Annotated in this window: 58 protein-coding genes and 1 riboswitch (1 of these 59 running past the window's edge); of the genes, 22 read left to right on the top strand and 36 right to left on the bottom strand. The window is 72.7% G+C overall.

Features of this window, described 5'->3' with window-relative positions:
* The 13 genes from ABTZ99_RS16515 to ABTZ99_RS16455 form a co-directional block, all read right to left on the bottom strand.
* Nucleotides 1-69: the 5' end (the start) of a serine hydrolase domain-containing protein gene (locus ABTZ99_RS16515; RefSeq protein WP_499612033.1), read on the bottom strand. 963 nt of this gene lie to the left of the window's left edge; 69 of the gene's 1,032 nt are visible here — the first part of the coding sequence; the start codon lies at nt 67-69; the stop codon falls past the left edge of the window.
* Complete coding sequence (locus ABTZ99_RS16510) at nt 66-971, bottom strand: DUF6895 family protein (protein ID WP_498777673.1); 906 nt, start codon at nt 969-971, stop codon at nt 66-68. The genes ABTZ99_RS16515 and ABTZ99_RS16510 overlap by 4 nt, the downstream gene beginning before the upstream one ends.
* Nucleotides 968-1,660: a hypothetical protein gene (locus ABTZ99_RS16505; RefSeq protein WP_499612031.1), complete on the bottom strand. Its 693-nt coding sequence runs from the start codon at nt 1,658-1,660 to the stop codon at nt 968-970. The genes ABTZ99_RS16510 and ABTZ99_RS16505 overlap by 4 nt, the downstream gene beginning before the upstream one ends.
* 42 nt (nt 1,661-1,702) lie before the next feature.
* Nucleotides 1,703-1,891 carry a hypothetical protein gene (locus ABTZ99_RS16500; protein ID WP_498777677.1) on the bottom strand — a complete coding sequence of 63 codons (189 nt, stop codon included), beginning with the start codon at nt 1,889-1,891 and terminating at the stop codon, nt 1,703-1,705.
* 199 nt (nt 1,892-2,090) lie between these two features.
* Nucleotides 2,091-3,191: a CapA family protein gene (locus ABTZ99_RS16495; RefSeq protein WP_499612095.1), complete on the bottom strand. Its 1,101-nt coding sequence runs from the start codon at nt 3,189-3,191 to the stop codon at nt 2,091-2,093.
* Complete coding sequence (locus ABTZ99_RS16490) at nt 3,188-3,814, bottom strand: SRPBCC family protein (protein WP_499612029.1); 627 nt, start codon at nt 3,812-3,814, stop codon at nt 3,188-3,190. The genes ABTZ99_RS16495 and ABTZ99_RS16490 overlap by 4 nt, the downstream gene beginning before the upstream one ends.
* Nucleotides 3,811-4,665 carry an FAD binding domain-containing protein gene (locus ABTZ99_RS16485; RefSeq protein ID WP_499612027.1) on the bottom strand — a complete coding sequence of 285 codons (855 nt, stop codon included), beginning with the start codon at nt 4,663-4,665 and terminating at the stop codon, nt 3,811-3,813. Before ABTZ99_RS16485 ends, ABTZ99_RS16490 begins: the two co-directional genes overlap by 4 nt.
* Nucleotides 4,662-7,124 carry a xanthine dehydrogenase family protein molybdopterin-binding subunit gene (locus ABTZ99_RS16480; RefSeq protein ID WP_499612025.1) on the bottom strand — a complete coding sequence of 821 codons (2,463 nt, stop codon included), beginning with the start codon at nt 7,122-7,124 and terminating at the stop codon, nt 4,662-4,664. The genes ABTZ99_RS16485 and ABTZ99_RS16480 overlap by 4 nt, the downstream gene beginning before the upstream one ends.
* On the bottom strand, nt 7,121-7,663 hold the full coding sequence (locus ABTZ99_RS16475; protein WP_498777685.1) for a (2Fe-2S)-binding protein: 543 nt from the start codon (nt 7,661-7,663) through the stop codon (nt 7,121-7,123). Before ABTZ99_RS16475 ends, ABTZ99_RS16480 begins: the two co-directional genes overlap by 4 nt.
* Nucleotides 7,664-7,735: 72 nt before the next feature.
* Nucleotides 7,736-8,842 carry an XdhC family protein gene (locus ABTZ99_RS16470; protein ID WP_498777687.1) on the bottom strand — a complete coding sequence of 369 codons (1,107 nt, stop codon included), beginning with the start codon at nt 8,840-8,842 and terminating at the stop codon, nt 7,736-7,738.
* Nucleotides 8,835-9,923, bottom strand: a complete 1,089-nt coding sequence (locus tag ABTZ99_RS16465; protein ID WP_499612022.1) for a vWA domain-containing protein — start codon at nt 9,921-9,923, stop codon at nt 8,835-8,837. The genes ABTZ99_RS16470 and ABTZ99_RS16465 overlap by 8 nt, the downstream gene beginning before the upstream one ends.
* Nucleotides 9,920-10,798 (bottom strand): AAA family ATPase, encoded by an 879-nt coding sequence (locus ABTZ99_RS16460; RefSeq protein ID WP_499612020.1) that lies wholly within the window; start codon nt 10,796-10,798, stop codon nt 9,920-9,922. The genes ABTZ99_RS16465 and ABTZ99_RS16460 overlap by 4 nt, the downstream gene beginning before the upstream one ends.
* The gene (locus ABTZ99_RS16455; RefSeq protein ID WP_499612018.1) at nt 10,795-11,736 is read right to left on the bottom strand and encodes an AraC family transcriptional regulator; all 942 of its coding nucleotides are present in this window, start codon (nt 11,734-11,736) and stop codon (nt 10,795-10,797) included. Before ABTZ99_RS16455 ends, ABTZ99_RS16460 begins: the two co-directional genes overlap by 4 nt.
* 72 nt (nt 11,737-11,808) lie before the next feature.
* Here ABTZ99_RS16455 and ABTZ99_RS16450 point away from each other — a divergent pair, with 72 nt between their 5' ends.
* Complete coding sequence (locus ABTZ99_RS16450) at nt 11,809-12,615, top strand: NADP-dependent oxidoreductase (RefSeq protein ID WP_499612016.1); 807 nt, start codon at nt 11,809-11,811, stop codon at nt 12,613-12,615.
* Nucleotides 12,616-12,687: 72 nt separating this feature from the next.
* Nucleotides 12,688-12,909 carry a PspC domain-containing protein gene (locus ABTZ99_RS16445; protein ID WP_230569752.1) on the top strand — a complete coding sequence of 74 codons (222 nt, stop codon included), beginning with the start codon at nt 12,688-12,690 and terminating at the stop codon, nt 12,907-12,909.
* Here the strand turns inward: ABTZ99_RS16445 and ABTZ99_RS16440 are convergent, their stop codons facing one another.
* From ABTZ99_RS16440 to ABTZ99_RS16420, 5 genes are all read right to left on the bottom strand, one after another.
* Nucleotides 12,910-14,259 (bottom strand): beta-N-acetylhexosaminidase, encoded by a 1,350-nt coding sequence (locus tag ABTZ99_RS16440; RefSeq protein ID WP_498777698.1) that lies wholly within the window; start codon nt 14,257-14,259, stop codon nt 12,910-12,912.
* Complete coding sequence (locus ABTZ99_RS16435; RefSeq protein ID WP_498777700.1) at nt 14,256-15,101, bottom strand: carbohydrate ABC transporter permease; 846 nt, start codon at nt 15,099-15,101, stop codon at nt 14,256-14,258. The genes ABTZ99_RS16440 and ABTZ99_RS16435 overlap by 4 nt, the downstream gene beginning before the upstream one ends.
* On the bottom strand, nt 15,098-15,985 hold the full coding sequence (locus ABTZ99_RS16430; protein ID WP_499612093.1) for a carbohydrate ABC transporter permease: 888 nt from the start codon (nt 15,983-15,985) through the stop codon (nt 15,098-15,100). Before ABTZ99_RS16430 ends, ABTZ99_RS16435 begins: the two co-directional genes overlap by 4 nt.
* Nucleotides 15,985-17,259, bottom strand: a complete 1,275-nt coding sequence (locus ABTZ99_RS16425; RefSeq protein WP_499612013.1) for an extracellular solute-binding protein — start codon at nt 17,257-17,259, stop codon at nt 15,985-15,987. Before ABTZ99_RS16425 ends, ABTZ99_RS16430 begins: the two co-directional genes overlap by 1 nt.
* A 94-nt stretch (nt 17,260-17,353) precedes the next feature.
* The gene (locus ABTZ99_RS16420) at nt 17,354-18,007 is read right to left on the bottom strand and encodes a copper homeostasis protein CutC (RefSeq protein WP_499612011.1); all 654 of its coding nucleotides are present in this window, start codon (nt 18,005-18,007) and stop codon (nt 17,354-17,356) included.
* A 129-nt stretch (nt 18,008-18,136) separates the two neighbouring features.
* On the opposite strand from ABTZ99_RS16420, the gene ABTZ99_RS16415 reads away from it, so the two are divergent.
* From ABTZ99_RS16415 to ABTZ99_RS16400, 4 genes are all read left to right on the top strand, one after another.
* Nucleotides 18,137-18,334 carry a hypothetical protein gene (locus ABTZ99_RS16415; protein WP_498777706.1) on the top strand — a complete coding sequence of 66 codons (198 nt, stop codon included), beginning with the start codon at nt 18,137-18,139 and terminating at the stop codon, nt 18,332-18,334.
* Nucleotides 18,335-18,522: 188 nt separating this feature from the next.
* Nucleotides 18,523-19,128 (top strand): RNA polymerase sigma factor, encoded by a 606-nt coding sequence (locus ABTZ99_RS16410; RefSeq protein WP_230569746.1) that lies wholly within the window; start codon nt 18,523-18,525, stop codon nt 19,126-19,128.
* Between the two features lie 59 nt (nt 19,129-19,187).
* Nucleotides 19,188-19,610, top strand: a complete 423-nt coding sequence (locus ABTZ99_RS16405; RefSeq protein WP_268997141.1) for a carboxypeptidase regulatory-like domain-containing protein — start codon at nt 19,188-19,190, stop codon at nt 19,608-19,610.
* Nucleotides 19,611-19,873: 263 nt separating this feature from the next.
* Nucleotides 19,874-22,603, top strand: coding sequence for a CHAT domain-containing protein (locus ABTZ99_RS16400; RefSeq protein WP_499612008.1), 2,730 nt, complete (start codon nt 19,874-19,876; stop codon nt 22,601-22,603).
* Nucleotides 22,604-22,649: 46 nt separating this feature from the next.
* On the opposite strand, the gene ABTZ99_RS16395 is transcribed toward ABTZ99_RS16400, so the two are convergent.
* From ABTZ99_RS16395 to ABTZ99_RS16375, 5 genes are all read right to left on the bottom strand, one after another.
* Nucleotides 22,650-23,429 (bottom strand): phosphodiesterase, encoded by a 780-nt coding sequence (locus ABTZ99_RS16395; protein WP_498777710.1) that lies wholly within the window; start codon nt 23,427-23,429, stop codon nt 22,650-22,652.
* Between the two features lie 387 nt (nt 23,430-23,816).
* Nucleotides 23,817-25,439 (bottom strand): chaperonin GroEL, encoded by a 1,623-nt coding sequence (groL, locus tag ABTZ99_RS16390; protein WP_498777712.1) that lies wholly within the window; start codon nt 25,437-25,439, stop codon nt 23,817-23,819.
* Nucleotides 25,440-25,655: 216 nt separating this feature from the next.
* Entirely contained in the window at nt 25,656-26,906 is a 1,251-nt protein-coding gene (locus tag ABTZ99_RS16385; protein ID WP_498777714.1) for a serine/threonine protein kinase, read from the bottom strand.
* 123 nt (nt 26,907-27,029) lie between these two features.
* Complete coding sequence (locus tag ABTZ99_RS16380; protein ID WP_033432301.1) at nt 27,030-27,236, bottom strand: cold-shock protein; 207 nt, start codon at nt 27,234-27,236, stop codon at nt 27,030-27,032.
* Nucleotides 27,237-27,316: 80 nt separating this feature from the next.
* Nucleotides 27,317-27,961 (bottom strand): AIM24 family protein, encoded by a 645-nt coding sequence (locus ABTZ99_RS16375; RefSeq protein ID WP_230569741.1) that lies wholly within the window; start codon nt 27,959-27,961, stop codon nt 27,317-27,319.
* A gap of 54 nt (nt 27,962-28,015) precedes the next feature.
* Between ABTZ99_RS16375 and moeA the strand changes: the two genes are divergently transcribed.
* The 3 genes from moeA (at nt 28,016) to pssA (ending at nt 31,095) form a co-directional block, all read left to right on the top strand.
* Nucleotides 28,016-29,230: a molybdopterin molybdotransferase MoeA gene (gene moeA / locus ABTZ99_RS16370; RefSeq protein ID WP_499612004.1), complete on the top strand. Its 1,215-nt coding sequence runs from the start codon at nt 28,016-28,018 to the stop codon at nt 29,228-29,230.
* A 175-nt stretch (nt 29,231-29,405) separates the two neighbouring features.
* Complete coding sequence (locus ABTZ99_RS16365; RefSeq protein ID WP_499612002.1) at nt 29,406-30,119, top strand: phosphatidylserine decarboxylase; 714 nt, start codon at nt 29,406-29,408, stop codon at nt 30,117-30,119.
* Nucleotides 30,120-30,123: 4 nt separating this feature from the next.
* Nucleotides 30,124-31,095, top strand: a complete 972-nt coding sequence (pssA, locus tag ABTZ99_RS16360; protein WP_498777721.1) for a CDP-diacylglycerol--serine O-phosphatidyltransferase — start codon at nt 30,124-30,126, stop codon at nt 31,093-31,095.
* Between the two features lie 534 nt (nt 31,096-31,629).
* Here pssA and ABTZ99_RS16355 read toward each other — a convergent pair.
* Complete coding sequence (locus tag ABTZ99_RS16355) at nt 31,630-32,211, bottom strand: peptide deformylase (protein ID WP_499611999.1); 582 nt, start codon at nt 32,209-32,211, stop codon at nt 31,630-31,632.
* Between the two features lie 111 nt (nt 32,212-32,322).
* Here ABTZ99_RS16355 and ABTZ99_RS16350 point away from each other — a divergent pair, with 111 nt between their 5' ends.
* Together ABTZ99_RS16350 and ABTZ99_RS16345 are read left to right on the top strand one after the other, a co-directional pair.
* Nucleotides 32,323-32,619: a DUF3263 domain-containing protein gene (locus tag ABTZ99_RS16350; protein ID WP_053715184.1), complete on the top strand. Its 297-nt coding sequence runs from the start codon at nt 32,323-32,325 to the stop codon at nt 32,617-32,619.
* Complete coding sequence (locus ABTZ99_RS16345; protein ID WP_498777725.1) at nt 32,616-33,248, top strand: LytR C-terminal domain-containing protein; 633 nt, start codon at nt 32,616-32,618, stop codon at nt 33,246-33,248. Before ABTZ99_RS16350 ends, ABTZ99_RS16345 begins: the two co-directional genes overlap by 4 nt.
* A gap of 80 nt (nt 33,249-33,328) precedes the next feature.
* Here ABTZ99_RS16345 and folE read toward each other — a convergent pair whose 3' ends face one another.
* Together folE and ABTZ99_RS16335 are read right to left on the bottom strand one after the other, a co-directional pair.
* Nucleotides 33,329-33,940 carry a GTP cyclohydrolase I FolE gene (gene folE, locus ABTZ99_RS16340; RefSeq protein WP_498777727.1) on the bottom strand — a complete coding sequence of 204 codons (612 nt, stop codon included), beginning with the start codon at nt 33,938-33,940 and terminating at the stop codon, nt 33,329-33,331.
* The gene (locus ABTZ99_RS16335) at nt 33,937-34,374 is read right to left on the bottom strand and encodes a hypothetical protein (protein ID WP_498777729.1); all 438 of its coding nucleotides are present in this window, start codon (nt 34,372-34,374) and stop codon (nt 33,937-33,939) included. Before ABTZ99_RS16335 ends, folE begins: the two co-directional genes overlap by 4 nt.
* 79 nt (nt 34,375-34,453) lie before the next feature.
* Between ABTZ99_RS16335 and ABTZ99_RS16330 the strand changes: the two genes are divergently transcribed.
* Nucleotides 34,454-35,149 (top strand): helix-turn-helix transcriptional regulator, encoded by a 696-nt coding sequence (locus ABTZ99_RS16330; RefSeq protein WP_498777731.1) that lies wholly within the window; start codon nt 34,454-34,456, stop codon nt 35,147-35,149.
* A gap of 132 nt (nt 35,150-35,281) precedes the next feature.
* Here ABTZ99_RS16330 and ABTZ99_RS16325 read toward each other — a convergent pair whose 3' ends face one another.
* Nucleotides 35,282-37,513, bottom strand: coding sequence for an AAA family ATPase (locus tag ABTZ99_RS16325; protein WP_499611996.1), 2,232 nt, complete (start codon nt 37,511-37,513; stop codon nt 35,282-35,284).
* Between the two features lie 858 nt (nt 37,514-38,371).
* Complete coding sequence (locus ABTZ99_RS16320) at nt 38,372-39,133, bottom strand: hypothetical protein (RefSeq protein WP_498777735.1); 762 nt, start codon at nt 39,131-39,133, stop codon at nt 38,372-38,374.
* A 218-nt stretch (nt 39,134-39,351) separates the two neighbouring features.
* Between ABTZ99_RS16320 and thiC the strand changes: the two genes are divergently transcribed.
* Genes thiC through ABTZ99_RS16300 form a run of 4 tightly spaced genes read left to right on the top strand, consistent with a single transcriptional unit; the run spans nt 39,352 to nt 43,262 of the window.
* Nucleotides 39,352-41,001, top strand: coding sequence for a phosphomethylpyrimidine synthase ThiC (gene thiC / locus ABTZ99_RS16315; RefSeq protein WP_498777737.1), 1,650 nt, complete (start codon nt 39,352-39,354; stop codon nt 40,999-41,001).
* 34 nt (nt 41,002-41,035) lie between these two features.
* Nucleotides 41,036-41,839, top strand: coding sequence for a bifunctional hydroxymethylpyrimidine kinase/phosphomethylpyrimidine kinase (thiD, locus tag ABTZ99_RS16310; RefSeq protein ID WP_498777740.1), 804 nt, complete (start codon nt 41,036-41,038; stop codon nt 41,837-41,839).
* 10 nt (nt 41,840-41,849) lie between these two features.
* Nucleotides 41,850-42,659, top strand: a complete 810-nt coding sequence (locus ABTZ99_RS16305; protein WP_499611993.1) for a class I SAM-dependent methyltransferase — start codon at nt 41,850-41,852, stop codon at nt 42,657-42,659.
* A gap of 45 nt (nt 42,660-42,704) precedes the next feature.
* On the top strand, nt 42,705-43,262 hold the full coding sequence (locus ABTZ99_RS16300; protein WP_498777744.1) for a VanZ family protein: 558 nt from the start codon (nt 42,705-42,707) through the stop codon (nt 43,260-43,262).
* On the opposite strand, the gene ABTZ99_RS16295 is transcribed toward ABTZ99_RS16300, so the two are convergent.
* Nucleotides 43,189-43,713, bottom strand: coding sequence for a TetR/AcrR family transcriptional regulator (locus tag ABTZ99_RS16295; RefSeq protein WP_498777746.1), 525 nt, complete (start codon nt 43,711-43,713; stop codon nt 43,189-43,191). The genes ABTZ99_RS16300 and ABTZ99_RS16295 overlap by 74 nt on opposite strands.
* Before the next feature lie 78 nt (nt 43,714-43,791).
* Here ABTZ99_RS16295 and ABTZ99_RS16290 point away from each other — a divergent pair, with 78 nt between their 5' ends.
* Together ABTZ99_RS16290 and ABTZ99_RS16285 are read left to right on the top strand one after the other, a co-directional pair.
* Entirely contained in the window at nt 43,792-44,229 is a 438-nt protein-coding gene (locus tag ABTZ99_RS16290) for an SRPBCC family protein (RefSeq protein ID WP_498777748.1), read from the top strand.
* A 151-nt stretch (nt 44,230-44,380) separates the two neighbouring features.
* The gene (locus tag ABTZ99_RS16285; protein WP_498777750.1) at nt 44,381-44,635 is read left to right on the top strand and encodes a hypothetical protein; all 255 of its coding nucleotides are present in this window, start codon (nt 44,381-44,383) and stop codon (nt 44,633-44,635) included.
* A gap of 281 nt (nt 44,636-44,916) precedes the next feature.
* On the opposite strand, the gene ABTZ99_RS16280 is transcribed toward ABTZ99_RS16285, so the two are convergent.
* The 4 genes from ABTZ99_RS16280 to thiO are packed head-to-tail and all read right to left on the bottom strand — an operon-like array spanning nt 44,917 to nt 47,353.
* Nucleotides 44,917-45,348 carry a MarR family winged helix-turn-helix transcriptional regulator gene (locus ABTZ99_RS16280; RefSeq protein ID WP_230569728.1) on the bottom strand — a complete coding sequence of 144 codons (432 nt, stop codon included), beginning with the start codon at nt 45,346-45,348 and terminating at the stop codon, nt 44,917-44,919.
* Nucleotides 45,349-45,406: 58 nt separating this feature from the next.
* Complete coding sequence (locus ABTZ99_RS16275; protein WP_498777752.1) at nt 45,407-46,162, bottom strand: thiazole synthase; 756 nt, start codon at nt 46,160-46,162, stop codon at nt 45,407-45,409.
* 1 nt (nt 46,163) lies between these two features.
* Nucleotides 46,164-46,364, bottom strand: a complete 201-nt coding sequence (gene thiS, locus ABTZ99_RS16270; RefSeq protein ID WP_498777754.1) for a sulfur carrier protein ThiS — start codon at nt 46,362-46,364, stop codon at nt 46,164-46,166.
* On the bottom strand, nt 46,361-47,353 hold the full coding sequence (gene thiO / locus ABTZ99_RS16265; protein WP_499612091.1) for a glycine oxidase ThiO: 993 nt from the start codon (nt 47,351-47,353) through the stop codon (nt 46,361-46,363). Before thiO ends, thiS begins: the two co-directional genes overlap by 4 nt.
* Nucleotides 47,354-47,465: riboswitch (TPP riboswitch) on the bottom strand.
* A gap of 44 nt (nt 47,466-47,509) precedes the next feature.
* Between thiO and thiE the strand changes: the two genes are divergently transcribed.
* Together thiE and ABTZ99_RS16255 are read left to right on the top strand one after the other, a co-directional pair.
* Nucleotides 47,510-48,160, top strand: coding sequence for a thiamine phosphate synthase (thiE, locus tag ABTZ99_RS16260; protein ID WP_499611989.1), 651 nt, complete (start codon nt 47,510-47,512; stop codon nt 48,158-48,160).
* A gap of 8 nt (nt 48,161-48,168) precedes the next feature.
* Nucleotides 48,169-48,924 carry a dioxygenase family protein gene (locus tag ABTZ99_RS16255; RefSeq protein WP_499612089.1) on the top strand — a complete coding sequence of 252 codons (756 nt, stop codon included), beginning with the start codon at nt 48,169-48,171 and terminating at the stop codon, nt 48,922-48,924.
* Between the two features lie 127 nt (nt 48,925-49,051).
* On the opposite strand, the gene ABTZ99_RS16250 is transcribed toward ABTZ99_RS16255, so the two are convergent.
* A complete protein-coding gene (locus tag ABTZ99_RS16250; RefSeq protein WP_499611987.1) occupies nt 49,052-50,215 on the bottom strand; it encodes a S1 family peptidase in 1,164 nt (387 codons plus the stop codon).
* A 541-nt stretch (nt 50,216-50,756) separates the two neighbouring features.
* Here ABTZ99_RS16250 and ABTZ99_RS16245 point away from each other — a divergent pair.
* On the top strand, nt 50,757-51,680 hold the full coding sequence (locus ABTZ99_RS16245; RefSeq protein WP_499611985.1) for a threonine ammonia-lyase: 924 nt from the start codon (nt 50,757-50,759) through the stop codon (nt 51,678-51,680).
* A gap of 1 nt (nt 51,681) precedes the next feature.
* Here ABTZ99_RS16245 and ABTZ99_RS16240 read toward each other — a convergent pair whose 3' ends face one another.
* Nucleotides 51,682-53,139, bottom strand: a complete 1,458-nt coding sequence (locus ABTZ99_RS16240; protein ID WP_498777762.1) for an MFS transporter — start codon at nt 53,137-53,139, stop codon at nt 51,682-51,684.
* Between the two features lie 349 nt (nt 53,140-53,488).
* Nucleotides 53,489-54,247, bottom strand: a complete 759-nt coding sequence (locus ABTZ99_RS16235) for a GntR family transcriptional regulator (RefSeq protein WP_230569723.1) — start codon at nt 54,245-54,247, stop codon at nt 53,489-53,491.
* Nucleotides 54,248-54,488: 241 nt separating this feature from the next.
* Between ABTZ99_RS16235 and ABTZ99_RS16230 the strand changes: the two genes are divergently transcribed.
* Nucleotides 54,489-55,772, top strand: coding sequence for a sugar ABC transporter substrate-binding protein (locus ABTZ99_RS16230; protein WP_498777764.1), 1,284 nt, complete (start codon nt 54,489-54,491; stop codon nt 55,770-55,772).
* Nucleotides 55,773-55,901 lie beyond the last annotated feature (129 nt).

The raw sequence follows: 55,901 nt of genomic DNA, 5'->3' as shown, positions 1-55,901 counted from the left end.
GCGCAGCGCGACCGCCACCCCCGTGGCGTCGGGCGCGGCGGCCGGCAGGTGCTCGACCAGGTCCCTCACGTGCGGCTGCCGAGCAGCCGGGACATGGCCAGCGTGCCCGCGACGGCGGCCACCACGGCGGTGTGCTGGTGGTCGTGGAACCGCTTGCGCGGGTCGTCGACGACCGGGTCGGTGTCGCGCGGCACGAACCCGTCGGGGTGCTGGGCCTTCGCGAACAGCTCCCACTCGGCCACCTCGCAGCGCGGCTCGGGCAGGCACGCGCCCACGATCAGGAACTCGCCGAGCAGGTCCCACTGCCCCGCTTCCGCCCACACGTCGACCCACACCGGGAGCCAGTTCTCCAGGTACTCGACCACGTCGGCCGGCAGGGCGTCCGGCAGCGCGCCCCAGTCGGTGAAGTGGAAGACGGCGTGCGTGAGGTGGTAGGCGGTGTACCAGTCCAGCGCCCACGGCTGCGGCGTGCGACCCAGCCACGTCTGCCGGAGCATGGCCATGAGGTCGTCGTCCCGGTGGATGCCCACCACGCGGTGGGCGTTGGCCACGGCCAGCCTCCGGTTGGGCAGCACCTCGGTCAGGGAGTCCGCGGCCGAGCCCTCGCGGAGGGCCTCCTCCAGCGACTCGTGGTGGTAGCCGCTGCGGGCGTGGTGGACGTAGGTCTCCAGCGGGTCGGTGAGCAGGGCGTGCCGCAGCTGGCGTTCGTAGAGCAGGTCGCCGTCGCGCAACTGGCCCCAGGAGAAGTCCAGCAGCTCGCGCGCCGCCGCCTGCTCCGCCGTGCCGGCCACGCCCTCGCGCAGCACCAGCGACGACACGAGCGCCAGCTCGCACAGCGACTTGTAGACCCCGTTCGGGTCGTTGAGGTCCGCGGTGGCGTCGTCCTCGAACGCGCCCAGCTCGCGGTGGGCGTGCAACCAGCCGAGGGCTCCCGCGGTGACGTCGTGGGCGATGTGGACCACCGTGGTCACGGCTCACCCACCAGGTGACGGGCGACCACGAGGTCGAGCAGCCGCCGCGGCTCCGGGCCCACCCGCAACGCGACGTGCTCGACCAGCATCACCGGACTGAACGGCAGCGGGGCGCCCGCGGCGTGCACGAAGGCGACCCAGCGGGTCAGGCGGCTCGCGGTGGCGAAGTCCCGCCGCAGCACGGTCCGCAGCACGCCCCGGCACAGGGCCAGCGGCTGCGCCACCACCGCGTCCACCACGGGACCGGTCGCGCCGGGGTGGGCCAACGACGACAGCTGCGCCACGGCCACCGACCACCGCGCCCACTCCCGCGCCGGGCCCAGCACGCCGGCCGGGTCCTCGGGCGTCGCGACGGCCGCGTCGCCCGTGACGCGCGCGAGCAGGCGGGCGGTGGACCAGTCGTGCCAGGCCATCACCCGCTGCTCCGGCGCGGCCGGCTCCGCGACCGGCGGGAACACCGCGAGGGACGCCGTGACGACTTCCACGTCCTGGGCGTCCAGCGGGCGGTTCAGCACCACGTGCGGCAGGAAGACGTCCGCGCCGACCAACCGGACCGCGCCGAGCCCGGCGGTCGGGTCGGCGCGCGACTCGAGGAAGGCGGCGAGGTCGACCCCACCGCCACCCCTCAGCGCGCCGAGCACCCGACCGGCCAGGTCCGCGGCGTCACGCGCACAGGACGACGCGTCCACGGCACTCCCGTCGCACGTTCGTTCGAGCTCGGACGGTGGGCGTTACTTCGCGGGCTCCTTCGGCGTGCCCGGCGAGAGCGCCAGCAGCAGGCCGAGCAGGAGGACGCCGGCGGCGTTCGGCACGGGCAGCGGCGGGTCGGACAACTCCGACTCGGGCTCCGCCACCAGCGTGCTCAGCCGCGCCAGGTCGCCGGGCGAGGCGACCGGCAGGGTCAAGGTGTGAACAGACATTGGAGCCTCCCTCCACAGTGGGCGTCACGACGTTCGTCGCAGTGGCTGCCCGTGAATGTTCGCCCATCGAGTGGAGCACAGCCGGCCGCGTACGTCTTCTGCCCGGCTCGGGATCCCGGCCGGTAATAACTGAGTGGGTGACAAGTGGTTTTCCGTTTCGCCCCAACGGTTTCGGAGCGTTACGGCCTGCCGGCCCCGGTCACGGGTGGGCGATGGTGGAGCCCAGGCTGCGCACGACGCCGTCGGTGCGGGCGAGGGCTTCCGCCCGGCGCGGGGTGGCCGGGACGCGGGTCAGGTCGACCACGCGGATGGGTGGGCCGAACTCGACCAGGGTCGGGACGTAGGACGCCTCCTGGACCGCCCAGCCGGACGGTCCCTTCACGAACTTGAAGCGGGTGACGATGCCCTCTTCCGTGATGCCCCGCGGCTCGGAGTGGCGGGCCACCTCGTTGCCCATGCCGTAGACGACCCACTTGCCGCCGATCTGCTCGATCGGCTGCACGGCGTGCACGTGCGTGCCGATGATCAGGTCCACCGCCGGGTCGGCGAGGACGGCCCGCGCCATCTCCCGCTGCTGCGGCGTCGCCTCGTGCTGGTACTCGTTGCCCCAGTGCAGGCTCGCCACCACGACCTCCGCGCCGGCTGCCTTCGCCGCGCGCGCCGCGGCCAGCACGCCCTCCGTGGAGAGCTGGTTCGCCATCCACGGCTGCGGCAGCGGGATGCCGTTGAACCCGTAGGTGAACGCGATGTGCCCGACCTTCACCCCGCCCACGTCCAGCAGCAACGGGGCCGCGGACTCCTCCGGCGAGCGGAACGAGCCGGTGTGCTTCAGCCCGGCCGCGTCCATCACGTCCAACGTCGTCCTGATGGCAGGCGCGCCCCGGTCGAGGGTGTGGTTGGACGAGGTGGAGCAGCTGTCGTAGCCGATCTCCTTCAACGCCGACGCGACCTCGGGCGGCGCGCTGAACGCCGGGTAGCCGTAGGTCGGCGCGCCCGGCGCGGACAGCGGCGTCTCCAGGTGGCAGATCGACACGTCGGCGTCGATCGCCTCGCGCAGCCCCTCCAGCAGCGGCACGAAGTTCCGCGCGCCGTCGGCGTCGGCCTGCTCGGTCAGCGCCGGGTGGATCAGGATGTCGCCGCCCGCGGCCAGGGTGAACGACGGCGGCTCCGGCTCGGACGACGTGGTGGTCACGGGCGCGGACCGCGCGGACGTGATCACCACCGGCGACCCGGTGCAGGCCGCGAGCAGGCAGAGGCAGGCGACCAGCCCGAGGACCGGTCGCCCGCCGCGCGCGTTCAGCGGTGCCGCCCGCGGAGCCTGCGCACCAGCAGCGCCACCACCAGCAGCCCGGCCACGACCGGCAGCACCCGCTTGAGCAGGGGCACGCCCGCCGTGTCGAGCAGGTCGATCGGCTCGTCGGGCACGGCGCGCAGGTGCGGCTTGGCGGCGGTCTCCGTAGCAGTCACCTCCTCAGCTTCCGCCGGCGCGAGCCGCGTCGCCAGGCATTCCGCGAACTCGCCGATGATCCTGCCGCTGACCTCGCTGATCAGACCCCGGCCGAGCTGGGCGGGACGGCCGGTGATGCTCAGGTCCGTGACCACGGACACCTCGGTGCCGTCCGAGGCCGACACCAGCGCCACGGACACGGACACGGACGCGGTGCCGTTGCCCCTGGTGTCCTTGCCGGACGCCTTCAGCACGGCCGCGTGCACCCGCTCGTCGACGGAGGTGAACTCGCCGGTCCCCTTGTACAGCAGCGTGACGGGCCCGAGCTTGACCTTGACCGTGCCGGTGAACTTCCGCCCCTCGACCCCGGTGAGGGTGGCGCCCGGCATGCACGGCGCCACCTTCTCCGGGTCGAGCAGCGCCGCCCACACGTCCGGCACGGGCGCGGGGACGGCGAACCGGTGCTCGAGCTTCATGCGCTCACCGCGGCCGTCACCGCCCGCTCGGTGAGCACGCGGGCCAGGTGCGACCGGTACTCGGCGTCGGCGTTGCCGTCGCTGGGCGGGTCGGCCCCCTCGGCGGCCCGGGTGGCCGCCGCCGTGATCGCCTCGGCCGTCGCGGGCTGCCCGACCAGCGCTTCCTCCACGCCGCGGGCCCGCACCGGGGTCGAGCCCATGTTGGTCAGGCCGACCCGCGCGTCGGCGATCCGGCCCTCGGCCACCCGCACCGCCGCGGCCACCGCCACGATCGACCACGCCTGCGCCACGCGGTTGAACTTCTCGTAGTGCGCGCCCCAGCCGGTCAGCTTGGGCACCTTGACGTGGGTGAGCAGCTCGTCGGGCGCCAACGCGGTGGTGAAGTAGTCGACGAAGAACTCCGCCGCGGGCACCTCGCGCGTGCCGCCCGGCCCGGCGCACACCATCACCGCGTCCAGCGCCAACGCGGGCGCGAGCAGGTCGCCCGCCGGGTCGGCGTGGGCGAGCGAGCCGCCGAACGTGCCCCGGTGGCGCACCTGCGGGTCGGCGACGGTGTCCGTGGCCAGCCGCAGCAGCCCCGCGTGCTCGCGCACCAGCGGGTCGCGCTGCACCTCGTAGTGCGTGGTCATGGCGCCGATGCGCAGCGAGTCGCCGTCGTCGTGCACGCCGGTCAGCTCGGTCAGCCCGGACAGGTCGACCACCACGGTCGGCACGGCCAGCCGCATCCGCAGCACCGGGATGAGGCTCTGCCCGCCGGCCATCACCTTGGCGTCCTCGCCGCCCGCGGCCAGCGCGCGCACCGCCTCGTCCACCGTGGTGGGCGCGACGTAGTCGAACTCGGCCGGGATCATTCCGCACCTCCCCGCTCGTCGGCGGCGCGCGAGTCGAGGGAGCCGAGGCCGCCGCCCGCGCCGGGCGTGGTCGGCACGCCGCCACCGCGGCCCTGGATCGCCTTCCACACCCGCATCGGGGTGCACGGCATCTCGACGTCGGTGACGCCCAGGTGCCGCACGGCGTCGACGATCGAGTTGACCACGGCGGGCGTGGACGCGATCGTGCCCGCCTCGCCGACGCCCTTCACGCCCAGCGGGTTGCTGGTCGCCGGTGTCTCGGTGCGGTCGGTGGTGAAGTGCGGCAGGTCGACCGCGGAGGGCAGCAGGTAGTCGGCGAAGGTGGCCGTGGTGAGCGTGCCGCTCTCGTCGTGCACCGCCTCCTCGTAGAGGGCCTGCGCGATGCCCTGCGCCAGGCCGCCGTGCACCTGGCCCTCCACGATCATCGGGTTGACCACCTTGCCGACGTCGTCCACGCACACGTACGAGCGGATCTTCACCGCGCCGGTCCGCGTGTCGACCTCGGTGGCGCACAGGTGCGTGCCGTGCGGGTAGGAGAAGTTCTCCGGGTCGAACGTGGCCTCGGCGTCCAGGCCGGGTTCCACGCCGTCGGGCAGGTCGTGCGCGACGTGCGCGGCCACCACCACGTCGCCGAGGGCCATGGTCGTGGACGTGCCGCGCACGGAGAACGCGCCGGCGGTGAACTCGACGTCGTCCTCGGCGACCTCCATCAGGTGCGCGGCGACCGTGCGCGCCTTGGCCAGCACCTTGTCCGCGGCCAGCGCCACCGCCACGCCGCCGACGGCCAGCGACCGCGAGCCGTAGCTGTCCAGGCCGCGGTGCGAGACGCGCGTGTCGCCGTGCAGCACCTCGACGTCCTCGAACGGCACGCCGAGCCGGTCGGCCACGATCTGGCTCCACGCCGTCACGTGGCCCTGGCCGTGCGGCGAGGTGCCGGTGATCAGCTCGACCTTGCCGGTGGGCAGCATCCGGATCGCCGCGTGCTCCCAGCCGCCCGCCGCGTACCGCAGGGCGCCGAGCACGCGTGACGGCGCGAGCCCGCACATCTCGGTGTAGGTGGAGATGCCGATGCCCAGCTGCACCTGGTCGCCGTTGGCGCGGCGCTCGGCCTGCTCCGCGCGCAGCGCGTCGTACCCGAACAGCTCCTTCGCGCGGGCGGTGGCGGCCTCGTAGTCGCCCGAGTCGTAGGTCAGGCCCGCGACCGTGGTGAACGGGAACTCGTCGTGCTTGATCCAGTTCCGCTCGCGCAGCTCCAGCGGGTCGACGCCCAGCTCGGCGGCCAGCTCGTCCATGATCCGCTCGATGGCGAACGTGGCCTCGGGCCGTCCCGCGCCGCGGTACGCGTCGGTCGGCACCTTGTTGGTGAACACGTTCGTGCAGGTGAACCGGTAGGCCGGGAACTTGTAGATGGCGTTGAACATGAACGCGCCGAGGATCGGCACCCCCGACGAGATCAGCCGCAGGTAGGCGCCCATGTCGGCGAGCAGGTCCACCTTCAGGCCGGTGACCGTGCCGTCGCGGCGGGCCGCGATCGTGATGCGCTGCAGCTGGTCGCGGCCGTGGTGGCCGGACAGCATCGACTCGGTGCGCGACTCGGTCCACTTGACCGGCTTGCCCAGCCGGCGCGCGACCAGCAGGGTCAGCACCTCTTCCGGCGTGACCTGGAGCTTGCCGCCGAAGCCGCCGCCGACGTCGGGCGCGATGACGCGGAGCTGCTGCTCCGGGATGCCGAGCACGGCCGCCAGCATCCACCGCAGGAGGTGCGGCACCTGCGTGGACGACCACATCGTCACCGAGTCGGGTGACGGGTCGACCACGACCGAGCGGGGCTCCATGAACGCCGGGATCAGCCGCTGCTGGCGGAACGTCCGCTCGACCACCACCTCCGAGTCGGCCACGGCCCGGTCGACGTCGGACCCGGTGCCCGCCTCGGCGGAGTCGAACACCCAGGTGGCGCTCTTGTTCGTGCCCAGGTCGGGGTGGACGAGGTCGGCGTCCGGTCCGACCGCCTCCGCCAGGTCGAGCACGACCGGCAGGTCCTCGTAGTCCACGTCGATCAGCGCCAGCGCGTCGTGCGCCTCGGCGGCGCTGCGGGCCACGACCAGGGCGACGGCCTCGCCGGCGAAGTTCACCCGGTCGACGGCCAGCGACGGCGCGGGCGGCGCCAGCATGTCCTCGGTGATCGGCCACGCGCACGGCAGGCTGCCCTGCTCGGCGGCCAGGTCCTGGCCGGTGAGCGCGAGCAGCACGCCGGGCATCCGGACGGCCTCGGTGACGTCGATCGAGGTGATCCGGGCGTGCGCGACCGGGCTGCGCAGCACGGCCAGGTGCAGCATCCCGGCGAGCTGGATGTTGTCGGTCCACCGGGTCGCGCCGGTGATCAGCCGGGCGTCCTCCTTGCGGCGGCGGGCCTGGCCGATCTCCCGCGCGCCGGCTTCCGGTTCGGCGGTGGCGGTCATTCGCCACCCCCGGCGTGCATCGGGGCGCGGTCGACCAGCGCCGTCTCGTCCACGCGCTCCGCTTCGGGGCCGGAGCCGGGGCTCATCCTCTTCGCGGCGTCACGCACGGCGCGCACGATGTTCTGGTAGCCGGTGCAGCGGCAGAGGTTGCCCTCCAGGCCGTGCCGCACCTCGTCCTCGTCGGGGTCGGGGTTGTCCGCGAGCAGGTCGATGGCCTGCATGATCATGCCGGGGGTGCAGAAACCGCACTGCAACGCGTGGTTCTGGTGGAACGCCTGCTGGACGGGGTGCAGCTGCCCGTCGCGGGCGACGCCCTCGATGGTGGTGACCTCGCGGCCGTTCGCCTGGACCGCGAGCACGGCGCAGGACTTCACGCTGTGGCCGTCGAGGTGGACCGTGCACGCGCCGCAGTTGCTGGTGTCGCAGCCCACGACCGTGCCGGTCTTGCCGAGTCGCTCGCGCAGGTAGTGCACCAGCAGCGTGCGCGGTTCGACGTCGTCGCGGTAGTCGACGCCGTCGACGGTGACCGTTATCCGCATGAACCCTCCAAGAGTGGTGGTGATGGGGGTCACAGCCGAGACTGCTCTTTGTTGCCTCGTCAAACAACCCCCTCACTTGTGGATGGAGCCGTCCGTCCGGGCCAGTCGCCCACCTCCCCCGCCCCAGCGCAGCGCGATGATCTCCGCGGCGATCGACACCGCCGTCTCCTCGGGCGTGCGCGCGCCGAGGTCGAGGCCGATCGGGGACGCGAGCCTGGCCAGCTCGCCCTCGGCCAGGCCCGCCTCGCGCAGCCGGCGCAGCCGGTCGTCGTGCGTGCGGCGGGAGCCCATCGCGCCGACGTAGCCGAGCTTGAGGCGCAGCGCGACCTCCAGCAGCGGCACGTCGAACTTCGGGTCGTGGGTGAGCACCGCGACGACCGTGCGCTCGTCCACCTTCCCGGCGTCGGCCTGCCCGGCGAGGTAGCGGTGCGGCCAGTCGACGACCACCTCGTCGGCTTCGGGGAACCGGCTCTTCGTGGCGAACACCGGGCGCGCGTCGCACACCGTGACGCGGTAGCCGAGGAACGCGCCCAGCCTGGCCACGGCGGCGGCGAAGTCGATCGCGCCGAACACCAGCATCCGGGGCGGCGGCTCGAACGAGTTCACGAACACCGCCATGCCCTCGCCGCGCCGCTGCCCGTCGGGCCCGTAGTGCAGGGTGCCGCTGCGGCCGGTGGCGAGCAGGCCGCGGGCGTCGTCGGTGATGGCGTCGCGGGCGCGGGCCGAGGGGATGTCGCCGGTGGCGCGGTCGGGCCAGACGACCACCCGCCGGCCGACCCACTCGGGGTGTTCCACGATCGTGGCGATGGCCACCGGTTCCTGGGCGCGGACCGTCTCCAGGACCTCGGGCAGTTCGGGGAAGGTCAGCCGGTTGACCGGCTCGACGTAGACGTCGATGATCCCGCCGCAGGTCAGCCCCACCGCGAACGCGTCGTCGTCGGTCACGCCGTAGCGCTGGAGGACCGGCTGGTCGGTCCGCACCACCTCTTGGGCCAGCTCGTAGACGGCGCCTTCGACGCAGCCGCCGGAGACGCTGCCGACGACGGCGCCGTCCGCGCCGACCAGCATCGCCGCCCCGGGTGGGCGGGGCGCGGAGCTGAACGTGGCGACCACCGTGCCGACGCCGACCGTCTCCCCCCGGTCGACGCGATCGGCCAGTTCGGCGAGGACATCACGCAAGTCGAACCTCCTCCAGCAGGGCGTGCAGGGTGTCGAGGCTGTGGCCGGCGAGCAGCCGGTCCAGGTGCGGCAGGGCCGCGGCGATGCCGGACTGCACCGGCCGGTACCCGTCGTGGCCGGCGTGCGGGTTGACCCACACGACCTTGTGCGCGAGCCGCTTGAGCCGTCGGGCCTGCTCGGCGAGCAGGGCCGCGTCGCCGCGTTCCCAGCCGTCCGAGCAGATGACCACGACGGCACGGCGTGCGGCCCCGCGTTGGCCCCAGCGGTCGAGGAACGCCTTGAGCGTCTCGCCGAGCCGGGTGCCGCCCTCGTAGTCGGGCACGGCGCGCGCGGCGGCGGCCAGGGCCTGCCCGGGGTCGCGGTGGCGCAGCTGGCGGGTGACGCGGGTCAGGCGGGTGCCGAGCGTGCAGACCTCGACGGGCATGCGGCGGGCGACGACGTGCGCGAAGCGGAGCAGCGCGTCGGCGTAGGGCTTCATCGAGCCGGAGACGTCGATCAGCAGCACGACCTTGCGCGGCCGGGTGGCGCGGCGGCGGTGGCGCGGCCGGGTCGGCTCGCCGGTGGCGAGCATGTCCTTGAGGGTGCGGCGCGGGTCGATCGCGCCTCGCCGTGCCGGTGTCCGGCGCAGCGCGCGCCTCTTCGGCGGGACGGGTTCGAGGACGGCCAGCAGTTCGTCCAGGTGCCGCTTCTCGGCGGGGCTGAGCGTGGCGATGTCCTTGCGCCGCAGCACTTCCACGTCACTGGCGGCCGCCTTCACCGCGGGCGCCCGCCGACCGCTCCGGCCGCCCGCCCCGTCGCCGAGCGCGGCCAGGTGGCTGGTCTGCCGGACGCGCCTGCCCGGTGCCGCGGGTGGCACCCCGCCGAACCAGGCCGCGAACGCCGCGTCGTAGCGGGGCAGGTCGTCGGGCTCGCCGCACAGCGTCACCCGGCCGGCCCAGTAGACGTCCTCGCGCCGTGCCACGTCGAGGACGTCGACCGCCGCGACGAACGCCTGCACCCGGTCCGGCCCGCACGCGACGCCACCGTGCCGGAGCGCGCGGGCGAACCCCACGAGCCCGATGGACGCCCCGGCTCCCGTCATCCCACGATTGTGCTCCCGGTCACGCCGCCGAGCACACCGGCTGAAAGGGCGCGCTGGGCGTCCTCCCGGTACTTGAGGACGGCACCGAGCGTGGTCGCCGCCGATTCCGCGTCCAGTTCGGTCCGGCCCAGGGTGAGCAGGGCTTCGGCCCAGTCCAGGGACTCCGCGACGCCCGGCGGCTTGAGGAGGTCCAGGTCGCGCAACCGCCGCACGGCTGACGCCACCTGGTGCGCGAGCCGTTCGGTGACGCCCGGCAGCCGGCGGCGGAGGATGGCGACCTCGCGGGCCAGGTCGGGGTGTTCCAGCCAGTGGTAGAGGCAGCGGCGCTTGAGGGCGTCGTGCACCTCGCGCGTGCGGTTGGACGTGAGCACGACCAGCGGCGGGGTCTTCGCGGTGACGCGGCCCAGTTCGGGGATCGTCACCGCGTTCTCGCCGAGCACTTCGAGCAGGAACGCCTCGAACTCGTCGTCGGCCCGGTCCACCTCGTCCACGAGCAGGACGCACGGCGCGTCTTCGAGGGCTCGCAGGAGCGGCCGGGCAAGGAGGAAGCGGCGGGTGTAGAGGGAGGCTTCGGCCTGCTCGGCGTCGACGGGCCCGGCGGCTTCGAGGGCGCGCAGGTGCAGGAGCTGGCGGGGGAAGTCCCAGTCGTAGAGGGCCTGGGTGGCGTCGATGCCCTCGTGGCACTGGAGCCGGATCAAAGGCAGGTCGAGGGCTTGGGCGAGCGCGACGGCCAGGGACGTCTTGCCGGTGCCCGGCTCGCCCTCGCAGAACAACGGCCGGTGCATGCGCAACGCCAGGTAGGCGGCGGTCGCGATGCCCTGGTCGGGCAGGTAGCCGGCGCGGTCCAACCCGGCGGCGAGCTCCTCTGGCGTCACGGTGTCATTTTGCCGCCGCGCCGCGTTCGGCGGCCCGATCGCCGGGAAGTCGCCCGTTCGCGCCGGTAGCGGCCCGGCGGGGTGCCGTGGGCGCGCTTGAACGCGGCGGCGAAGGCGAACTCCGAGGTGTAGCCGACCTGGCCGGCGATCCGCGCCAGCGGCGCGTCGGTGTCCCTGAGCAGGCGGGCGGCGGTGGTCATGCGCCACCACGTCAGGTAGGTCAGCGGTGGTTGGCCCACCAGCGCGGTGAAGCGCTTGGCGAACGGCGCCCGTGACAGGCCGGCGGCCGCCGCCAGCTCCGCCACCGTCCACGGGTGCCCGGGGTCGCGGTGGATGTGGTGCAACGCGGTCGCGGTGACGGGGTCGTTCAGCGCGGCGGCCCAGCCCGTGGTCCGGTCGGCCCCGGTGAACCACGTGCGCAGCAGGTAGAGCAGGAGCGTGTCGAGCAGGGCCGGGACGAGGGCGTCGGAGCCCAGGCGCGGGTGTTCGAGCTCGCCGGCCAGCAGCGTGACGGCGGCGTGCAGCTCCGGGCCGGACACGAGCACGGTGTCGGGCAGGTCCCGCAGCAACGGGTGGACGCCGTGCTCCAGCTCGTACGCGCCGCACAACGTGACCGCGGTCGGGTGCGCGGGCACGGGGTGGTCGGCGACGAAGTCCGGGTCGTCCGGGTCGCACGCCTCGCCGACCACGGGCGTGGTGGGGCTGTCCGCGAGCACGTGCCCCCGCCCGTCGGGCAGGAACACGACGTCACCGGCGCGCAGCTCGACCGGATCGGCGTGGTCGCGCACGAGCCAGCACGTGCCCGCCAGCACGACCTGGAACCCGGACGCGCCCGGCACCGGCGCGAACCGCTGCGCCCACGGCTCCTCCCACGCCACCCGGGCGACCACGGGACGGCCGGTCCGCATCACCGCGATCACGTCGCTGAGCACGTCCACGAAGACGATTAGACAGGAAAACAGGACTCGAAAGCATGGATCGTCTCTCCGGCACTGCCTACGTTCGACAGCATGAAGAGCGCACGCATCCACACCCACGGCGGCCCGGACGTGATCGTGGTCGACGACGTCCCGATCCCCGAACCCGCTCCCGGCGAGGTGCTGGTGCGGGTGGCCGCGACCTCGTTCAACCCGACGGAAGTCGCCGTGCGGCGGGGCCTGGTCGACGTCCCGCTGCCCCACACGCCCGGGTGGGACGTGGCCGGCACGGTCGACGGCGAGCCGGTGGTCGGCTGGATCGACGGCGCGGCGGCCGAGTACGCCGTCACCACCCCCGACCGGCTCGTCACCGCGCCGCGCGCCATCCCGCTGGCCGACGCAGCCGCTCTGCCCCTGGCCGGCCTCAGCGCGTGGCAGATGGTGTTCGAGCACGGGGACGTCCGGCCGGGCCACCGCGTCCTGGTCAACGGCGCGGGCGGCGGCATCGGCGGGTTCGCGGTGCAGCTGGCCAAGCACGCGGGCGCGCACGTCACCGCCACCGCGTCCCCGCGCAGCGCCGGCGCCGTGCGCGAGCTGGGCGCGGACGAGGTCGTCGGCTACGGACCGACCGGGCGGTTCGACGTCGTGCTCAACCTCGTCGCGGACGCCGAAGTGGCACGGCTGGGCGGCGTCGTCGTCTCCGCGACCATGAGCGACGCACCCGACGCCCACTTCGTGACCCGCTTCGACCCCACTCAGCTCACCGCCCTGGTCGCCCTGGTCGACCAAGGCGTCGTGGTGGTCGACGTGTCCGAACGCCACGGCCTCGCCCACCTGCCCGAACTGCACCGCCGCGCCGAGGCGGGCGACCTCAGGGGCAAGGTCCTCGTGACACCCTGAGAACGGGGGTCCGGGTGAAGTCAGGGTGCGTCCCCGATGCCCCGGACGGCCCCCGCGGCGCACTCTTGAGCCATGACGAACGACGTGCTCAACCAAGCCACCGACAAGGTCAAGAAGCTCCGCCGCAGCCGGACCGACAAGATGGTCGCGGGCGTGTGCGGCGGCGTCGCCAAGCTGCTCGGCGTGGACGCGGCGCTGGTCCGCATCCTGCTGGTCGCCGCCACCCTCTTCGGGTTCGGCGCGGGCGCGATCCTCTACCTCGCCTGCTGGATCCTCATGCCCGAGGAGGACTGATCACCGCGGGTGGCCGGGCACGCCCGGCAGCGCCTGCCACGGCCGGGGACCGTCGAGGGGGCGGTACTCGACGCCGAGCGCGTCGAGCCGCGGCAGGTGGTGCTCGGCCAGCCGGGTCAGGAACTCCGCCTCGTCGCGCCCGGCGGGGCTCCACACCACCTCGGCGAACGCGCTCAACCGGGGGAACGCGGCGTAGTCGAGGCGCCGCGGCGAGTCGAGGTGTTCGGTCCACAGGTTCGCCTGCGCCCCGAGCACCCGGTCCGCCGCCGCCGGCTCGTAGCGGTAGACGTCCTCCAGGGTCGTGACGGTGCCGACGGGGATCGGCTCGTCGGGGTGGTCGGACTGCCGGTAGTCCAGGTAGACGTGCTCCTCCGGGCACATCACGACGTCGTGGCCGCGGTCCAGCGCGGTCAGGCCGGCGTCCTCGCCGCGCCACGACGCCACGATCGTGCGGGTCGGCAGGGGTCCGACGCCGAGCACCTCGTCCCACCCGAACGGCCGCCGCCCGCGCTGGTGCAGGTGCTGGGCGATGCGCCGGACGAACCGGCCGTCACCGCCCTCGGCCTCGTCGCCGCCGAGCCCGACGACCTCGGACGGGAACACGTCCAGCAGCTCGTCGAACACCTGCCGGTAGAAGTCCACTGTGGACTCGTCGGCCCGCAGCACGTTCGGGTTGATCCCCCAGTCCGTCCACACGCCGCCGCCGGACGCGCCGAGCTCCGGGTACGCCGCGATGGCCGCCTGGCTGTGCCCCGGCACGTCGATCTCCGGCACCACCGCGATGTGCCGCTGCGCCGCGTAGGCGACGACTTCCCGCAGGTCGTCCTGGGTGTAGTAGCCGCCGTGGGGCCGCCCGGCCATGCCACCGGAACGCCGGTCGCCGAACCGCGAGTCCGGCCGCCACCCGCCGACCTCGTGCAGCCGGGGGAAGCGCCGCGACTCGAACCGCCAGCCCTGGTCGTCGGTCAGGTGCAGGTGCAGCACGTTCAGCTTGTGCACGGCCAGCAGGTCGACGTACCGCAGCAGGTCGTGCTTGGGCAGGAAGTGCCGCGCCACGTCCAGCATCACGCCGCGCCACGCGAACCGCGGGTGGTCCTCGACCTCGCACACCGGCAACGTCACCGCGCCGGGAGCCACCGCCCGGAACGCCGCCGGCCCGCTCAGCTGCCGCAACGTCTGGCGCGCGTAGAACTCACCGGCGTCGTCGGACGCCCGCACCCGCACGCCGTCCGCCGACACCGACAGCCGGTACCCCTCGGCGGGACCGGCCACCCGTTCGACCTGGAACGCGCCGTCGAACGGCACCTCGCCCGCACCGCGGGTGAACGAGACGGGACGCGGCAGGATCACGACTTCACCGCCCCGGCCAGGCCCGCGACCAGCCGGCGCTGCACCAGGATGAAGAACAGCAGCACCGGGATCGTCATCAACGTCGAACCGGCCATGATCGCCCCCCAGTCGTTCTGATCGGGTTTCACGAACACCTGCAGCGCCAACGGCAGCGTCTGGTTCTCCGCCGCCGAGATGATGAACGTCTTGGCGAAGAGGAAATCATTCCACGCGTGGATGAACGACAGCACGCTCGTCGCCACCAGACCGGGAGCCACCAGCGGGAACAGCACCTGCCACAGGAACCGGAACCGGGACGCGCCGTCCAGCGTCGCCGCCTCCTCCAGCTCCACCGGCACGGCCGCGACGAACCCGCGCAGCATCCAGATCGCGAACGGCAGGCTGAACGCGAGGTGCACCAGCACCAGCGAGCCGAGGTGGTTCAGCCCGAACGCCGGCGCCACGTCCCGCACCGACCGCATGAGGAAGAACAGCGGGATGGTCAGCGCCTCGACCGGCACCATCTGCACGACCAGCAGCATGATCAGCAGCGTGGTGCGGCTGCGGAACCGGAACCGGGTCAGCGCGGTGGCCGCCAGGAACGAGATCAGCAGGCTCAGCAGCACCACCGCGACCGCCACCACCACGCTGTTGAGCAAGTAGCGGCCGAAGCTCTGCACGGTCAACGCGCGCACGAAGCTGTCGAGCGTCGGCGCGAGCGTCCACGGCCGCGGGTCGGCCGAGATCACCTCAGCCTCCGGCTTCAGCGCCGTGAGCACCATCCAGTACAGCGGGAACGCCACCACGGCCGCGACGACGACCGTGACCGCTTCCGCCAGTCCTCGCGACGCACGCCGGTTCACAGCGCCTCCCCGCTCCGCCGCAGCGCACGCAGGTAGCCGAGGGTGACGAGCAGCAGCAACGCCGTCATCACCACGCCGATGCTCGCGCCGAGCCCGTACTCCGAGGCGGCGAACGCCTGCTGGTAGGCGTAGACGTTGAGCACCAGGTTGCGGCCCGCGATGCCGCCGCCGTTGGTCATGATGTAGATCTGGGTGAACACCTTGAAGTCCCAGATGACCGACTGGATCGTCACCACGATCAGCAGCGGCCGCAGCAGCGGCAGGATCACCTTGGTGGCCGCCTTGGCCGTGCTCGCGCCGTCCAGCGCGGCGGCCTCCAGCACCTCGCCCGGGATCGCCTTGATCCCCGCGTACAGGGTGACCATGACGAACGGGAACGAGCACCAGATCACCTGGGCCGCGACCAGCCCGAACGCCGTCCACTTGTCGTAGGTCCAGGAGAGCCCGGTGGTGCCCAGGACCTCGTTGACGAACCCGAAGTTGGCGTCGAACAGGAACAGCCAGATCGTCGACCCGGCCACCGCCGGCGTCGCCCACGCGCCGAGCGCGGCCAGGAACAGCACCGTCCGCGCCCACGTGCGGACCCTGGTGGCCAGCACCGCCAGCGCGGCGCCGACCAGCAGGGTGCCCGCCACGCAGACCGCGGCGAACCCGACCGTCTGCCCGAGCACGGACCAGAACCGCTCGTCCGACAGCAGGGTCGCGTAGTTGGCCAGGCCGAGGAAGGTCAGCGGCGCGCCACCGCTGACCTGCTCCTGGCCGTAGTCGAACAGGGAGATCAGCACGAGCTGGTAGATCGGGTAGCCCATCAGCCCGACCAGCACCAGCAGCGCGGGGGCGAGGTAGGCGAACGCGATCCGCCCGTCGCCCTTCGACGTCCGCATCACGAGCCGAAGGCGGCGTTCATCTGCTCGGCCGCGTCCCCGGCTGCCTTGTCGAGGTCCTCACCGCCGGCGGCGACCTGCTGCAACAACGTCGGCAGCACCGCCTGGGCGTCGATCTTGGCCCAGTTCGGCGTGACCGGCACGAACCGCGTGCCCGCCTCCAGGGTCGCGATGAACGGTTCCAGCACCGGGTTGGCCTTCGCCACCTCGGCCTGCACGTCGCCGAACGTCGGCAGGTTCCCCATCGCGTCGAACATCCTGCGCTGGTACTCCTTGCCGCCCAGCAGGCGCACGAACTCGGTGGCCAGCGTCCGGCGGTCGCTGCCCTTCAGCACGCCGAGCAGGTTGCCGCCCGCGAACGCCGGCGCGATGTCGCCCGCGTTCTTGCCCGGCAGCGGCACGACCGCGTACTTGCCCGCGGCGGCGGACGCGTCGACCGACTTGCGGTTGAAGTCGCCGCCCACGACCATCGCCGCCTTGCCCGCGCGGAACGCCTCGACGCTGGCGTCGCCGCCGTTGCCCGCGCACTGGGCGGGCGGGCAGATGTCGTCCGCGATCAGCTCGGTGTACTGGCGCAGGCCCGCCTTCGACTCGGCGCTGTCGATGGTGGCGACGTACTTGTCGCCGTCCTTGCGGGCGATGTCACCGCCGTTGGCCCACACGAACGGCATCGCGCCGTAGGTGTACTTGCCGCCGGCGGAGATGCCGAGCAGGTCCGGCTTGGCGGCGCGGATCTTCCTGGCCAGCGGCGCGATCTCGGCGAGGGTCGCCGGTGGCTGGAGGTTCAGCTCCTGGAAGACGTCGGTGCGGTAGTAGAGCGCGCGCACGCCGACGTACCAGGGCACGCCGTAGACCTTGCCGTCCACCTTGCCGGTGTCGACGACGGCGGGCAGCAGGTCCTTCGCCTCGTCCCAGCCGCCGAGGTCGAGCTCGGCGAACCCGCCGCCCGCGACGTAGCCCGCGAGGTCGGTGTTGCCGAACTCGGCCACGTCGGGCGCGCTCTCGGGGTCGCTGAACGCGGCCTTGAACCGCTCGGCGCGGGTCTGCACCTGGATGTACTGGACGTCGACCGTGACGCCCTGGTGCCCCTGCTCGAACTCGGTGATCGCCTCCTTGACGACCTCCTCCTTCGGACCCCGGTTGACCTCGTCGAACAGCCAGACCTTCAGCTGACCCGCCCGCTCGTCACCACCGGTCGGCGCCGAGCCGGACTGGACCGGGGCGCACCCGGCCAGCACGACGGCGCCCACGACGACTGCTCCTGCGAACCGCATCTCGCCCACCCTTCAGGTGTCCCGTGTTGCGTGATGTGCAACGGCTATTTCACGGGAAGCAACGGCGATGCTAATGTCCGCATCGGCAAGCGGTCTAGACCAAGTTCGCCCAGGTCCGGACGGCGTCGGCCGACACCGGGGCGTCCCACCCGCCTGGCCGCACCGCGCCGCCGACGTGGAACCCCGTGACGCCGACGGCCTTCAGCGGCGCGACGTGCTCGGCCTTGAGCCCGCCGCCGACCAGCAGCCGCACCGGGCCCTGCCGCGCCGCCAACCGCTCCAGCACGGCCAGGCCGTCGCCGACCCCGCGCGCGCTGCCGGCCGCGAGCACCGTGTCGCAGCCCAGTCCACCGACGACGGTCCACGCCGCCTCGGGGTCCGCCGAGTTGTCCAGCGCGCGGTGGAACGTCCACGCGCAACCGTCCAGCTCGGCGACCAGCGCCGCGCACGCCGCCTCGTCCACCCGCCCGCCGGCGTCGAGGAAGCCGAGCACGAACTCCGACGCGCCCGCCTCGCGCAGCGCCGCCGCGTCGCGCCGCAGCCCGTCCAGGTCGCCGGGCGCGAAACCGGGCGCGTCGCGCAGCATGACCCGGACCGGCAGGTCGGTCGCGGAGAGCACGTCCCGCAGCACGGCGACCGGCGGCGTCAGCCCGTCCGCGGCCATGTCCACGGTGAGTTCCAGCCGGTGCGCGCCGCCGGCCTGCGCGGCCTCGGCGTCGACGGCGTCCAGTGCGATGACCTCAAGCATGGTCTGGACCATAGCTCTCACCGGGCCGCGGACGACATCAGTGAACTGTTAAAGCGAAGTCGTGTATCTCGCGTAGAACTACTCACTCCTTACCTAATGACCGGTCCTCACCCCGACTGAGGAGGCCGCATGACCGCCAATCCGCCTGGCGTCGACGAACTGGATCCCGTGGAGCTGGAGAAGCAGTTCGCGGGTGACGAGGAGCTGGTCGACGAGTTCGACCCCGAGCAGGACCTGGACGAAGTGCCACCGGTGACGCCCACCGGCCACCACCAGACGCACAGCGCGCCGGTGGACGCCGAGAGCGCTCCGGTAGCGGGCAGCTGAAACCTCTGGGGGAGGAAAAAAGGGGTGGCAGTCGGTCGGCTTCGAGGGGTGCCGATCGGAGGTCGCCCGCAATGGGGGGAGGCGGTCCGCGGTGCGAGGGGGGCATCGCGGACCGCCGCCGCGCCGGTGGCGGCGCGGGTGTGTGACGATCAGCTTCGGCTGGGGGACGCCGAGAAGGAGGTGACGACGTGGGAGAACTGCGCACGGCCGGTGAGCGCCCACCGTGGGAGGGGCTCGACGGGACGGACCGGCACGCGGCCTGTGTCGTCGCCGCCCGCGACGGGGACCGCAGGGCCCTGGACGTGCTGGTCGCCGACCTGACGCCACTGGTGTGGCACGTCGCCCGAGGGCACGGGCTGGACCGCAGCACCGCGGAGGACGTGGTGCAGACGGTCTGGCTCGCGCTGCTGCGGCACCTCGACCGGCTGGTCGAACCGCGCGCGCTGGCCGGGTGGCTCGTCGTCGCGACGCGCCGCGAGGCCCAACGGACCTGGACACCGGCTCGCCGCGAAGCGGCGCTGAGCGACGAGCTGGCGGACCAACTGGAAAGCGAGTACGGCCTGCCCGAGGACGCCGCCCTGGTCGACGACCGGGACCACCGGCTGTGGCGGGCCTTCGGTCGTTTGTCGCAGAAGTGCCAGGAACTTCTGCGGCTCACCGTGCTGGCCGGCCGGGCGGAGTACCGCGCGGTCGCCGAAGCACTGTCCATGCCGCGCGGCAGCATCGGCCCCACCCGGGGTCGGTGCCTGACCATGTTGCGCACACATCTCGACGCGGAAGGAGGATCGCGGTGAACGACATCGACCCGCGCGATGACCGCAGAGGCCAAGAGGACACCGCTGTCCTCACTGAACTGAACCGCCTGGTGTACGAGTTGGACGCGCCCCCGCCGGGGCTCGTCGAACGGATCCAGTTCGCGGTGGCACTGGAGAACCTGGACGTCGAGGTGGCCCGCTGGGAACGCGCGGGCTCGTTCGCGGGCGTGCGCGGCGGCAGCCCCGGCACCATCACGTTCACCGTGGACAACCTGACGTTGATGGTGAACTTCACCTCCATCGGCGCGCGGCACCGCATCGACGGCTGGCTCGTGCCCGCGGGTGAGCACACCGTCGAGGTCCGGGTGGCCGAGCACGAGTCGAGCACCACCAAAGCCGACGACGGTGGCCGGTTCGTGCTGTCCGACGTGCCCGCCGGCACCACGCAGATCGTGGTGCACCTGGTGAACTCGCGCGGCGAGCCGGGGCGGACGGTCGTGACACCGACGATCATGTTGTAGGAACGGTTCCGCCAGACGGCCGCGAGGACGGCGTCACGGGTGGGTCGACCGGTGGTGTTCTCACGGAGAGTAACCCGTTCGGCGCACGGAGAGCATCCACAAGACGGCTTCTCGGACACGTTCTGTGTGCTGGCATTAAGGACGTGTCCGTGTCTCGTGCTGCAACGCCGGTCTCCTCACACACTTCGAACGGTGTCGAAGTGGCGGTCGACCTGCACAAACAGGCGTTCCGAGCGGCGTCGGGAGGAAGGCCTGCGGATGCGGTGACGCTCCTGCGCCGCGCGCTGCGTGCACTGCCCGTGATGTCGCCGAGCGTCGAAGCGACCACGGTCCGCATCCGGATCCTGATCACGCTGTCGTACGGCGAGGCGGAGACGGACTCCGTCGAGGACGGCCTGGCGCGCCTGCGGACGGCGGCCGAGCTGATCGGCACGCTACCCGAGGGGCCGGACGCGGTCGGCCTGCGGGCGATCGTGAAGGACCAGGAGGCCCTGATCCTCCACCGGGCCGGCCGGACCGCCGAGGCGATCGCGCTGTACGACGAGTCGGTGCGCGACCTGGAGGCCGGGTGGGCGTCCGGCGCGGTCGGCGCGGCGACGTTGTCGACGGCGCTGGTGAACCGCGGGCTGACCAACATCGCGTTCGGCCTGCCGGAGGCGGCGGAGCGCGACATGCGCCGGGCGATCGAGCTGGCCGAGGCCGAGGACCTGCCGCTGATGAAGGCGAAGGCGCTGGGCAACCTCGGCGACATCGCCCACCTGACGGGTGACGTGCCCCGTGCGCTGGCGTACCACGAGCAGGCCGAACGGGTGTTCCGGCTGCTGGCGCCGGACCTGGTCGCCCGGACCCAGATCGACCGGGCGCGCGTGATGCTGGCGGCGGGGTTGGCGGACGAGGCGGCCGGGCACCTGGACGAGGCGCTGGTCGTGCTGCGCCGGCGGCGGGTCGGCCAGGACCTGGCGGAGGCCGAACTGGCCCGCGCCGCGGCGGCCCTGCTGCAAGACGACCCGACCACCGCGCGTCAACTGGCGGACCAGGCCCAACGCCGGTTCCGCCGACGTGGCAGCAAGTCGTGGGCCGAACTGGCCGCGCTGATGCGCATGCGGGCCGAGTTCGCCTCCGCCACCCGCCCGCCCGACTCCGCCACCCCTCCCTCGACCTCCTCTACCGCCATCCCCACCCCCTCCGCCGCCCACACCTCCCCCACCGAACCGGCCGCCACCGAACCGGCCGACCACGGCCGCACCGCCCCCGCCGACCACGGCCGCACCGCCCCCGCGCCCGCCGCCGCCCTCACCTCCCCCGCCGGCCGCACCTCCCCCGCCGACCCCTTCGTGCCCACGCAGGAGCGAACGGAGACCCTTCCCACCCGCGCCTCGACGAGGGTGTCGGCGCGGGTGTCGGCGCGGGTCACCCCGGCCCGCGCGACGCGGCTGGCCGAGCGGCTGACCGCGGTCGGGCTGACCGACGAGGCCTCCGTCGCCAGGCTCCTCGCCGTGCGGATGGCGATCCGGCGCGGCGACACCAAGGCCGCGCGCGCGTTGCTGGACCAGGTGCCGGCGCCGGGCCCCATCACCCCGATCGACCACCGGATGCTGCTGCGGCTGTGCCGGGCCGAGCTGGCCGTGGCCGTCGGCGAGCCGGGGCCGGCGTTGCGCGAAGCGGAGGAGGGCCTGGCCGAGCTCGGCCGCGTCCGTGATCGGATGGGTGGTCTGGACCTGCTCTGCGGCACCGCCGTGCACGGCCGTGAGCTGGGCGAACTCGCCGTCGGGCTGGTGCTGGAGCACGACGGCGACGCGGAGGCGACGTTCGACTGGCTGGAGCGCACGCGGGCGCAGGTGTACCGGTACGAGCCGTTGCCGGCGATCGACGACCCGGTGTTGGCCCGGCGGGTGGCGCAGTCGCGGTCGTTGTCGCGGGCGGTGCAGCAGGCGCGGTTGGACGGTCGGCCGGTGGCGGAGTTGGAGGCCCGGCTGGACGAGTTGCAGCGCGAGGTGGCGCGGCTCGGGTGGCACACGAGCGTGTGGGGCCGGCCGCGGCCGGTGCGCGGGGTGACCGAGGTGCGTGCCGCCCTGGGTGATCGCGCGATGGTGAGCTTCGTGACGCACCGTGACGTCCTGTCGGCGGTCGTGCTGGTGGCCGGCGAGGCGAGGCTGGTGCGGCTGGGGCGGACGGCGCAGGTGTTCGAGTCGGCGCGGCAGTTGCACGCCGATGTCGACGTGCTCGGGCCGGACCACCTGTCGCCGCTGCTCGCCGCGGCGGTGGCGGCGTCGGCGGCGCGGCGGGCGGAGCGGTTGGACGAGGCGCTGTTCGGGCCGCTCGGCGGGTTGATCGGCGAGCGCGAGCTGGTCGTCGTGCCGACCGGTGACCTGTACGCGGTGCCGTGGAACACCCTGCCGTCGCTGCACGGTCGCCCGATCGTGGTCGCCCCTTCGGCGACGGCGTGGCTGAACGCGATGGCGGCGCGGACGTCGGCGAAGCGGGTCGTGCTGGTCGCCGGTCCGAACCTGCCCGAGGTGGTCGGGGAGGTGAGCGACCTGCGCGGTACGTACCCCGATGCGGTGATGGCGGAAGCGGTGAGTGACGTCCTGGCCGCGTTGGACGGCGCCCGCCTGGCGCACATCGCGGCGCACGGCGAGCACGTCGCCGACAACGCCCTGTTCTCACGCCTGGAGCTGGCCGACGGCCCGCTGTTCGCCCACGAGACCGCCCGCCTCCGAACCACACCCGAACAAGTGATCCTCGCGGCGTGCTCGCTCGCGCTGAGTCACATCCGGCCGGGCGACGAGGCGCTGGGATTCGCGGGCGCGCTGCTGGCGAGCGGCTCGCGCACCGTCGTCGCCGCGGTCAACCAGGTCGGCGACCGGGCCGCCGCGATGACCATGGGCACGTTCCACAAGTTGCTGGCGGACGGCAAACCGGTGTCCCACGCCCTCGCCGAAGCCATTGCGGCGGACCCTCTACGTCGCCCGTTCGTGTGTTTCGGGGCCTGAACTTTCTGCCACCACCACCCTACCCGACCAGGCGAATTCCCCCACGTCAGAACGCCCCGATCACCGCTCCCGCATCACTGACCGCAACCGTGTGCGTGGCGAACCCGGACTCGGTCGCCACGTGCAACAGGAACCCGGTGGGCTCCGCGAGGTACCCGATCTGCCGGTCCGCGCGGAGGGTCAGCGACGTCTGGCGGTAGGTGCTGGGCGCGACGGTCACCACCGTGCCCGCGAACGGCACGCTGATCGCCCGGTGCACGTGCCCGGCCAGGACGCGGGCGACGTTGCCGTGCCGGGCGAGCACCTCACCCAGCGCCGGCCCGTCGTGCAGCCGCATGCCGTCGAGGAACGGGATGCCGACCGCCACCGGCGGGTGGTGCAGGCAGACGAACGCGGGCACATCGGGCCGCTGGGCGAGCACGTCGTCCAGCCACGACAACTGCTCGTCACCGACCCGCCCGGCCGGACTGCCCTCCACCCAGGAGTCGAGCGCGACCACCGTGACCTCCGCATGCGCGACCGCGTAGTGCGCCGACGACCCGCCGCCGAGGAACGACGATCCCCCGAACACCTCCAGCAGCGCCGCCGGATTGTCGTGATTGCCGGTGACCAGGTGCAGCGGCAACGGAAACGCCCCGATCACCTCCCGCAACCGCAAGTACTCCTCGACCCGCCCGTGCTCGGCGAGGTCACCGGTGATCACCACGCAGTCGGGCCGGGGATCCAACGCGAGCACCGTTCCCAACGCGCGGTGCAACGACGCGGCCGGCTCGGCGGCCAACGCATCCGTCCGCAGGTGCGGATCGCTCAGGTGCGCGATGAGCACGTGGTCAACTCCAGTCCTCGAGTTCCGGCAAGGGTGTCGCGCAGGTGATGCCGGGCAGGTGATGTCGGGCAACGGTCGGCGGGCGTCGGGGCGGACTGGCGGGTCCAGGGGTGGACTGGCGGCGTCGAGGGTGGACTGGCGGCGTCGAGGGTCAGGCGGTGGGTAGGCGGGTGGGTGGTTCGGGGTTCCGTCTCGTTCTAACCGAGGGGCGGTAACGGTGTTTCCGTACACTTTCTGGTTGATCTCACCCGATCGTGTACGCCGCCGTCCTGCCCCACGCCTCCATCCCACCTCACCCCGGCACGGCGAAGGGCCCGGTTCGCCAGAGGCGAACCGGGCCCTTCGTGAACTTCAGCCGATCGAACCTCGGTCAGGTGACCTGGTCGATCAGAAGTCCATGCCGCCGCCCTCGGGCATGGCGGGCGCGGCGCCGGCCTTCTCCGGCTTGTCCGCCACCACGGCCTCCGTGGTGAGGAACAGCGCGGCGATCGACGCGGCGTTCTGCAGCGCCGAGCGCGTGACCTTCGTCGGGTCCGGCACGCCGGCCGCCAGCAGGTCCTCGTACACACCGGTCGCGGCGTTGAGGCCGTGGCCGACGGGCAGGCCCTTGACCTTCTCCACGACGACACCGCCCTCGAGGCCGGCGTTCACGGCGATCTGCTTCAACGGCGCCTCGACGGCGACCTTGACGATGTTCGCGCCGGTCGCCTCGTCACCCTCGAGGTTCAGGCCCGCGAACGCGATCTCGGCGGCCTGCAGCAGCGCGACGCCACCACCGGCGACGATGCCCTCCTCGACGGCGGCCTTCGCGTTGCGGACGGCGTCCTCGATGCGGTGCTTGCGCTCCTTGAGCTCCACCTCGGTGGCGGCACCGGCCTTGATCACCGCGACACCGCCGGCGAGCTTCGCCAGGCGCTCCTGCAGCTTCTCGCGGTCGTAGTCGGAGTCCGACTTCTCGATCTCCGCGCGGATCTGGTTGACGCGGCCCTGGATCTGCTCCGGGTCACCGGCGCCCTCGACGACCGTGGTCTCGTCCTTGGTCACGACGACCTTGCGCGCCTTGCCCAGCAGCGACAGGTCGGCGTTCTCCAGCTTGAGGCCGACGTCCTCGGTGATGACCTGGCCACCGGTGAGGATCGCGATGTCCTGCAGGATCGCCTTGCGGCGGTCGCCGAAGCCGGGCGCCTTGACGGCGACGGACTTGAACGTGCCGCGGATCTTGTTGACGACCAGCGTGGCCAGGGCCTCGCCCTCGACGTCCTCGGAGATGATCAGCAGCGGCTTGCCGCCCTGCATGACCTTCTCCAGCAGCGGGAGCAGGTCCTTCACCGACGAGATCTTCGAGCCGTAGAGCAGGATGTACGGGTCCTCGAGGACCGCTTCCTGGCGCTCGGGGTCGGTCACGAAGTAACCGGAGATGTAACCCTTGTCGAAGCGCATGCCCTCGGTGAGCTCGAGCTCGAGCCCGAGAGCGTTGCTCTCCTCGACGGTGATGACACCTTCCTTGCCGACCTTGTCCATCGCCTCGGCGATGAGCTCGCCGATGGTCGAGTCGCCCGCGGAGATGGACGCCGTGGCGGCGATCTGCTCCTTGGTCTCGACCTCCTTGGCGGTCTTCAGCAGCTGCTCGGTCACGGCCTCGACGGCCTTCTCGATGCCGCGCTTGAGGCCGAGCGGGTTGGCGCCCGCGGCCACGTTGCGCAAGCCCTCGCGGACCAGAGCCTGGGCGAGCACGGTGGCGGTCGTGGTGCCGTCACCCGCGACGTCGTCGGTCTTCTTCGCCACTTCCTTGACGAGCTCGGCCCCGATCTTCTCCCACGGGTCCTCGAGCTCGATCTCCTTGGCGATGGAGACGCCGTCGTTGGTGATGGTCGGCGCGCCCCACTTCTTCTCGAGCACGACGTTGCGGCCCTTGGGGCCGAGCGTCACCTTGACGGCGTCGGCGAGAATGTTCATGCCACGCTCGAGACCGCGGCGGGCATCCTCGTCGAACGCGATCATCTTGGCCATTGCGGTGTGTTCCTCCGCCTGATTACGAATGGGGCCACTGCGGACGCGCGCCCGCAGCGGAACACGGTGCTTCGGCCAGGCTCGGTGCCCGCGACGGACGACCAGCCCCCAACAGGGGACGGGCCTCACCGTCCCAGCCTGCGTGTTGGCACTCAGGTGTTCCGAGTGCCAACACCGTGTTTAGCACTCGACGGAGGAGAGTGCAAGAAGAGCTGGTCAGCGGGACGTGCGGACGGGCACGCTCGTGGGCAGCGCCCTCTTGCTCGTCGTGCCCCCGACCTCGATGGATCGGCTGGTGCCGCTGTCGCCGCCGTTGCCGCTGGGTCGCGGAGGTTCATCCTTCGGCGTGAGGATCACCACGAGGATGACGATGAGCACGATCGCGACCGCCCCGGCGATCACGGGCGCGAACCACGCGGGCCGCGACTTGGCGGACGTGGTGAACGCGCTCGCGCCGACCTGCGCGGGCGGGCGCAGCCGCACGGGCTCGTGCAGGAACCCGGGCGGCTGTTGCTGCTGGTAGGGCTGCTGCCGGTACGGGCCGCCGGGCTGCTGGGCCACGGGCACGCCGCCGGTCTGCGGCCCCATGGGCACCGCGCCGGAGTCCGTGCGACGGGGCGGCGGGGCGCCCTGGGGCGCGCCCTGCAGCGCGACGCGCGCCGCGGCGATCAGCTCCACGCACGAGCCGTAGCGCTGGTTCGGGTCCTTGGAGGTGCCCTTGCGCAGCACGTCGTCGATGGCGGGCGGCAGCGACACCATCGAGGTCAACGGCGGGATCTCCGCGCCGAGGTGCCCCTGGATGACGTCCTGCACGCCGCCCTGGAACGGCGGCCGCCCGGACAGGCACGCGAACACCATGCACGCGAGCGCGTACTGGTCGGTGCGGCCGTCGAGCGGTTCGCCGCGCAGGTGCTCGGGCGCGGCGTAGGTGGGTGAGCCGAGGAAGTCGCCGGTGCGGGTGCGGTGCCCGGTGGCGCCGCGCCGGGTGAGGCCGAAGTCGGCGAGGTAGACGTGCTCGCCCGCGGCTTCCTTGGTCGTGACCAGCACGTTGGCCGGTTTCACGTCGAGGTGGACCAGGCCCTTGCCGTGCAGCATGTCGAGCGCTTCGGCGACCTGGCCGAGCAGCGTCAGGGTGCGCGCGGGCGAGAGCGGGCCGTCCTTGATGTGGCTGGCGAGGTCCTGCCCGTCGACCAGCCGCATGGCGATGTAGAGCAGCCCGTCGACCTCGTCGAAGTCGTAGAGCGGCACGATGTTGGCGTGGTCGATCGCCGAGGTGTTGCGCGCCTCGTCGACGAACCGCTCCCGGAACTCGGCGTCCGCGGTGAGGTGCTCGCCGATGACCTTCAGGGCGACCTTGCGACCGAGCCTGACGTCCGTGGCCTTGTAGGTCACGCTCATGCCACCGCGGCCGAGCACCCCGTCGATCCGGTAATGGCCCAGCCGTCGCCCGCTCAGGTCCTCCGACACGCGACGGAGCCTAACGCCCGCGTACAGGGGCTCACACGGGGTTCCCGGCAAACGGAGCAAACGGACCGCGCGAGGCGCCGGGGGAAGGACGCCCGACCCGCCGGGTGACGGGTCGGGCGGAGGTCACGATGCCTTCCGCACGTCCGATGCCTGGCTGCGGCCGTCGCGCCCTGCCTGGATCTCGAACTCCACGCGGTCGCCCTCGGCCAGCGTCCGGAAGCCTTCCATCTGGATCGCCGAGTAGTGCACGAACACATCGGGCCCGCCGTCGGCGGCGATGAATCCGTACCCCTTCTCCGAGTTGAACCACTTGACCGTGCCGACAGCCAAGACGTCCTCCTTCGAGAAATACCTTGAGCAAACCGCCACGCTAGAGGCACGAGGGGGTTCGCCGATACCTCCTTATGGAGTCATGAGCGTGCGCTGAATCCGTTGTCGCGCAACCAACTGACGAGTCCGCGCGGGCTGCGGGTCCGGGTGAGCACCAGACCGGGTCCGGCGAAGTCGAGGACGAGTCCTTCGCCATTCCGCACGGATTGGGGCGCGTCGGGGGAAACGGCGCGCAGCCGGCACTGCACGGTGTCGGCGAACGCGACCACGTGGCCGCCGGCGAGGGTGACCAGTTCGCCCGGTTCGAGGGTGACCACGTCGAGCGTGCCGTAGCAGCTGAGCACAACGGGCCCGGTGCCGAACGCGTAGGTGAGGAAGCCGTGGTCGCCGCCGTGCAGCGCGCGCACGGGCGGCGCGGACGGGTCGAGGCGGGCGGTGGCGGCGCAGGCGAGCCAGCTGTCGCGGGAGACGCACCAGCCGGTCGTGGCGTCGAGTTCGAGCACGTGCAGGTCGCCGGGCAGGGGCGGCGCGACGTCCACCCAGCCGCCTTCGGGGCCGGCGGTGCACAGCGCGGCGCTGACGCCGGGCGACTTGGTGCGGCCGTCGACGGTGATGCCGTAGCTGGTCGCGAGCACCGAGGAGCGCTCGACCACCACCGGTTCACCGGGTGCCAGGACGAGTCGGGCCACCCCGAACGTGGGGGTGTGGCGGGTCCGGACCTGCAACTTTCCCCCTGTCGTGATCAGCCGGTTGGAGCAGTCTGCCACGGGCGCGGCAGGATGGGGCGCGTGTCGAACACGCTGACCCGAGTCGCTGATCACAAGGCCCGCGTCGCCGGGCTGGTCGGGGCGATGCCGGTGGTGACCTCGCCCGTGGCCGACTGCCTGGGCCTGGTGCTCGCGGAGGACCTGGTCGCGACGGTGCCGTTGCCGCCGTTCGACAACTCGGCGATGGACGGTTACGCGGTGCGCGCGGCGGACGTGGCGTCGGTCCCGGTGGAGTTGCCGGTGGTGGAGGACATCCCGGCGGGGCGGCCGGCGTCGGCGCCGCTGGCGGCGGGCACGGCGCACCGGATCATGACGGGCGCGCCGGTGCCGGCGGGCGCGGACGCCGTCGTGCAGGTGGAGTGGACCGACGGCGGCACGTCGGTGGTGCGGGTCGACCGGCCGGTGGCGGTGGGCCAGAACGTGCGGCGGATGGCGGACGACGTGGCCGTGGGCACGACGGTGCTGCGCGCGGGCGTGGTGCTCGGGCCGGCGCAGCTGGGGTTGGCGGCGGCGCTGGGCTTCGGTTCGCTGCCGGTGCGGCGCAGGCCGCGGGTGCTGGTGCTGTCGACCGGGTCGGAGCTGGTGGGGCCCGGTGCGGCGTTGGAGCCGGGGCAGATCTACGAGTCGAACGGCGTGATGCTGGCCGCGGCGGTGCGCGAGGCGGGCGGCGAGGCGGAGCTGCTGCGGTTCGTGCCGGACGACGTCGAGCAGTTCCACGCGGCGATCGCGCCCCGGTTGGCGTCGGTGGACCTGCTGCTCACGTCCGGTGGCGTGAGCGCGGGGGCGTACGAGGTGGTGAAGGACGCGTTCACCGGGCGCGGGGTGGAGTTCACGAAGGTCGCGATGCAGCCGGGCGGGCCGCAGGGGGCGGGGCGCTACCAGGGGGTGGCGGTGGCGACGCTGCCCGGGAACCCGGTGAGCGCGCAGGTGTCGTTCGAGGTGTTCATCCGGCCGGCGCTGCGTGCCGCGATGGGGTTCTCGCGGGTGGAGCGGCCGATGGCGGTGGCCCGGTTGAGCGCGGCGCTCACGTCGCCGGCGGGGCGCACGCAGTTCCGGCGGGGCGCGTACGACCCGGAGTCGGGGCGCGTGGTGACGCCCGTCGGCGGGCCGGGTTCGCACCTGCTGTCGGCGTTGGCGGTCAGCGATTGCCTGATCGAGGTGCCGGAGGACGTCACGGAGCTCGCGGCGGGAGCCGAGGTGGCGGTGCGCCTCCTGCACGGAGAGTGACATCGATCTGACGCTGAGCCATTGATCGCCGCTGTGACGCGGCTTACACTGGGAGTGATCGCGGTTCCGGCCGGTCCGTGCGTTCGTCGGGGGACGCACGGGCGGGCCGGACGCGGGCCGGCGGAGCCGCGTAGCGTGTGGCGGGCCGGAAGCACCGCCCTGACACGGAAGAGCCATGACCGTCGATCGCGACAAGCACAGTGGTGCCGTCTCCCACTTCCTCGAGCTCGCCCGGGGCATCGTCCCCCCGATGCACCCCGCGGGCCGTCCCTTCGTGGCGGGAGCTGCCGTCGCGACACTGCTGCTGCGCCGCTACTCCAGGCGCGCCGGTGTCGTCGGCGGCCTGCTGACCGCGTGGGTCGCGTGGTTCTTCCGCGAGCCCAAGCGGACCACGCCCACCCGTCCCGGCGTCGCGGTCGCACCGGCCGACGGCACCGTGTCGCACGTGGTCGAGGCCGTGCCGCCCGCCGAGCTCGGGCTCGGTTCCACGCCGATGACCCGGATCAGCGTGTTCCTGTCGGTGTTCGACGTGCACGTGCAGCGCGTGCCCGTGCCCGGCCTGGTGCGGCAGGTGTCGTACCGGCCAGGGAAGTTCCTGTCCGCCGACCTGGACAAGGCCAGCGAGGACAACGAGCGCAACACGGTGTGGCTGACCACGCCGTCCGGGCACGACGTGGTGGTCGTGCAGATCGCGGGCCTGGTGGCGCGGCGGATCGTGTGCGAGGTCGTCGAGGGCGACAAGGTCGCCGTCGGGCAGACCTACGGCCTGATCCGGTTCGGCTCGCGGGTCGACCTGTACGTGCCGACGGGCAGCCGGGTGCTGGTGGAGGCCGGGCAGCGCACGATCGGCGGCGAGACCGTGCTGGCCGAGCTACCCGCGGAGGGCTGAGCGGATGGCTCCCAGCGGGCCGGGGATCAGGCTGCTGCCGAACGCCATCACGGTCCTCGCGATGTGCGCGGGGCTGTCGGCCGTGCACTTCGCGATCGGCGGGTTCTACGGGGCGGCGATCGGCTCGATCGCGGCGGCGGCCGTGTTCGACGGGTTGGACGGGCGGATCGCCCGGTTGCTCGACGCGACCAGCAAGATGGGCGCCGAGCTCGACTCGCTGGCGGACGCGATCTCGTTCGGCGTCGCGCCCGCGCTGGTGATCTACGTGTGGAAGTTCGACCCCGGTCGCGAGGGCTGGGTCGTCGCGTTGATCTTCGCGGTGTGCATGGTGCTGCGGCTGGCGCGGTTCAACACGCTGCTGGAGGTCGAGCAGCCGCCGTTCGCCAAGGAGTTCTTCGTCGGCGTGCCCGCGCCGGCCGGCGGGCTGTTGCTGCTGCTGCCGTTGATCCTGGACGAGCAGCTCGGCCGCTCCGGCTGGTGGTCGAGCCCCGCGGTCGTCGCGGTGTGGACCGTGGGAATCGCGTTGCTGCTGGTGAGCCGGATCCCGACGCTGTCGGTGAAGACCATCAAGGTCCCGCCGCGCTTCGTCGCGCCGTTGCTGGTGCTGGTCGGGCTGCTGGCGGCGGCGGTGATCACGTTCCCGTTGGTGGCGCTGATCGCGGCGATGCTGGTGTACCTCGCCCACCTGCCGTACTCGGTCCGGCGGTACCGGTGGTTGGCGAAGCACCCGGAGGCCTGGTCGGTGCCTGCGGCGGATCGGCGGGCGATCAAGCGGGCTCACGGCGTGGCGGCGCGGCGGTTGGGGTTGCGGCAGCCGTTGGGCGGCCGGGTGGCGGGTGCGGCGATGCGCGCCGTGCGGCGGCCTAGGCGGGTGGTCGACCCGACGCACGTGGCCGCGGAGGCGAACGGCCAGGCGAGGCCGGGCAAACGCCGGGGCTGGCGACAGATCGGCTTGCGCCGACATGATCGACCTTAACCGGCACCCCACCCCTGACCTGCTGTTTCACCCCGTCACCGCGTTCACGATCGAGTGATCTCCACTCGGACCGTGAACCAAAACGCCGTTTTCAACACCCTGAAACGTCGGTTGGAACAACGAGGCCAGCAACCAACCCCCGCCCCGCACCCACCAGCCGCACGCCCCCACAACCACCCACCGGGTCCACCACACCACCAACCCACCACGGACCCGCAGCGCCCGCACCGAGTCCACCACACCCAGCCCGCCCACAACGGACCCGGAACCGCCCCACCGAGGCCCGATTTGACATGGGTTCGGGTGCCATAGGCTGGTCGAAGCCGGGCAGGCTTGGCGGACGCTTTTCCCGCCAGGCCTGCCCGGCTTTGGCCTGCCTGGGGTGCCCGTAAGGGCCCCATGTCAAATCGAGCCGAACGAGACCACCCCGCGCCACCCGCCCAGCGTGACCTCGCACGCGCCGACCGCCGCGCGCGCTCCGCCCCGCGCTCCGCCCGCCCGCGCCAACCAGCCCCCGCGCCAACCAGCCCCGCGCTACTCCTCGTCGTCCGCGAACGGATCCTCCGAAGTCGCCGGATCCCACGACAACCCGGGCACACCCCACCCATTCGCCTTGAGCATCTTCTTCGCCGCGCGCTTGTGCCGCCCCACCAACCGGTCCAGGTAGATGACCCCGTCCAGGTGATCGGTCTCGTGCTGCAAGCACCGCGCGAAGAACCCGGTGCCCTCGACCTCGACGGGCTTGCCGTCACCGTCGAACCCGGTCACCTTCGCCCACGACGCCCGCCCCGTCGGGTACGTCTCCCCCGGCGCCGAGAGGCAACCCTCGAAATCGTCGTCCGGGTCCGGCATCCCCAGCGGCACGTCCGACGTCACCAACGTCGGGTTCACCACCACACCCCGGTGCCGCACACCCTCGTCATCCGGGCAGTCGTAGACGAACAACCGCAGGTCGACCCCGATCTGGTTGGCCGCCAGACCGACACCGTGCGCCGCCGCCATCGTCTCGTACATGTCGTCGATCAACGTGCGCAGCGACTCGTCGAACACCTCGACCGGGCGGGTCGGGTTGTGGAGCACGGGATCTCCGGCGATCCGGATCGGGTGAACTGCCATGGCGTGCAGCCTAACGGCGCGTCGGATCGGACGCGCCGACCGATGAGCCACTCCCCGCGAAGATCACGTGATGTAATGGCACCCACGCACGGGACACGGCTGAGGAGCCAGATGGACGCCGCAGAGGCACTGGCGCCGGCGGAGGGGCCGGACGACGGTTTGAACGACCGGGAGCGCGAGATCCTGGCCTTCGAACGCCAGTGGTGGAAGTACGCGGGTGCGAAGGAACAGGCCGTCAAGGAGCTGTTCGACATGTCCGCGACGCGCTACTACCAGCTGCTCAACGCGTTGATCGAGAAGGAAGAGGCGTTGGCCGCCGATCCGATGTTGATCAAGAGACTGCGCAGGTCCCGCTCCGGCAGGCAACGCGCCCGCGCGGCGAAGCGGCTGGGCGTCGAGCGCCGATGACGAATCCGGAACAGCCGACCGGGCCCGCGCACCCGGCACGCGCCGCGGGCTACGCGCTGCTCGGCGTGGCCGTGATCGCCCTGGTGGTCGGCCTCGTCAGCCTGTTCACCGGCGACCCGGACGACACCCCGCCCGCGGCCCAGTCGACCCCGCCGTCGGCGACCTCGGGCACGTCGGACGGCTCCGGGACCTCGGCCGCGCCCACCGAGCCGACCACCCCGCCGTCGTCGGAGACGTCGCCGCCGGCCGGCACCACCGCGCCGACGACGTCCGCCAACGCCGGCGCGACGACCACGGAGACCCCGCCGCCGCCCGTGACCACGACGCCCAAGGTCCCGGTGCGCATCTACAACAACAGCACCACCCAGGGCCTGGCCGCCCGCGCGTCGGACGACGTCGTGAGCGCCGGCTGGGAGGTCGCCGAGAAGGGCAACTACTCCCAGGGCACGATCTGGACCACCACGGTCTACTTCCGCCCCGGCACCGACGAGGAAGCCTCGGCGCGCGAACTGGCCCGGCTCCTCAACGCCCGGGTCGAGCCCCGGTTCGACGGCATCCAGAACGCGCAGCCGGGCATCATCGTGATCGTCACCAACGACTACAAGGGTCCGGCCAAGAAGGTCTCCTAGTGCGGCGGCGGCGCGCAGGGCAGTCGGCGCGGTCGGGCGGCCTCGTCCTCGCGTGGAGGACGGGCCGCTCAGGTGGGATCTCACCCCCGCACGCCGGTCAGGGCGAAGAACTCCTGCCTGGTGCGCGGGTCGTCGCGCAGCGCGCCCAGCATGGCGGAGGTGACCGTGCGCGAGCCGGTGGCGCGGACACCTCGCAGGGACATGCACAGGTGCTCGGCCTCCACCACGACGCCGACGCCGCGGGGTACCAGGTGCTCCTGCAGCCAGTCCGCGACCTGCTTGGTCAGCCGTTCCTGCACCTGCAGGTCGCGGGCGAACAACTCGACCACGCGGGCGAGCTTGGACAGGCCGAGGATGCGCGCGCCGGGCAGATAGCCGACGTGGGCGACGCCCTGGAACGGCAGCAGGTGGTGCTCGCACAACGACTGCACCGGGATGCCGCGGGCGAGGACCAGTTCGTCGTAGCCCTCTTCGTTGGGGAACGTGGTCAGGTCGAAGTCACGTGGCGTCAGCATCTCGGCGTAGGCGTCGGCGACCCGCCTGGGCGTGTCGGCCAGGTGCTCCGACGCCGGGTCCTTGCCCAGCGCGGCGAGCAGGTCGGCCACGGCCCGCCGCGTCGCGTCCAGGTCGATGCCGTCGCGCCCGCCGACGGGGTGGAGCCGTCGGCGCGCGCCCGCGGCGGGGGCGCTCACCCCGCCCGCCCACGACGTGCCGGCGCGTACCGCGAACCCAACCGGGCCAGGGCGAGGGCGGCGACGAACAGGCCGAAGTCGCGCAGCGCCACGTCGTAGTGCGCCGGGATGGTCAGCAGGTTCACGATGATCCCGGCCAGCCAGGCTGCGACCAGCAGGCCGCCGAAGCGCGGCGCGACCGCGACCACGACGCCCGCCACGACCTCCACCACGCCGACCGCGTACATGGCCTGCTGCGCGGTGCCCGGCACAATCCCGTCGACCCAGGGGGCCAAGTACCGCGGCCAGTCCACGAGCAGGTTGGCGAACTTGTCGAGCCCGAACAGGACCGGTGCCAGCGTGAACGCGGCGCGCAGGAGCAGGAACGCCTGGTGGGCTGGGTCGGACGGCAACGCACGACCGGCGGGCCGGGCGCCGGATACCTCGGTGGCCATGACGCGCTCCTTCTATAGACAACTTTCGCTAACCTTAGAGCCTGGCCCGAGATTTAGTCAACCAAAGTGGGTTTTAGAAATGGACGATGTCAGCCAGCCCGAGGGGCACATCTCGGCCGTCGCGGCGCTCGACGAGCCGACCCGTCGCCGGCTGTACGACTTCGTGGTGCGCCGACCCGCGCCGGTGAGCCGCGACGAGGCCGCCGAAGCCGTGGGCGTGCCCCGCACCACGGTCGCGTTCCACCTCGACCGACTGGTCGCCGAAGGGCTGCTGGAGGTCGTCCACGAACGCCGCACCGGGCGCACCGGTCCCGGCGCCGGGCGGCCGTCGAAGCTGTACCGGCGGTCCGCCGAGCAGATCGCCGTGTCGCTGCCCGACCGGCGCTACGAGCTGGCCGGCCTCCTGTTGGCCGGCGCCCTCGCCGAGGTGGAGACCTCGGACGAACCGCCGCGTGTCGTGCTGCGGCGCCGTGCCCGCGCGGTGGGCCGCGACCTGGGCGAGGCCGCCCGTGGCGACCAGGACGGCCGGGCCGGCGTGCTGCGCGCGCTGGAGGGCTTCGGCTTCGAGCCGCGCGCCGACGAGCCCGACGCCTCGATCCTGCTCGGCAACTGCCCATTCCACAGCCTGGCCCGGCAGCAGACCGAGCTCGTCTGCGGCATGAACCTCAGCCTGCTCGACGGCCTGCTCGACGGCCTCGCCGCGACCGACCTGACCGCCCGCCTCGCGCCCTCGGCGGACCGCTGCTGCGTGCGACTGGACCCGGCCGACGGCTGAGCCGGGCCGGGCGGCGCCCCCGAGGCGGCCGTCGTGGTGGGTACTCGCGCGGAGGCCGACGGAGGTCGTCCACCTCACCTGCCCGCTCCGCAGCCGTCCAGGTGGCACGAGCGCCCAGCACTCGCTCAGCCCTCAGCGCTCGCGCGACTTGGCGTAGGCGGCGAGGGTCGCGAGCTGGGCCGGGTCCAGCGACGGCCGGACCGCCTCGCGCGCCGACGCCAGGTGCGCGCCCGTGACCTCCGCCGCCGACAACGACTCGCGCATCGCGGTCAACGCGGCCTCCCGGATCAACGCCGCGCAGTCCGCCGCCGAGTACCCGTCCAACTCCTCGGCCAACGCGTCCAAGTCCACGTCCGACCCCAACGGCGTGTTCCGCGACGACGCCCGCAGGATCTCGGCCCGCGCCTCGGCGTCCGGCGGCGGCACGTACACGAGGCGCTCCAACCGGCCCGGCCGCAGCAGCGCGGGGTCGACCAGCTCGGGCCGATTCGTCGCGCCGAGCACGATGACGTCGCGCAGCGGCTCGACCCCGTCCAGCTCGGTGAGCAGCGCGGCGACCACCCGGTCCGACACACCGGAGTCGGACGACTGGCCGCGCCGGGGCGCCAGCGCGTCGACCTCGTCCAGGAACACCATCGCGGGCGCCGCCTCGGCCGCACGCCGGAACAGCTCGCGGACCGCGCGTTCGGACTCGCCGACGAACTTGTCCATCAGCTCCGCGCCCTTGACCGACAGCACGTTCAACCGACCGGTGCCCGCCAACGCGCGGACCAGGAACGTCTTGCCGCACCCCGGCGGCCCGTAGAGCAGGAGGCCGCGCGGCGGCGCGACGCCGAGTCGGGCGAAGGAGTCCGGGTACTGCAACGGCCACAGCGCGGCTTCGGTGAGGGCCTGCTTGACCTCGGTCATGTCGCCGACGTCGGCCAGCGTCAGCCCGCCGGTCCGCAAAGTGTCCGAAGTGGACATCGAGATCGGCCGGACGATCTCCAGCGCTCCCACCAGATCCGCCTGCGCGACGCGCGGCTCGTCCACGTCGCGTTGCCGCAGCGCGGCCCGGAGCGCCGCCTCCCTGCGCATCGCCACCAGGTCCGCGGCGACGAAGCCCGGTGTCCGGTCCGCGATCACGCCGAGGTCCACATCGGACTCGACGGGCACGTCGCGCAGCAGGACCCGCAGCAGCTCGGTCCGCACCTTGCCGTCGGGCAGCGGCAGCACGAGTTCCCGGTCGACCAGCTCGGGCACCCGCAGCCGGGGGTCGATCGCCTCCGGGTGCGCGCTGGTGACCACGAGCGCGACGCCGTCGGGCCGTGCGCGCAACGCGTCCAGCACGACGGTCGCCACCGGCGGCGCCGAGGCCGCGGGCAACAACGCCTCGACGTCGGTCAGCACGAGCACGGAAGGCGCCTGCGACTGGGCTCGGGCGAGGGCGTCGACGATCCGCTGCGCCGCCGCGTTCGCCTCCAGCACGGCGATGCTGGGCGCGGCGACCTCGACCACCGTGGCTTCGGCGCCTTGGGCGACGGCCCGCACGAACGTCGCCTTGCCGACGCCCTCGGGTCCGCTGACCAGTGCCGCCAGCCGGGGTGCGGCGCCGAGCCGGGCCAGCAACTCCGGGTGGCTGAACGTCAGGTCGAACCACTCCGCCAACCGCTTCGCGGCCTCCTGCTGCCCGACCAGGTCCGCCACCGGCACCGCCGGCGTCACGACCTCGACCTCCGCCGCGCTCACCCCGGTGGTCGCCGTCGCGGTCACGCTGACGGTCGTCGTGCCGCCGGCTCCCGACACGACCGCGGGCGCGTCACCCGTGCGTGCGCCGTCACGCCAGCCGACCACCGTCGACGGCTGCACGGCGACCGGCCCGGGCGGGTCGGCGGAGGTGATGGTGAGCAGTTCGTTGGTCCACGTCATGCCGATGGCGTTGGACAGCTTGCGGCGCGTGGCGCTCACGTCCGAGCCGGGTGGTGGGGCCAGGTCCTGCGGCAGGAGGGAGACGGCGTCGCCGACGGTCAGCACCTTGCCGGTCAGCGCCATGCGCAGCGTTTCGGGGGTGAGCGAGGTGCTGGCCAACCGCGATCCGGCCACGGTGACGGAGCGTGCGGCGGCGACGTCCACCGGGGCCACCACGACCTCCGAGCCCTCCACCACGCCGAGGTTGGACAGGGTCACGTCGTCCACCAGCACCACGCCGGGCGGGCCGTCGCCGGCGGTCGCGGCGGCCAGGGCGGCGCTCACCCGGGCACCGGTCAGTCGCACCGCGTCCCACGCGCGCAGGCCCAACGCGTCCAGCACCTCCGGGTGCAAGCGGACCACGCCGCGGCGGGTGTCCAGGGCCGAGGGGGACAGGCGGGCGGTCAGCGTGATCACGGGGTGAGCGTAGTTGGGGTGGGCGGCCGGGGGCGCGTGGTCGGGCCGGATCGGGGCGGGCCGGATCGGGGTGACGGGCCGGATCGGGGTGACGGGCCGGATCCGGCGGCAAGGGCCAGGCGACCGGCAAGCGACCGCTCGATTCGCGGGCCACTGATCGGGGCGCGCGGGGCGGTGGGCGCGGGATGCGACGGTCGATGTGGGCCGGGCTGGTGGCTGACGGGCAGCCGACGGGGGCATGTGCGGGCGATGCGCGGCAGGCGCGGCGGCAGTGCGGCGGGCGCGCGGCAGGTTCGGCGGCGCATGGCAGGCCGGGCAGACGACGGCGCGGCGACACGTGACCGGCGCAGGCATGCGCGGCAGCGCGGCGGGTGCAGCGATGTGGGCCAGGCGACAGGCCGGGCACGCGGGCAGACGGAGGGTGCGGGCCGGGCGGAGGTGTGGGTCAGGTGGTGGCAGGTGTGTGGGGTGATGGTCGGGGCGGCAGGTGTGGGGTTGGGGTGGGTGGTGGGTCAGGTGGGGGGTGCGGCTGGCTGGTGTGGGGCGAGGGTTGGTTGCGGGCCTCGTTGTTCAACCGACGTTTCACGGTGGCGATAACGGCGTTCTCGTTCATGCCCTTTTTCAGGATCACTCGGATGGGTGACCCGGCGGACGTGGGCGAAAGAGGTGGAGAGGGGGTTTGCCGCAGGTCACGATGGGGCGATGTGGAGTTCGTTGGCGGCGTTGGTGGTGGCGTCCTTCCTGATCGCGTTGTCGCCCGGGCCGGGCACGGCGCTGGTGTTGCGGCACTCGGTCCGCGGCCGGCGGAGTGCGGTGGCCGTGGTCGCGGGCGCCTGGTACCTGGTGCTGGTCGGCGCCCTAGACCGGGTCCGCGGCCGGCTCGCCCGGGCCGGGGTTCGGCGCGCCCTGGACCGCGTCCGCGGTGGCGTGCTGGTCGCGCTGGGCCTTCGCCTGGTGGTCGACGCGCGGTGAGCGCTCGGGGCGTCGCCAGGGCAGTTCGGGGTACGACGCCAGCTCGACGTGCGTGGTGCAGCCGGCCAGGTCGGCGTACGCGCCGGCGAGCACCGCGGCCCTGATCCGCCGCACCTGCCCCACCGTCGGCAACTCCCCCACCAGCAGGAACGGCACCAGCAGCCGCCACGCGCCCACGGTCGCCGCACGGGCGCGGTGCGGTGCGCGCAACGTCGCCCTGGCCACGCGCAACGCGTGCTCGCCCGCGTCCATGGCCCGCGGGTACCCGGCGTGGTCCCACGACCAGCGCAGGCCGTCGGCCATGGCGCAGCGGACGCAGTCGGCGGGCCCGGTGGCCAGCTCCTCGCCGCACTGGGTGCACGTGAGCAGGGTCATCGCCCAGTCGGTGCACGTCCACGGGTGCCTGCCCACCTCGTCGGCCAGCACGAGCTCGGCCAGCTCGCGCTCGCCCGCGCCGCCTTCGGCGAGCTGCTCGGCGGCCAGCAGCTCCTGCCAGTCCAGCAGCCAGTACTGGTCGACGAGCTCCGCGCAGAACCGGCACGCCGGGTAGCCGCGGCCCGCGAGGTCGCCGCACGACGGGCACGGCGAGACGGCGGCGGGGCGGGCCACGCGCCGGGCGCCGGGCGGGAACGGCTGGTGATCAGCCACGCGGTGAAAGGTACGCGCAAACGGTGGCGCTTGGCATCCGCACCTTGGCATCCGCACCGGGCCGTGGCTATGGTCAGGCCGACAGCTCGACACACAACAACTCAAAACACGCGGGAGCTCGCGCCACAGCGGGCTGAGAGGGTGGCTGGAGCGCAACGGCTCCGGTGCCGCCGACCGCCTGAACCTGACCGGGTAATGCCGGCGTAGGGAGGAATGTCGTGACGGCACTTGACGACCGTTCGGTCAAGCCGAGCGTCACCACCGGGCCGATCTCGGGCTCGCACAAGGTCTACCGCGAGGTGGACGAGGGTGTGCGGGTCCCGTTCCGCCGGGTGGAGCTGACCAACGGCGATCACGTCGATCTGTACGACACTTCCGGTCCGTATACCGACGACAACGCGACCATCGACGTCCACAGTGGACTTCCCGAGCTGCGCGCGGACTGGATCGCCGCGCGCGAGCCGGTCGGCGGGGCGGTGACCCAGCTGGCGTACGCCAAGGCGGGGATCATCACGCCGGAGATGCGGTTCGTGGCGGCGCGCGAGAGCATGAGCCCGGAGTTCGTCCGGGACGAGGTGGCGATCGGCCGGGCGGTCATCCCGCTCAACCGCAACCACCCCGAGGCCGAGCCGATGATCATCGGGAAGAAGTTCCTGGTGAAGGTCAACGCGAACATCGGCAACTCGGCCGTGACCTCCTCGATCGAGGAGGAGGTGGAGAAGATGGTGTGGGCGTCGCGGTGGGGCGCCGACACGATCATGGACCTGTCGACGGGCAAGCGGATCCACGCGACCCGCGAGTGGATCATGCGGAACTCGCCGGTGCCGATCGGGACGGTGCCGATCTACCAGGCGTTGGAGAAGGTGGACGGCGATCCGGCGAAGCTGTCGTGGGAGGTCTACCGCGACACCGTGATCGAGCAGGCCGAGCAGGGCGTCGACTACATGACGGTGCACGCGGGCGTGCTGCTGCGGTACGTGCCGCTGACCGCGAAGCGGGTCACGGGCATCGTCTCGCGCGGCGGGTCGATCATGGCCGCGTGGTGCCTGGCGCACCACAAGGAGAGCTTCCTCTACACGCACTTCGAGGAGCTGTGCGAGATCCTGCGGACGTACGACGTGACGTTCTCGCTGGGTGACGGCCTGCGGCCGGGTTCGATCGCGGACGCCAACGACGAGGCGCAGTTCGCCGAGTTGCGGACGTTGGGCGAGTTGACGCACGTCGCGCGGTCGCACGACGTGCAGGTGATGATCGAGGGCCCGGGTCACGTGCCGATGCACAAGATCGCGGAGAACGTGCGGTTGGAGGAGGAGTGGTGCGGCGAGGCGCCGTTCTACACCCTCGGGCCGCTGGCCACGGACATCGCGCCCGCGTACGACCACATCACCTCGGCGATCGGGGCGGCGCAGATCGGCTGGCTGGGCACGGCGATGCTGTGCTACGTCACGCCGAAGGAGCACCTCGGCCTGCCGAACCGGGACGACGTGAAGACCGGCGTGATCACGTACAAGATCGCGGCGCACTCCGCCGACCTGGCCAAGGGGCACCCCGGCGTGCAGGACTGGGACGACGCGCTGTCGAAGGCGAGGTTCGAGTTCCGGTGGGAGGACCAGTTCAACCTGTCGCTGGACCCGGACACCGCGCGGTCCTACCACGACGAGACGCTGCCCGCGGCGCCCGCGAAGACGGCGCACTTCTGCTCGATGTGCGGGCCGAAGTTCTGCTCGATGAAGATCACCCAGGACGTGCGGCGGTACGCGGAGGAGCGCGGTCTGTCCACTGTGGAGGCGATCGAGGCGGGCATGTCGGAGAAGTCGCACGAGTTCACCGACCACGGGGCCAAGGTGTACCTGCCGGTGGTCGACTGATGGGGGCACGCGTGAGCCCGGCCGGGACGCGCTGATGGCCGCCACGCCACCGAGGGTCCTCACCATCGCCGGGTCCGATTCCGGCGGTGGTGCGGGCCTGCAGGCCGACCTGCGGACGCTGTTCGCGTGCGGTGTGCACGGGATGACGGCGGTCACGGCGGTGACCGTGCAGAACTCGCTGGGCGTCACCGGGTACACCGAGGTGCCGCCGGAGGTGGTGGCCGCGCAGATCGAGGCGGTGGCCTCGGACATCGGGGTGGACGCGGCGAAGACGGGGATGCTGGCGTCGGCGGCGATCATCGAGGCGGTCGCGGCGGCGGTGGACCGGGTCGACGTCGGGCCGTTCGTGGTCGACCCGGTGGCCGCGTCGATGCACGGGCAGCAGCTGCTGGCCGACGACGCGCTGGACGCGTTGCGGACGTTGCTGTTCCCGAGGGCGACGCTGGTGACGCCGAACCTGGACGAGGTGCGGCTGCTCACCGGTGTCGACGTGCGCAGCCGCGCCGACCAGCGCAAGGCCGCCGAGGCGCTGCACGCGATGGGCCCGCGGTGGGTGCTGGTGAAGGGCGGGCACCTGTGGGACGACCCGGAGTGCCTCGACGTGCTGTACGACGGCGCGGAGTTCGTCGAGCTGCTCGGGCCGCGCTACGACGTGAAGCACACGCACGGCAGCGGCGACACGCTCGCGTCGGCGATCGCGTCGCAGCTCGCGCGGGGTGCGGACGTGCCGACGGCGGTGCGGTTCGGCAAGGACTTCATCGTCCGCTCGGTGGCCGCCGCGTACCCGTTGGGTGGCGGGGTCGGTCCCGTGTCGCCGCTGTGGCGGTTGGAGGGCTAGCGTCGAGGGGGTGAAGGTCGACCTGACCGGCGCCCCCGAGACGATGTTGGCGACGCTGTACGCGCGGGCGCTCGACGCCCGCGCGCAGCGCCCGATCCTCGGTGACACGGCGGCGCTTGAGGCCGTGTCGCGCATCGAGTACGACTTCCCGCGGACCGGCATCACCGCGTCGACGGCGGCGGGTGTCGCGATGCGCGCGAAGCTGCTGGACGACTGGACCGCCGACTTCCTGGCCCGGCACCCGTCCGCGACCGTGCTGCACCTGGCGTGCGGGCTGGACGCGCGGGCGCGGCGGGTGGGGTTCGGGTCGGGCGTGCGGTGGGTGGACGTCGACTTCCCGGCGGTCGCCGAGCTGCGTGAACGGCTGCTGGACGTGCCGGCCGGGGACTACCGGCTGGTGCACGCGTCCGTCACGGACGGCGGGTGGTGGGACGGGGTGCCCGCGGACCGGCCCGTGGTCGCCGTGTTCGAGGGCCTGACCATGTACCTGACCGGGGACGAGGTGCGGGACCTGGTGCGGCGGGTCACGGGGCGGTTCGGCCGGGGTGAGCTGCTGTTCGACGTGTACGGGTCGTTCGGGATCAGGTTGCAGAGGTTCGTGCCGGCCGTGCGGCGGGCGGGTGCGACGCTGCACTGGGGGTTGGACGACCCGACCGTCGTCGAGGGCTGGCACGAGGGGTTGAGGTGCGTGGACGCGGTGCGGTCGGTGGAGCTGCCGCAGATCGCGGCCGAGCCGTGGCCGGCGCGCGTCCCGATGTGGGTCATGGCGCGGTTGCCGAAGGTCAGGGACGTGGGGCGGGTGCTGCGGTACCGGTTCTAAGGATGTTCTAAGCCACCGCTGTGGAACTCAGGCGTCTTGTATGGCATGAGCGCACTTCAGGACGCCTACGTGGCCGAGCTGGTGTTGAGCCAGCCCGAGGCGGTGGCGGCGTTGTTCGCCGGATCGGTGTTCTTGGGCGCGGTCGGCTTCGTGGTGGCGCGGCGGCGGGGGTGGGCCGCGCTGCCCGCCGTGCTGGCCGGGTGCGGGATGGCGTTGGCGCTGGCGGTGACCTTGGCGCGGCCGGGCGGGTCGTTCTCGGTCGCCACGACCGACCCGATCGGGATGTGCGTCGCGAACGAGTTCTCGATGGCGGGGTCGTTGGCGCGGCTGAACCTGCTGATGCTCGTGCCGTTCGCGTTCTTCGGCACGCTCGCCACGCGGCGGCCGTTCGCGGTGCTGGGCGTGGCGGCGGCGTTCAGCGGGGCGGTGGAGTTCGTGCAGGCGTTGACCGCGATCGGGGTGTGCGAGGCGCAGGACTTCATCAACAACACCGTGGGCGCGTTCTTCGCGGTGCTGGTGGCGTGGCTGCTCACAGTCGCCGCAGGTAGCCCTCGTACAACGCGCGCAGGTCGACCGTCTCGGGATCCAGCAGCCACAGGGTGAGCGCGCCTTCGAGGAACGCGACCAGCTCGGTCGCCCGCTCGGCGCCGAGGCGGTGGGCGAACGCCTGCCGCAGGGCGCGGTTGCGGGTCAGGAAGCGGGTGCGGACGTCGTTGTCGGCGGCCAGGTGCTCGGCCTGCAGGACGGCGTGCAGCGTGGCCAGGCCCTTGTGCTCCACGGTGTAGTCCGCGTCGGAGAGCAGCGCGGCTTTGAGTCCTTCGACGCCTTGGTCGGCGTGCTCGGCGACGCGGGCGGCGGCACGGGCGTCGAACTCGTCCAGGACGGCCTTGAGCAGGTTCTCCTTGGACCCGAAGTGGTGGATGACGGCGGAGGGCGTGACGCCGGCGCGGGCGGCGATGGCGGCGACCCCCGTGCCCGCGTAGCCCTGCCGGCCGAACAGCTCGATGGCGGCGTCGACCAGCGCGCGACGCCGTTCGACGCCGCGTTGCTGCACCTGCCCCTTGACTCCTGCGATGGCCGCGAGCTTATCGGGGGTGACGGCGGGCCGTGCGGGCAATTATCCTGCACGATCATGCAGGAAAATGAGCTGAGGACGACCGTCACCATCTCCGCGCCGATCACCCGCGTGTGGGCGGTGCTGACCGATTTCCCGAGGTACCGGGAGTGGAACGAGCTGATCGAGTACGTGTCGGGCACGGCGGTGGCGGGCGCGGAGGTGCGCACCCGGGCCGCTTGGGGGTCGCCCGCGCAACGCGAGTTCGAGGGCCGGATCACCGCCGTCGAGCCGCCTCACCTGCTGGCCTCGGAGGGCGGCGACCCGGACCTGTTCTTCGGCCGGCACCGGTGGGAGCTGTCCGAGGAGTCGCCGGGCGTGACGCGCCTGGTGAACCGCGAGACGTGGACCGGCCCCCTCGCCGCTTCGGTGTACGCGTCGAGCGTCGACCTGCTGACCGGCGAGTTCGACGCGTTCAACCGGGCGTTGAAAGCCGAGGCGGAACGGCTTGCTTGACCTGGATGCGCGTGCGGTTTCGGGCACGTTCCGACGAGGTCCGCAGGCTCGGGCTATTCGCTTGGCTCGACGGCCCTCCGAACCCGAGACTGGGGCGGTGCCACGTGCTGCCCGAACCCGTGCGCTGCTGCATGCCCGCGTTCTCGACGTCGTGAGCAGGTGGGATCCGGAATCACTGCTCGCCTTCGAGGCGCCGCGGGACGAGTACGAGCCGGAAGCCAGAGCGTTCGCCGCGCTGCTCAATCGGGGCGTCACCATCACGCCCGAGGTGGTGCGACAGGTCTGGGAGGACTGGTTCGGTCCGGATTCGGCGTTCGTGCGCTTGGCGTCGCCCGCGGTGTTGGCGGAGTTCGCCGGGGAGCTGAACCAGGCTGCCGCCCCAGCCGAGGGGTCCGCGCAGGGGTGACCACCGGTGCGGCGACGCGGCTGCGCTTGCGGTCGCGCCGGTCGACGTGCCGCCGCGGACCCATCCAGCCGACGCTTGGCCGGCACTGCGCAAGGGGAACGCACCGCCGGCATCGCCGGCAGGGGAACGCTTCGCCGGGATCCCGGCAACGGAACGCCTCGCAGGCACCCCGACAGGAGCCACGCTTCGCAGGCGTCCCCGGCAAGGGGACCCCTGCTTTTACCCTGCCACACCGGTACGACGATTCCGAGGCCGCGAGCGCCGGCTGTGGACAACCCCGGTCAGCCGACCTCGCCCACCAGTTCCTCCAACGCGGGCAGGGCGTTGACGAGGGCGTCGCGGTGTTCCGGCGCCAGCTCCTCGATCCGCCGCTGCAACTCCCGCACCCGCGCCGAGCGCACGCCCGACACCATCGTCACGCCCTCCGGCGTCGGCGTCGCCAGCCACGCCCGCCCGTCCTGCGGGTCGGGTTCACGCCGCACGTACCGGGCCTCCACCAGCGCCGCCACGATCCGCGACAACGTCGGCGGCGCGACGCCCTCCTTCGCGGCCAGGTCCCCCAACCGCATGGGACCGCACCGCGCCAACGTGGCCAGCGCCGACACCGCGCCCGGCCCGAGCCCGGGCGACCCGGTGCGCCGCAGCAGCCGGGATAGCCTGCCGATCGCGAGGTACAGCCGGGCGGTGGCGTCCTCGACCTGGTCGGCCGTCACGGCACTCCTCCTCGGGCAGACGGACAGGATGGAGCATCCATCATGCCGTGCCCCGCAATCACCCCACTGCCGGACTCGACGCGTGCGCCCAGAACCGCTTCGGGATCCGCCCCGCCAGCTTCGCCAGCCGACCGGCCTCCACCCCCGCGCGCATCGCCGCCGCCATCCGTTCGGGGTCCTGCGCCCTGGTCACGGCGGTCGCCAGCAGCACGGCCGAACAGCCCAGCTCCATCGCCAACGCCGCGTCCGACGCCGTGCCCACCCCCGCGTCGAGGATCACCGGCACGGACGCGCGCGACACGATCAGCTCGATGTTGTGCGGGTTGCGGATCCCGAGCCCGGTCCCGATCGGCGAACCCAGCGGCATGACGGCGGCGCAGCCGACCTGCTCCAGCCGCAGCGCCAGCACCGGGTCGTCGGACGTGTAGGGCAGCACCACGAACCCGTCGTCGACCAGCTTCTCGGCCGCGTCGAGCAGCTCCACCGGGTCGGGCAGCAGGGTCTGGTCGTCGGCGACGACCTCCAGCTTCACCCAGTCCGTCCCCAACGCCTCCCGCGCCAGCCGGGCCGTCAGCACGGCCTCCGCGGCGGTGCGGCAGCCGGCCGTGTTCGGCAGCGCCGGGATGCCCAGCCTGGTCAGCAGGTCGAGCACACCGCCGCCGGAGGAGTCCAGGCGCCGCATCGCGACCGTCGTCAACTCCGTGCCGGACGCCACCAGCGCGCGTTCCAGCACCGCCAGGTTCGCCGCGCCACCGGTGCCCATGACCAGGCGCGAGCCGAACTCGCGCCCGGCGATCACCAACGGGTCGTCCACGTCACCCTCCCTGCACGGCGGTCAGCACCTCGACCGCGGAACCGTCGGACAGCACCGTCGTCCCCCACGCCGCGCGCGGCACGACCTCGCCGTCCAGCGCGACCGCGACACCGCGGGGCGGCGCGTCGAGCAGCGCCAGCACGGTGGCGACGGTCGACCCGTCGGCCAGTTCCCGCTCCAGACCGTTGACCTTCGCCTTCACCGACTGCTTCCTCCTTCGCGGAGCAGGGAGAGCACCCGCCGCGCCGTGACGGGGGCGAGCAGCAGACCGTTGCGGTGGTGGCCGGTGGCGGCCAGCACGCCGGGCTCCAGCCACTTGACCACCGGCGCGTTGTCGGGGCTGCCCGCGCGGAACCCGGCGGCGACCTCGGTGAGCGCGTACTCGGCGATGCCCGGCCACACCACCTCGGCGTCGCGCAGCAGGTCGCGCACGCCGCCCACGGTCACGTCACCGTCGAACCCGGCCTCGTACTGGGTGGCGCCGAGCACGAACCCGCCCTCGCGCGGCACCAGGTAGACGGGGCGGCCGGAGACGTGGGCGCGGATCGTGTGCCGGGGCGGCGGCAACGCGCCGGGTCGCGCCGACAGCCGCAGGATCTCGCCCTTCACCGGGCGGATCACGTCGCGCAGCAGGGGGTGCAGGTCGCGGCTCCACGCGCCGGCCGCGATCACCGTCACGTCCGGCTCCGCGGCGGGCTCGGCCGCGAACGCGACACCGCCGGCGGCGCACGCCTCCCGCAACGCGCGCAGCAGCGCCCGGTTGTCCACGGCGACGTCACCCGGCACCGACAGTCCACTTCGGACCGATCCGAGGCCGGGCTCCACCGCGCGCAGCTCACGACCCGTCAACCGGGACGCCGACCGCCCCATCCGGCCCAGGTAGGCGCACAACTGGTCCAGCACCTCGACGTCGGCCCGGTCGACCGCCACCGCCAACGTCCCCGCGGGACTCAGCTCGACGCCGAGCGAGCGCGCGAACTCCGGCCACAGCGCCAACGACTCCACGCCGAGTGCGAGCACGTCCTCGTCACCGGGCCACGCCTCGGTGATCGGCGCCAGCATCCCGCCCGCGACCCACGAGCCGCCGTGCGGCGAGCCGCGGTCGACGACCTCCACCGCGTGACCGGCACGCGCGGCGTACCAGGCCGTGGACAGCCCGATGACACCACCGCCGAGGACGGTCACTCGCATTGCCAAGGCACTCACGCTCCCTGCGCCGGCATGACCCGGATCAGGTTCGACGGTCGGAGCGAACCACGCTCCCTCTCAGCCCGGTGTGTTCCAGGCTCCCGTGCGGACCACGTCCACCGTAGCGCACGGAACGCGCCGGCGGTTACCGTGCCGCCCGTGCCAGGACTCGACGGAACGCGGATCAGGCGGCGGCTCGCCGACGCACGGCTCTACCTCTGCACGCCCGCGCGGCCCGACCTCGCCGAGTTCGCGGACGCCGCGCTCGCCGGTGGCGTCGACATCGTGCAGTTGCGGGACAAGGGCCTCGAAGCCAAGCAGGAGATCGCGGCGCTGGAGGTGCTCGCCGAGGCGTGCGCGCGGCACGGCGCGCTGCTCGCGGTGAACGACCGGGCGGACGTGGCACTCGCCGTGGACGCCGACGTGCTGCACCTGGGCCAGGACGACCTGCCGGTGCCGCTGGCGCGCCGGGTCGTCGGGGACGACGTGGTGATCGGCCGCTCCACGCACGACGTGGGGCAGGCGCGGGCGGCGGCCATCGAGCCGGGGGTGGACTACTTCTGCACCGGGCCGTGCTGGCCGACGCCGACCAAGCCGGGCCGTCCCGCGCCGGGCCTCGACCTGGTGCGCGCCACGGCGGGCACGACCGACCGGCCGTGGTTCGCCATCGGCGGCATCGACGCCGACCGGCTGCCGCAGGTGCTGGAGGCGGGCGCGGAGCGGGTCGTGGTCGTGCGCGCCGTCACGGAGGCCGAGGACCCCCGCGCCGCCGCCTCTTGGTTGAAGCTTCAACTAAAGGGCGTACAGTAGTCCGCGTGATGCCTGTGCTGTACCTGGGCCACGGGGCGCCCCCGCTGGCCGACGACGAGCGGTGGACCGGCGAGCTGAGGTCGTGGTCGGCGGGGCTGCCGCGCCCCGCGTCGATCCTCGTCGTCTCGGCGCACTGGGAGAACGACCCGCTCACGCTGGGCGCGACGACGACCGTGCCGCTCACGTACGACTTCTGGGGCTTCCCCCGGCGGTACTACGAGGTCACCTACCCCGCGCCGGGCGCGCCCGACCTGGCCCGCGAGGTCATCGGGCTGCTCGACCGCCCAGTCGCGCACGACGAACGGCGCGGGCTGGACCACGGCGCGTACGTGCCGCTGAAGGAGATGTTCCCCGAGGCGGACGTCCCGGTGTTGCAGATGTCCCTGCCCAGCCTCGACCCGCGCGACCTGTTCGACGTCGGCCGCCGGCTGGCCCCGCTGCGCGAGCAGGGCGTGCTGATCGTGGGCAGCGGGTTCATGACGCACAACCTGAGCTGCGTAGACCTGTCCGCGGCCCCCGACTACCGGCCGCCGTCGTGGTCGGCCGAGTTCGACGACTGGGCGGGCCGGGCGCTGGCCGACGGCGACGTGGACGCGTTGCTGGACTTCCAGCGCAAGGCTCCCGCCGCCGGCGTGGCCCACCCGCGCACCGAGCACTTCGCGCCGCTGTTCGTGTCGCTGGGGGCGAGCGCCGCGCAGGAGGCCACGACGACCGTCGACGGCTTCTGGTACGGGCTGTCCAAGCGGTCCGTGCAGTTCTCCTGAGCGGACGCGGAACGCCCCCCGAGCCGGTCGGGCCCGGACGCGGAACGCCCCCGAGCCCTCGGCCCGGGGGCGTTCGCCAAGCGGTGCGCGGCCCACAGGGGACGACCGCGCGCCTGTGTCCGCGAGGTCAGCCGCGGGTCAGGCTCAAGCCGTAGGCGCTGAGGATCTCGCCGACCGGCTGGAAGAAGGTCGTGCCGCCGGAGGAGCAGTTGCCCGAACCGCCGGAGGTCACGCCCTGGGCCTGGCTGTAGCCGGAGCCCGCGACCCACGAACCGCCCGAGTCACCCGGCTCGGCGCAGGCGTTCGTGCGGGTCATGCCGTACACGGCGCCCTGCGCGTAGTTCACCGTCTGGTTCTTGGCCTGGACGGTGCCGCAGCGCCAGCCGGTGGTCGAGCCGGAACGGCAGATCGCCGCGCCGATCGCCGCCGAGGTGGAGCCGGTCACGGTGACGTTGGAGCCGTTGTAGCGGTTGACCCACGGACGCGAGGTCCAGCTGGAGTTCGTCCGCACCCAGGCGTAGTCGTTGCCCGGGAAGGACGAGCCCGCGAACGAGCCCTGCGAGACGCGGTTGTAGCCGGTCGTGGCGTTGCCGACCCGACCGCAGTGACCCGCCGTCACGAAACCGCCGCTGACCGCGAAGCCGACCGAGCACCGGCCGCTGCCGATGTAGTACGCGTCGCCGCCGCGGGTGTCGTACAGGGTGGTCGGGCTCTGGTCGACCTCGACCACCCGGACCGCCGGGCTGACCGACTTGGCCGAGGCCAGGAACGCCTCCGCCGCCGCGTCCCGCTGGAAGCGGTTGACCTCGACGACGACCGAGTTCGTCTGCTCGTCGACCCGCCAGCCGGTGATCGACGACGGCGCCGACAGGGTGTCGATCGTCGACTTCGCGCCGGTCAGCTGCTGGTGGGAGAAGGCGACGTACTTGGCGTCGGCGCCCGCGGCACGGGCCGCGCCCGCCTTCGCCGAGTCGGTCACCGCGACCACCAGCTTGCCGGTCGCCCCGTTGATCCACGAGCCCGCGTAGGCGCTGCCGACCGCGGACCGCGCCGCGGACTCGACCTCACCCGCCCGGGTGTCACTCGCCAAACGGGCGGTGACCTGTTCGGCGGTCAGGCCGAGGTCACGTTGCGCCGCTTGGAGCAACTCGGCGGGGTAGCTCTCCGTGTCGGCCGGGCTTGCGCCATAGGGGGCGGCGGGTGCCGCGATGGCCGGTACGCTGAGAGCTGTAGCCGTGCCGGTGGCCAGCAGGACGGCCGTGGCAAGGCGGACCGCACTCGTGCGGTTCATTAGGCGTCTCCCTCATCTTCGGGTGCAGGGAACCCGAGAGCCTGGTTGCAGGGACCGCTCTCGGGGGCTCTAGGGGGACGGGTGGTGGGGCGGCGGCAGGGGTCGCCCCACCCCTTTACTTCTCGCCCGTGTCGTCGCCCGGGTTCGAGTCGGTGAGTCGGCGGTCGGGCCCGAGCTCGGCGAAGCGCACGGCAAGGACGGCGCTCGCGTGTCTCGCATGGCACTCCTCCCGATCTCTACCGACCAGTACTCACCCGTTCGAGCGACGTTATGACTCCGTAACCTGTTACGGCCCGAGCCATCTGAGGGCGAAGTGTGTCACAGGACACGCCGACGTGACTGCGCTGTGTAGCGTTTGACAGTTAACTCTCACTCAAGGTAGTGAGTCGATCACCGATTCGGGCGGTTTTGCCAGAAGTAAGCGATTCGGTTAAGCCAGCCACGGACGTGTGAATGTTGTTGCCCCGGGCGGGTGAAGCAGGAGGAGTTCCGGTAACGACCCGTGTACTCGTCACACCGCCGCAGGGGTGAGGATCGACGCATGGGACTCGTCACCATCTCCGACATCCGGGCCGCCGCCGACCGCATCGAGGGCGCGGCGGTCCGCACTCCCCTGCTGCGGTTCGACGACGGGTTGTGGCTCAAGCCGGAGAGCCTGCAACCGGTCGGCGCCTTCAAGATCCGCGGCGCGTACAACGCGCTGGCGCGGCTGACCGAGGACGTGCGGGCGCGCGGCGTCGTCGCCTACTCCAGCGGGAACCACGCCCAGGCCGTCGCCTATGCGGCGAAGCTGTTCGGCGTGCCCGCGGTGATCGTCGTGCCGGACGACACCCCGCGGGTCAAGGTCGACGCGACCCTCTCGCACGGCGCCGAGGTCGTCCAGGTGCCGATGGCGCTGCGGGAGGCGCGGGCCGCCGAGCTGGTCGCGGAACGGGGCGCGACGCTGATCCCGCCGTTCGACCACCCGGACGTCATCGCCGGTCAGGGCACGGTCGGGCTCGAGGTGATCGCCGAGAAGCCGGACGTGGCGACGGTGCTCGTGCCGGTCAGCGGCGGCGGGCTGATCTCGGGCGTGGCCGCGGCGGTGAAGGCGCTGAGCCCGTCCACGCGGGTGATCGGGGTGGAGCCGGAGCTGGCCGGTGACGCGGCCGAGTCGCTGCGGGTCGGCACGCTGGTCCGGTGGCCGGCGGGCGACCGGGCCCGGACGATCGCCGACGGGCTGCGCGCCGAGCCGTCCGAGCTGACGTTCGAGCACCTGCGCGCCTACGTGGACGACATCGTGACGGTGTCCGAGGAGCAGATCGGCGAGGCGGTCGGCGTGCTGGCCCGGCGGGCGCGGCTGGTGGTGGAGCCCAGCGGCGCGGTGACCGTGGCCGCGCACCTCGCGCGGCCGTCCTCGGGTCCGACCGTGGCCGTGCTGTCCGGCGGGAACGTCGACCCCGAGGTGTTCGCCCGGTACCTCTGAGTCAGTCGGGCACGCGGGCGGGCGGGCCGTCGACGCCGCAGCTGTGGCACTCGGGCACTTCGGGCGTCGGCTCCAGGACGCGGTTGTCCACGCCGACGGCCATCAGCCCGCCGACGATCGACGCGACCGCGCACACCAGCAGGGCCGTCTGCCAGCCCTCGGTGAGCGCGGTCGGGTCGGCGTACTGGGCGCCGGTCAGGCCCGCCACGGCCGGCAGCACGGCCACCGCGACCAGGCTGCCGGTGCGGGCGACGGCGTTGTTCACGCCCGAGGCGACCCCCGCGTACCGGTCGGGTGCGGCGGCCAGCACGGTCGCCGTCACCGGCGCGACCACGGCCGCCAGGCCGAAGCCGAACACCAGCAGGCCGGGCAGCACGCCGGTCCAGTAGCCCGCGCCGGGCTCGACCCAGCGCAGCATCAGCATGCCGACGCCGATCAGGACCGGTCCTCCGACGAGTTGGGCGCGCGGCCCGATCCGCTGGGCGAGCGCGCCGGAGCGTGCGGACAGGGCGAGCAGGATCAGCGTGATGGGCACGCTGGCCAGGCCGGACGCCGTCGGCGAGTAGTGCAGTGAGACCTGCAGTTGCAGCACCATCAGCACCATCACCCCGCCCAGGGCCGCGTAGACGAGGAACGTCAGGGCGTTGGACAGCACGAACGTGCGGTTGGCGAACAGCTGGGGCGGCACCAGCGGGTCGGCGCCCCGGCGTTGCAGCACGACGAACACCACCAAGCCGGCAACACCGACCACCCCGGCGGTGACCACGAGCGCGTCGGCGCCCCGGACCGGCGCCTCGACCAGCGCGCCGGTGATGCCCGCGAGGCCGATCGCGCCGACGACCGACTCGCCGATGTTCGGGCGGCCGGTGAGGGCCTCGTCGCGGGATTCGGGCACGTGGCGGCGGGCGAGCCACACGCACAGCGCCGCGATGGGCAGGTTGATCAGGAACGCGAGCCGCCACGACCAGGCCTGCACCAGCAGGCCGCCGAGCAGCGGCCCGATCGCCGTGGCGACGCCGGACAGGCCGGACCAGGCGCCGATCGCCCGGCCGCGGTCGGCACGGGCGAACACCGATTGGAGGATGGCGAGCGAACCGGGGGTGAGCAGGGCGCCGCCGATGCCTTGGAGCACGCGTGCGACGACGAGCAGTTCGGTGGTCGGCGCGAGGCCGCAGAGCAGGGAGGCGGCGCCGAACCAGAGCACGCCGAAGGTGAAGACCCGGCGGCGGCCGTACCGGTCGCCCAGCGAGCCCGCGATCAGGATCAGCGAGGCCAGGGCCAGGAGGTAGCCGTCGAGGATCCACTGGAGGCCGGCCACGGAGGCTTCGAGCTCGGCGCCGATGCGGGGCAGCGCGACGTTGACGATCGTGCTGTCGAGCATCGCCATGCCCGACCCGAGGATGGTCGTCGCCAGCACGGCCTTCGCCCGGCCCGTGCCCCACACCACAGTTTCCGCCACAGATCCATTCTGCTCTCGGAGTTGTCCACAGGCCGACCCGGAGCACCCGGAACCGTCGGTGGCCGCCGGCAGGATGAAGAACGGGGGTCCCCCTGGGCGGGGTACGCGGTTGGGTCAGGACGAGCTCGTGCGCGCGGGCGGTGCACTGAGCCCACGGACGCTCGCCGCGCTCAATGAGGCACTCAAGATCGCGCTTGCGCTTCCGTAAGCACCGGGATCGAACCAAAGGCCTCTGACCTGCGGAAAACGAGGACCTTACGCGCGGCGTCGATCATGCTTCGAGTCAACGCCACCCGCTTGCCACTGGACGCCGCCCGGTCACGCCTCGCGACCGGGCGGCGGCACGGGCTCAGCCCGCGGGACGGTTCAGGGTGGCGACGAACTTGTAGCGATCACCCCGGTACACCGAGCGCACCCACTCCACCGGGTTGCCCTCCGTGTCGAACGAGTGCCGCGACAGCAGCAGCATCGGCAGGCCGATGTCGGCCCCCAGCAGCTCCGCCTCCTCCGGCGACGCCAGCGCGGTCTCGATGGTCTCCTCCGCGTGCCCCATCTCGACCCCGAACCGCTCCCGCAGCACCTGGTACAGCGACGCGCCCGGCGCGAGGTAGCGCCGCAGGCCGCGGAACCGGCCCAGGGCCAGGTGCGTGGTCTCGATCGCCATCGGCTCGCCGTCGGCCAGCCGCAGCCGGTGCAGCCGGAGCACCTTCGCACCCGCCCGCACGCCGAGCAGCCTGGCCAGCTCGGCCTCGGCGGGCATCTCCGACGCCTCGATCAACCGCGACGACGGCTGCCTGCCCTGCGCCTTCATGTCCTCTGTGTACGACGACAGCTGAAGCCGTTGCGCCACCTTGGGTTCCGCGGCGAACGTGCCCTTGCCCTGCACGCGCAGCAACCGACCCTCCACGGTCAGTTCGGCAAGCGCTTGCCGCACCGTCGTGCGCGACACGTCGAACTCCGCCGCCAGCGAACGTTCCGTCGGGATCGGCGATCCGGGCGGCAACGCGCGCAGGAGGTCGAGCAGATGCCGCTTGAGTCCCCAGTACTTCGGCTCGCGCTGCGCGCGAGTCCTGGCGTCCACGCCAGTCGCAGGGCTCGTCTCGAGCATGCCTTCCTCCTCGCCCCTTGCCAGCCGACCTTGCCAGCGCTCCCAGACACAGGATGCCTTGTCCTCGTCGGATCGTGCGCCCGAACCCCCGACAAGCGCCAAGAAAATGATCCGATGACTTTGCAACGGTCCAGCAACGGCCTTGACATGCCCTGTGGCGAGGCACACTCTAGGCCGCATTGGTCTACACCACTTTGGAGTTCCGGTCGTGGGATCGGGGCATGGGGAAAGGGCGCACAACGTGAAGGGCTGGAGAGGACTGGCCGTAGGTGCCGCCGCACTCGCGGTGGCCGTGGCCGGATGTGGCACGAGCTCCGACGGCGGCAGCGGAAACTCCGGAGAACCCAAGACGCTGACGGTGTGGTTGATGGACGGCTCGGCGCCGACCACCCTGACCGACGCGCTGAACAAGGAGTTCCAGGACTCGCACCCCGGCGTGACCGTCAAGTACGAGATCCAGAAGTGGAACGGCATCCAGGAGAAGCTGACCACCGCGCTGACCAGCAACAACCCGCCGGACGTCATCGAGCTGGGCAACACCCAGACGGCGAAGTTCGCGGCCGAGGAGACGCTGACCGACCTCAGCGCGGACGCCGCCGGCCTCAACGGCGACCAGTGGCTGGGCGGCCTGGAGGACTCGCTGACCTGGGACGGCAAGAAGTACGGCCTGCCGTTCTACGCCGCGAACCGCACGGTCATCTACCGGACCGACCTGTTCGAGGCCGCGGGCATCACCGCCGCGCCGAAGTCGCGTGACGAGTGGATCGCCGCGATCGAGAAGCTGAAGACGGCCAACGCGGCCGACCCCGACTTCCAGCCCCTCTACCTGCCGGGCCAGTCCTGGTACGTGCTGCTGTCCCTGATCTGGGACGAGGGCGGCGACGTGGCCAAGCCGCAGGGCTCCGCCTGGGCGGGCGCGCTCGACACCCCGCAGGCCAAGGCCGGCCTGGAGTTCTACAAGAAGCTGGTCGACACCTCCGGCACCAAGGCGCCGAAGGACGCGGACGAGGCCACCCCGCAGCAGATGGAGGTGTTCGCCACGGGCAAGGTCGGCATGATGATCGGCCTGCCGTGGGAGCTCGCGGGCGCGGTCAAGGCCAACGCCGACCTGAAGGAGAAGACCTCGGCGTTCGCCATCCCGTCGAAGACCGCGGGCAAGACCGCCCCGGTGTTCCTCGGCGGCTCGAACCTCGCCATCCCGGCCGGCAGCAAGAACGCCGACCTGGCCAAGGAGTACCTGAAGCTGCTGTCGTCCAAGAAGTACCAGGACATGCTGGCCGAGGGCGGCGCGGTGCCCGGCACCTCGACCGACACGGCCAAGCTGGCCACCACCCCGATCGGCAAGGCGCTGGCCGAGTCCGCCCCGAACGGCAAGGTCACCCCGACCACCCCGTCGTGGGCCGCGGTCGAGGCGGGCCAGAACCCGCTGAAGGACATGCTGACGGCGTACCTGACCGGCGCGAAGCCGCTGGACCAGGCCACGTCCGACGCCAACGCGGCCTTGTCGAAGACCCTGGCCGGATGACGATCGGATGACGGCCGTGCACACGACCGACGCCGCGGTGCCGACGAGCTCCTCGTGGGGCCCGCCGCGGGGGCGCCCGGGCGGGGCGGCGCGCCCGCGGGGGGGGGGCGTGGTCACGGGGGGGGCCGA

This window comes from Actinosynnema sp. NPDC002837, from assembly GCF_040295345.1.
Classification (GTDB): Bacteria; Actinomycetota; Actinomycetes; order Mycobacteriales; family Pseudonocardiaceae; genus Actinosynnema.
Note: the sequence above shows the minus strand (reverse complement) of the source record. Positions and strands in the feature narration are given on the sequence as shown.

Bases quoted from the DNA above. Each gene is read 5' to 3' on its own strand.
- ABTZ99_RS16500 (WP_498777677.1), bottom strand. From the start codon at position 1,891: ATGTCTGTTCACACCTTGACCCTGCCGGTCGCCTCGCCCGGCGACCTG.
- ABTZ99_RS16490 (WP_499612029.1), bottom strand. From the start codon at position 3,814: ATGAAGCTCGAGCACCGGTTCGCCGTCCCCGCGCCCGTGCCGGACGTG.
- ABTZ99_RS16485 (WP_499612027.1), bottom strand. From the start codon at position 4,665: ATGATCCCGGCCGAGTTCGACTACGTCGCGCCCACCACGGTGGACGAG.
- ABTZ99_RS16480 (WP_499612025.1), bottom strand. From the start codon at position 7,124: ATGACCGCCACCGCCGAACCGGAAGCCGGCGCGCGGGAGATCGGCCAG.
- ABTZ99_RS16475 (WP_498777685.1), bottom strand. From the start codon at position 7,663: ATGCGGATAACGGTCACCGTCGACGGCGTCGACTACCGCGACGACGTC.
- ABTZ99_RS16465 (WP_499612022.1), bottom strand. From the start codon at position 9,923: ATGACGGGAGCCGGGGCGTCCATCGGGCTCGTGGGGTTCGCCCGCGCG.
- ABTZ99_RS16450 (WP_499612016.1), top strand. From the start codon at position 11,809: ATGAAGAGCGCACGCATCCACACCCACGGCGGCCCGGACGTGATCGTG.
- ABTZ99_RS16445 (WP_230569752.1), top strand. From the start codon at position 12,688: ATGACGAACGACGTGCTCAACCAAGCCACCGACAAGGTCAAGAAGCTC.
- ABTZ99_RS16430 (WP_499612093.1), bottom strand. From the start codon at position 15,985: ATGCGGACGTCGAAGGGCGACGGGCGGATCGCGTTCGCCTACCTCGCC.
- ABTZ99_RS16425 (WP_499612013.1), bottom strand. From the start codon at position 17,259: ATGCGGTTCGCAGGAGCAGTCGTCGTGGGCGCCGTCGTGCTGGCCGGG.
- ABTZ99_RS16420 (WP_499612011.1), bottom strand. From the start codon at position 18,007: ATGCTTGAGGTCATCGCACTGGACGCCGTCGACGCCGAGGCCGCGCAG.
- ABTZ99_RS16415 (WP_498777706.1), top strand. From the start codon at position 18,137: ATGACCGCCAATCCGCCTGGCGTCGACGAACTGGATCCCGTGGAGCTG.
- groL (WP_498777712.1), bottom strand. From the start codon at position 25,439: ATGGCCAAGATGATCGCGTTCGACGAGGATGCCCGCCGCGGTCTCGAG.
- moeA (WP_499612004.1), top strand. From the start codon at position 28,016: ATGGGGCGCGTGTCGAACACGCTGACCCGAGTCGCTGATCACAAGGCC.
- ABTZ99_RS16365 (WP_499612002.1), top strand. From the start codon at position 29,406: ATGACCGTCGATCGCGACAAGCACAGTGGTGCCGTCTCCCACTTCCTC.
- pssA (WP_498777721.1), top strand. From the start codon at position 30,124: ATGGCTCCCAGCGGGCCGGGGATCAGGCTGCTGCCGAACGCCATCACG.
- ABTZ99_RS16355 (WP_499611999.1), bottom strand. From the start codon at position 32,211: ATGGCAGTTCACCCGATCCGGATCGCCGGAGATCCCGTGCTCCACAAC.
- ABTZ99_RS16350 (WP_053715184.1), top strand. From the start codon at position 32,323: ATGGACGCCGCAGAGGCACTGGCGCCGGCGGAGGGGCCGGACGACGGT.
- ABTZ99_RS16345 (WP_498777725.1), top strand. From the start codon at position 32,616: ATGACGAATCCGGAACAGCCGACCGGGCCCGCGCACCCGGCACGCGCC.
- ABTZ99_RS16335 (WP_498777729.1), bottom strand. From the start codon at position 34,374: ATGGCCACCGAGGTATCCGGCGCCCGGCCCGCCGGTCGTGCGTTGCCG.
- ABTZ99_RS16330 (WP_498777731.1), top strand. From the start codon at position 34,454: ATGGACGATGTCAGCCAGCCCGAGGGGCACATCTCGGCCGTCGCGGCG.
- thiD (WP_498777740.1), top strand. From the start codon at position 41,036: ATGGCCGCCACGCCACCGAGGGTCCTCACCATCGCCGGGTCCGATTCC.
- ABTZ99_RS16300 (WP_498777744.1), top strand. From the start codon at position 42,705: ATGAGCGCACTTCAGGACGCCTACGTGGCCGAGCTGGTGTTGAGCCAG.
- ABTZ99_RS16290 (WP_498777748.1), top strand. From the start codon at position 43,792: ATGCAGGAAAATGAGCTGAGGACGACCGTCACCATCTCCGCGCCGATC.
- thiO (WP_499612091.1), bottom strand. From the start codon at position 47,353: ATGCGAGTGACCGTCCTCGGCGGTGGTGTCATCGGGCTGTCCACGGCC.
- ABTZ99_RS16255 (WP_499612089.1), top strand. From the start codon at position 48,169: ATGCCTGTGCTGTACCTGGGCCACGGGGCGCCCCCGCTGGCCGACGAC.
- ABTZ99_RS16250 (WP_499611987.1), bottom strand. From the start codon at position 50,215: ATGAACCGCACGAGTGCGGTCCGCCTTGCCACGGCCGTCCTGCTGGCC.
- ABTZ99_RS16245 (WP_499611985.1), top strand. From the start codon at position 50,757: ATGGGACTCGTCACCATCTCCGACATCCGGGCCGCCGCCGACCGCATC.
- ABTZ99_RS16235 (WP_230569723.1), bottom strand. From the start codon at position 54,247: ATGCTCGAGACGAGCCCTGCGACTGGCGTGGACGCCAGGACTCGCGCG.